Genomic DNA, 57671 nt, shown 5'->3' on the forward strand with positions numbered 1-57671 from the left:
TCGGCTACAAAATCGAACTGATCCAGCGCGCAGAAGATGCCGCTGGTGTTGGCTTGCGCTGATCTTTTTTTGGGGCTATTGCTATGACCACTCCTTCTGCCTCCCTTGCCAGCCTGCGCAAAAGCTACGAGCGGGCCGAACTGAACGAAGAAGCCTCCCACGCCAATCCTCTGGATCAGTTTGCCCACTGGCTGCAAGAGGCCATTCAGGCCCAATTGCCCGAACCTAATGCCATGACGGTAGCCACCGTGGGCAGCGATTTACGCCCCAGCACCCGTGTGGTGCTCATCAAGGGTTACGACGAGGGCGGCATCGTCTGGTATACCAACTACGACAGCCGCAAAGGCTGCGAATTGGCCGGCAATCCCTATGCCGCCTTGCAGTTCCACTGGGTAGAGTTGGAGCGGGTAGTGCGTATTGAGGGGATCGTAGAAAAGGTCAGTGCAAAAGAAAGCGACGAATATTTCCAAAGCCGGCCACTCGATTCGCGCATTGGTGCTTGGGCCAGCCCACAAAGCCAAGTCATTGCTGGACGCGGTGTTTTGGTAGCCAATGCTGCTCGGTATGGTGCCCAGTTTTTCTTGCAGCCGCCACGGCCAGAGCACTGGGGTGGCTACCGACTTCGGCCCGAACAATGGGAATTTTGGCAAGGCCGCAAAAGTCGGCTGCATGATCGTTTACGCTATCGGCAAAACCACGCTAGCGTCTGGGTACGCGAGCGCTTAGCGCCCTGAAATCATCCTTCTTTTAAGGTGTGCCGTATGGAAATCATTCAGGAAAGATTGGGGGACAAATGTTGCCTGCATCTGCGCGGCGATTGCAACATTTACCACGCTGGCGCACTCAAAGCGGCCCTGTTCGACACGTTGCGCACCCCGGCTCCCTTCGATATCGACCTATCAGGCATCACCGAAATCGACACCGCTGGCATCCAAGTGCTGATGGCAGCCAAAAATCATGCACGGGCCCATGGTGTTGAGTTGCGGCTTTTGGGCCACAGCTCACCAGTGTTAGAGCTGATCGAGATTTATGACTTGGCCGCCTGGCTGGGCGATCCGCTGATTGTGGCGGCGGCACCAGCCCACCACGGATAGGGGCATGCCATGGACTTGAATGACGCATTGCACACCTTTTTTGATGAGAGCCGGGGCCTGTTGGTGGACATGGAGGCGGCACTGATCCACCTAGAGCAGACGCCCAATGATCCCGAAGCCATCAATGCCGTGTTTCGTGCTGCCCACACCATCAAGGGGGCAGCGGGTATGTTCGGCCTTGATGATATTGTGTTGTTCACGCACCATTTAGAAACCCTACTGGTGCTGGTACGCGAAGGCACCGTACCCCTGAGCAGTGACCTGATTGGCCTGCTGCTGCAAAGTGGCGACCATGTCGGCCACCTGCTCGATGCCATGGCAGCTGGTGGTTTGCGCAGCGACACCCTACTGCACACCGAGCACCAATTGCTGGCGCAACTGCAACGCGCCTGTGGCAGTACCAACGGCGCCATAGAGGTAGCTTCGCTGCCCAAAATAGATTTCAATACCCCTGAGAGCCTCAACAGTGACGAGCTTTGGCACCTGTCTCTGCGTTTTTCTCCGACGGTAATGCAGCAAGGTTTTGAGCCGGCCTCCTTCATCCACCATCTGCGCACGCTGGGACGCATCGTCCAAATCAGCACCCTGACGCATGCGCTGCCCGCCTTGAGTGAGATGGACCCAGAATGCTGCTATCTGGGCTTTGAGATTCGCTTTGCCAGCCATGCCAGTAAGAGTGAGATCGAGGGCATTTTTGAGTTTGTCAGTGACGATTGCCAGTTGCGTATTCTGCCCCCCGATAGCCGGGTGGAAGATTATTTGCGCCTGATTGATGAACTGCCCGCCGACCGAATGCGCTTAGGAGAAATTCTGCGGGCCTGTGGTGCCCTGACCGAGCAGGAATTGCAACGCGCCCTACAAGAGCAGGCCGAGACCCCCCAAGAGCACCAGCCCTTGGGGGCCATCCTGATCGAAGAGCAGGCCGTTCAACCCGAACTGGTGCAGGGCGCTATTGGCCGCCAAAACGAACTGCGCCAACGCCAAGCCCAAGAAGCCAAGCTGATCCGCGTGCATTCGGACAAGCTCGATACCCTGATTAACCGGGTGGCCGAACTCGTCATTGCCAGTTCTGCCGTGGGCGTGCTGGCGCGGCACAACAAAGATCGCTCTATGCGCGAGGCCGCCTCGATCGTCTCGCGCCTGACCGAACAGGTGCGCGATGGTGCCATGATGCTGCGCATGGTGGAGATTGGTGAGATCTTTAACCGCTTTAAGCGCGTGGTACGTGATGTGTCTAAAGAAACGGGCAAAGAGATTGAACTGCACATTGGTGGTGCCGAGACCGAGCTGGACAAAATCTTGGTCGATAAAATTGCCGACCCTTTGACGCATCTGGTGCGCAATGCCATTGACCACGGGATTGAGCTACCAGCTGTGCGCTTGCAGCGCGGCAAAACCGCCGTGGGGCGCTTGGATTTGCGTGCCTCCCATGAGGCTGGGGTAATTGTGATTGAGATGTCCGACGATGGCGCGGGTCTCAACCGTGAGCGCATTTTAGCCAAGGCAGTGCAAAAGGGCCTGATTGCTGCTGATGCCGAACCCAGTGATGCCCAAATCTGGGAGCTGATTTTTGAGCCGGGGTTTTCTACCGCAGAACAGGTTAGCAACCTGTCTGGGCGTGGTGTGGGCATGGATGTCGTCAAGCGCAACATCGAGGCACTGCGCGGCAGTATTGACATTGAAAACCGCCCCGGTCATGGCGCTACTTTTCGCATCCGTCTGCCCTTGACGTTGGCTATTATTGATGGATTCTTGATGTCGGTCAGTGACTCCAATTATGTTGTGCCTTTGGATGTAGTAATTGAGTGTATCCATTTGGCACCTGATGCCAAAAATTATGTCAATCTTCGGGGTGAAGTGCTGCCGTTGCTACGCCTACGACAGCATTTCCAATTAGAAAAACGTGATTTACGCCGTGAAAACGTGGTGGTAGTACAGGTGGGTGGGCGCAAGATGGGTCTGGTGGTAGACCAACTCAAAGGAGAACTGCAAGCGGTGATTAAGCCGCTGGGGCCTTTGATTGACGGTTTACCCGGTATTTCTGGTTCTGCCGTGCTGGGAACCGGAGAAATAGCGTTGATGCTAGACATACAAGAATTGATTCATCAAGCATCTCACACGGCGGTAGATTATGCCAAAATGGCAATCACAATCAAATAAGAGAGGTGTTGCATGTTGAATAATATTCGCATTGGCCTGCGCATGGGTCTGGGTTTTTTGCTAGTAATTTGTGCCACTATGACTATGGTGGTCGTGTTGCTGCTCGAATTAGAAAAATTTAATGATGAAATGCAAACACTGGTGGATGGTCGCTTTCCCAATGTAGTTTATTCTAACGCGCTCATTGACAATCTAAACAGTGCAAATTTGTCTATGCGTGACATCTTGCTCACGCAAGACCCTGCTGTAATCAAAAATGAAATAGAAAAAATTTCTGTTATCCGGAAAAATTTTACTGAAGCTTTGGTGAAGTTAGATAAAAACACTCAATCGGAAGAAGGAAATAAATTCCTTTCCCGCATCAAAGAGAATCGCGTTCATTATGGAAATGGCTTAGAAAAATACTTAAAATTAGTTGGAGATAATAAAAGAGAAGAAGCCTTGGTGGTTTTGCAGGGAGAACTGTACTCTGCCCAAGTTCCTTACCAAAAAAGCATTGAAGAGATGATTGATTTTCAGAGTAAGTTGGTGGAAAAGGCCGGAGGTGATGCCAATACCAGTTTTCATGCCGCTGAAAAACTGATGCTAGGGTTGTCTATAGGTACTACGCTGCTGGCGCTGCTAATTGCCTTTGTGGTTACCCGTAGCGTGATACGCCCGCTTGCACAAGCCACCAATGTAGCCAGTTTACTTGCTGAAGGCGATATCAGCGTAAAAATGGATGTACAGGGCCGCGATGAGGTAGCGCAATTGCAAGAGGCTATGAGCAACATGGTCGATAAGCTCTCGCATATCATTACTAATGTTCGTGCCACCTCTGATAGCCTTTCCAGTGCTTCAGAAGAAATATCAGCCACTGCCCAATCGCTATCACAGGGTGCTACAGAACAAGCTGCTAGTGTGGAGGAAATTTCTTCTACCCTTGATGAGACCAGTGCCTCGGTGCAACAGAACTCCGAAAATGCTGTCATTACCGACAATATGGCTACCCAAGCCGCTGCCGATGCCAGCCAAGGCGGCGATGCCGTCAACCAAACGGTTCAGGCCATGAAAAGCATTGCCAACAAGATTGGCATTATTGACGATATCGCCTACCAGACCAACCTGTTGGCACTCAACGCAGCCATTGAGGCTGCACGGGCGGGTGAGCACGGCAAGGGGTTTGCTGTGGTGGCCGAAGAGGTGCGCAAACTGGCCGAACGCAGCCAAGAAGCTGCCCAAGAGATTGGCGAGCTGGCAGGCAGCTCTGTAGCACAAGCTGAACGGGCTGGTAAGCTGCTGCAAGACATGGTGCCCACCATTCGTAAAACCTCTGATTTGGTGAAAGAAATAGCCGCAGCAAGTCAAGAGCAAAGTAGTGGTGTGGGGCAAATCAACGCCGCTGTGGGACAACTGAACCAAACCACGCAACAAAGCGCCTCCGCTAGCGAGGAGCTCGCCGCTACGGCCGAAGAAATGAGTTCGCAAGCAGAACAGCTGCAACAGTTGATGTCGTTCTTCAAAATCAACGCGACTGAAATGAGCACAGCCAGCAAGCCGCCAAGCAACCACCACTATCAGAGCAAACAGCCTACTAAGTTTGCCAATAAACCACTGCAGACTATACCTGCACGGCGTAACTTGGCTGTTAAGGGATCACCAGGGGCGGACTTTGTCCGTTTCTGAAAGGCCGATGGTGATACCAAGCACTGCACTGGCGCAGCAAGGCCAAGGGGCTGCATTGATGTTAGGACACAGCGGCCCGAAAAAACACTTAATTTTTACCCTTAATGGCGAGGTTTATGCGATTGCCATTGATCAGATCCGAGAAATCATTGGATTCCGTTCACCTACTATTGTGCCGATGATGCCTAGTTATTTGCGTGGCATCATCAATTTACGCGGTATGGTGGTGCCGGTACTGGATTTGGCTTACCGTTTTGGCCTAGCACCCAATCCGGTAGGAAAGCGAACTTGCATTATAATATTGGAGCTTCCTTTGCATCCGGATATGCCAGAACAGCATTATATGGTTGGCTTAGTAGTGGATATGGTTAATGCAGTTCTGGATATTTCTCCTAGTATGATAGAGCTTGCGCCCAGCTTTGGTGTCAGTATACGACCCGAATTTTTGCACGGCATGGCAAGAATCAAGGAAAAATTTATTTTGCTATTAAATTTGCAACGGGTAGTTGCACTTGATGAGTTAAATGCACTACGTTCAATTTCTGATAAATAAGTCTGATTCTGTATTAATTTTGGCATGGCAATAAAATATACAAAATGGGACAACAGAAATAAATCTGCCAATTTGTTGTTGTCTGACCATGATTTCAATAATTTTCGGCACTGGATCTTTGAGATATCTGGTATATCGATGGGGCCAAGCAAAAAAGCTTTAGTGGCCGGGCGCTTGGCACGCCGTGTTCAACATCATGGCTTGCGTAGTTTCCATGCTTATTTTGATTATTTGCACCATGACACAGCAGAACATCAGATAGCGATTGACTTACTAACCACCAACGAAACCCATTTTTTTCGCGAGCCACGGCATTTTGAATTGTTGCGTGATGTGGTATTGCCAGAATACAGCCAAACGCAAAAGATGCGCATTTGGAGTGCAGCCTCTTCTACGGGGCAAGAGGTGTATAGCATTGCGATGGTTTTGGCCCATGTTTTAGGCCAAGAGCCTTGGGAAATTCTAGGTTCTGATCTTTCCACCAAGGTGCTAGACCAAGCCTGCTCTGCACTGTATGACATCTCTATGGCACGAGAAATACCAGACCTGTTTTTGCGCAGTTTTTGCCTGAAGGGCGTAGGTGCTCAGAACGGGCGGTTTTTGATTGCCCCTGAAGTGACTTCACGGGTTCGATTTGCGCAAGTTAATTTGAACCAAGATTTACCCAATGTGGGGGAATTTGATGTCATTTTTTTGCGCAATGTGCTGATCTATTTTAATGAAGATACCAAACGCGGCGTGATAGACCGGCTACAAAAAAAACTCAGGCCGGGAGGCTGGTTTTTTGTCGGTCATTCTGAAAGCCTTCATGGCATCCATCCGGCACTCGAATCCTATGGTTATTCGGTGTATCGCAAACGCATGGCATCTGCCACCCCTAAGGTCTGAGAGGTCTACATCATGCAGCACCAGCCCCCCACAGGTTTGGCCGTGTTTCAGCAATGGCGACAGGCACAAAGCAGTACCCCTTCGCGGCGGCTGGGAGCCAACCCCCTAGAGGTGTACCAAGATATCTGGAACGCTTGGCTTGAGAGCTTGCAGCCCCCAGTGCCAGCATACCCCAGTGATAAACCACTCCCGCCAGCCTGTGAATGGCATCAAGCTCAGGCCGAAGACGTGGCGCATTTTTTGCGTATCCGGGCTGGCCAGCGTGCCCACCACCAACCCCAGCGCCAGCTCAGTGAAGTGACGCGCCGACGGTACTGGCGGGTGCTCGATCGAGTTTATGCCTACGCGGTGCAACAGGGCTGGATGACCACCAGCCCGGTGATGGAGTTGCCCAAGACTGAACGCCCTAAGGTGGTCGATCAACTGGGCCATTGCTTGCCACCGTTTCTGTGGGCGCAGCTACCCGCCCATTTTCCGGCCAGCGACTGTTTGCAAGGCGCACGGGATCGGGCTATTTTGCTGCTGCTCTACGAGCTGGCACTGGCCCCAGAGGAGGTGCGCACCTTGCGCGATGATGGCCTGCTCGATGACAACCGGATGCTGGTGTCTGTGACGTCGGAGGCCGTGCCGACTGCCTTGCGTGTCGAGGGCGCACGCAAGGCACAACAGCGCATTTTAAGTGTGCCCCCGCCATTGGGGATCGCCCTGATGGATTGGCTGCGTTATCGCCACGCCCATGACCCCACATTGGCCGGCGGCTTGTTATTCCATTCCCGCAAAGGCGGACGGCCTCTGTCTATTCGGGCGCTGTTCCATGTGGCCTCCAAGGTCATCCATGAGGCCCACGCTGCCCAGCCCGCCACCGCGCAAACCTATCCACTGCAACGGGTGGGGCCGCAGGTGATGCGCAATACGGCAGTAGTCACTTGGTTGCGCGCAGGAATGAGCGAAGCCGAAGTGGTCCGGCGCATTGGCGTCGATGGCGTGCGTGCGTTAGATCATTTACGCCACCAAGTGGCTCTACGAGAGCCTGTATCCGACACCTGAACGCCATTGGGGGGCACAATCGGCTCCCCCACCGTTGATTGCCTATGAAAAGCGCCCTCTTTATTGATTTTGACAACGTCTACAGCGCCCTGCGCCGTTTGGATATCCACTATGCCGAGCGTTTTGCTCGCCAACCGATAGACTGGCTGCACTGGCTGACCGATAGCCTGCCCCTGCCTGCCCATGCGCCCCCCGGTGCCAAAGGCCGGCGTTTGCTGGTGCGTCGTTGCTATTTCAACCCGCATGTTTATCAGCGTTTTCGGCCCCATTTCAACCGGGCCGGATTTGAAACCATTGATTGCCCGCCCATGACCACTGAGGGCAAGACCAGCACCGACATCCACATGGTGCTGGACATGGTTGATCTGCTGCAGCACGAAACGCGCTTTGACGAGTTCATCGTTTTTTCTGCGGATGCCGACTTTACCCCGGTGCTGCGTAAGCTGCGCCGCAGCGACCGACGCACCACCGTGCTGGCTGTAGGGTTTCCGTCGGCGGCCTACCAGGCTTCGGCAGACTTATTGATCGATACCGATGTCTTTGTGCGCGATGCCTTAGGCGAAGCCGAAGAGCACAGCGAAGCCCCGCCCTTCGCCCCCGCTGCGCGATCTGGTGGCTATCAGCCAATGGGCCACTGGACACCGGTAGAAACGACACCCCTGCCGGCCAGCGCGGTAGACCCGGTAGAGTGGAACGATATCCGCACTTTGGCTACACAAATCATTCGCCATGAAGTGGCTGCTTCCGATTTGGCAGTACCCTTGGCGCGCATGGCCAGCCGTCTGCCCGCACAGGTACCGGGGCTGGATGGCAGCAGCTGGGCTGGATTGGGCAGTTTCCGGCGTTTTATCGAAACGCTAGTGCTGTCACCGTTGTTGCTCGATTGGTCGCATTCTGGCGGCTATCTCTACGATCCCCAGCGCCATGACCGCCCGGTATCCCCTGCTGGCAGGGATGGCACCCTAGATAGTGCCGATCCGCCTTTGCTGCGCCAAGTCTGCGATGCCACCGAGGCCCCGCGCTTAGGCCGCTTAGAGTTTCGACGCCTTTGGCAAGCTATTGCCACCGACTTGGCCGAGCAGCCCTTCCATTTGCGCGACACCGGCAAACGGGTACGCGATCTGTGCCGTCTAGCGCAGTGCGATATCAGCCGCGAAGATGTGAACTGGGTACTGCGTGGGTTGTTGATGGGGGGGCACCAGTTTGGTCAGGGCCAAGATACCCCGCAAGATTTAGCTTGGCAAATGGCGCACAACCTAGAAAAGCTCTGCGCCCGCGAGGAACTCTGGCTCGATGAGAGCCAGCGGGCTGCCTTGCGCGATTGGGTGGGTGCCGATCTCGGTTAAGTTAAGTCGGCCACCAATACGAAACCGAAGCTGCTTCCAGAGCAAACCCATGCCATGCTCCAGCGGGTGTGAAATTTTGAACACTGCGTGTTTTGTGGCTATTTAAAAATATTGAATGGTAATCGTTATCATTTGATTAGAATGCTGGTTTCAGCCAGTAGTGCAGCCCACTGAGACCGGGCACCGGACCACCCGGCTCGCCCGCACTCCCCTCCTGCCAGCCAGCCAACGTTCAAGCCAGGGTGCCATGCACCCTGCGCCACGCCAGTGCGTGGCATTCTTCGTGGGGCTGCGAGCCATAGGTTTGCCGCCTTCGTTTTTTGGGCCTGGGAGTGATTGACATGCACCATCACCGAGACCGTCTGGCATCGCTTATCGCACCAGTGCGGGATGCTGGTACACCACACTGCAACGGTATGCGCCCTGATGTGGGATACGACCGATCATGAAAGCGACACACCCTATTTGGCGCTATCGTTTGGTCGTTGTTTCCCGCACTCTGGCCGCTATTGCTGGTGGCTATGCACTAGCGGCTGGAGTTTCCGCCGCGTTATCACTGGGGTTGGTACAGTTTATGCCTCGCGTCGAAGCTGTGTTGACTGCCACCATGTTGGCGTGGCTGGTCTATGCTGTGGCTGTGGGCTGGGCGTTTTATGCGCGCACGGCCTGGGGTGCATGGGGAGGAACGCTGCTGCCCGCCTTAGTGCTGGGTGCAGGTGCCATGATGCCCCAATGGATGAAGGCTGCTTCATGACAGCGACCCTAATCCCCAACATATCGGCACGGCCTGACAGCCACCAAGCACCACCTTCCAGAACACCCAATGACCGCGAGGGGTTTCGTCAGGCCATGTCATGGTTGCACACTTGGGCGGGTCTGGTTTTGGGCTGGCTGTTGTTTGCCATATTTTTTACTGGGACGTTATCGTTCTTCAAGAACGAGTTCAATCTGTGGATGCGTCCAGAGATGTATGGCCTGCCTACCGCTGGTGCAGGGGTGGCACAGAAGTCTTTGGATGCGCTCACACGCCAATCCCCCGGGCTTACGCAGTGGATCATGCACTTGCCCGATGAGCGCAACCCCGCAGTGAATATTCTGTGGCGCGATACGGGCAATGGCCGCTTCGAAACCCTGCACATGAATCCACAGACCGGCGAGGCCATCCAAATGCGCCAGACGATGGCGGGTGATTTCTTCTACCGTTTCCACTTTGAACTACGCACTGCCCAGAAAGGCCGCTGGGCCCTTGAGGGCCGCTGGGTGGTGGGGGTAGCGACGATGTTGATGTTGGTAGCGTTGATCACGGGTGTGATCACGCACCGGCGAATTTTTAAAGAATTTTTTACCTTCCGCCCAGCTAAGGGCGGGCAACGTGCTTGGCTAGATGCACACAATGTCAGTGGTGTACTGGTACTGCCGTTTTATTTGATGATTACGTTGAGTGGGCTGATGATCTTCCACTCCATGTACATGCCAGCAGGCATTGCCACGGCTTACAAGAATGAAAAAGGGGTGGACTCAAACGCCTACTTTGCCGAGTTGCAGGGGGAAAAATCTTCCAGTCGACCACGCCAAGGTGTTAACGACAAGGTAGAGCCACTGCCCAGTATTGCATTGCAACCCATCCTTGATGCGGCCATTGCTCATTGGGAAGGTGGGCGTATTGGTAGCGTGCAAGCACGCCGTGATGCCCAGGGCCATGCCGTGGTGGAGGTAACACGTCATGAAGGAGACCGCCTGCAATACCGCCCGCTGCGCCTGTTGTTTGATGCCACCACGGGCCAACAGCTAGACCATGTAAATCCCACCGGCCCAGCAGCCAAGACCTATGGTGTGCTGTATGGCCTGCACTTGGCCCGCTTTGCCGACACGGGCATGCGCTGGGTGCTTTTTGGCTTTGGGATGCTGGGCAGTTTGATGATTGCCACTGGTATGGTGCTGTGGTCTGTAAAACGCAGTACCAGAAACCAGACTTCAGTCCACCGTAAGGTAGCTACAGGGGGCGTTGCTGCCAAAGCCCCAGTGGGAGAGCGCCTAGTGGCAGGCATGAACATCACGGCTTTGGCTGGGTTGCCTTTGGCCTGTGGTGTGTACCTAGCCTCCAACCGATTGTTACCAGTGGACATTGAGGGCCGCGCCGACACCGAGTTAGCTTGGTTTTTCTGTACTTGGGGTATGACGCTGTTGTGGGCCTTGGTATGCACAGTGCTGCGTCCAAACCGCATGGGCTGGTTTGTGCCGCTGGGTGCTGCTGCTCTGGTCTGGGCTTTGCTGCCCGTGCTCAACGCCCTAACCACCCAAACTCATCTGGGAGTGACTTTACCTGCCAGAGCATGGGTGTGGGTCAGCATGGATCTATCGTTTCTGGTTACTGGCATTGTGTGCGGCTGGTTGTCGTGGCGCTTGCGACCTGGCCGTGGGCTTGAAGGCAAGGCCAGAGCGAAAAAACCAGCGCGTGCAGTAGCTGTGCAGCCATCGGCGCAAGCATCCACTTCGGGGGCTTGAAATATGTTTGCGTTTCTTCTGTGTTTTGCCGCTTGGTCTGCGATTGCATTGGGCATGGATCGCCACCATGAGGATGCCCTAGGCCATGAGGGGACAGCCCAACGCCTAACACGCCTGCGCCAGATAGGCTGGCTGTTGCTGCTGTTGTCGTTATGGCTGGCGGTAGCCTACCCCGTGGGAGGGGTATCTGCTGCACTGAGCCTGACGGCTTGGATGGTGGCACTGTCTGTTGCTGCTGTGGCGGTGACGGCCACCATTACTTGGCAGCCACAGCACATCCCCAAAATGGCGGCTGCTGCATTGTTGGCGTGTTTGCTGGTACGGGCCATCGACTAGCAATTACATATATAAAAAAGAATCATTCTCATTTGTATTGTAAAATAAAGTTTCCGCAAGCCAGTGCCGACGTATCGACCAAAGGCCATCTAGCGATATGGCGTGTTAGCACCGATCACTGCGTGCCTATTTGCGAGTTGTCCCAAGCGGTGCTGCCCATATCGGCCACGCCCAATCTGTGGAACGAAAGCCACTTAACGCTTACTTCTAAAGCGTAAGAAGCCATCAAAAAATGAGTTCGCCACCCCGGCACTGCTAGGGGGAATCGTGCGTGCTTTTGTTTTTTTGTTGAAACTCCTGAAAGGAAGACTTCTATGCCATCGACTCCATTCCTCAAGGCCCGGCTGCTTGGCACTTTGCTTGCCTGTGCCTGCATTACCACTGTTCATGCCCACCAAGTTTGGCTAGAGAACACCGCAGGCCAAGCCCGGCTGCACTTTGGTGAGTTCAACGACAACCTGCGCGAGACTTCACCTGGGGGGCTGGACAAGTTCAAGGGCGTGCCTGCACTGGAGCAGCGTGCTGGCGCTGCAACCCAACGGGTGGAGGGGCGGTTAGGTAAGGACTCCTTCAATTACACCTTGACCATGGTTGCAGAAACTCTGTTTGCAGCCCCCACCTACCCGCTGATCGACCGCAGCAAGCGTAACCTGCCTGCCATGTACTGGCAGCCCTCGGCCCGCTGGGTAGCCAGCCTAGCGCAGCCGGTGGCACCCACCGCACCATTAGACCTTGTGCCCACGGGCAAACCGGGGCAGTTGAAAGTTTTCTTTAAGGGCTCCCCTTTGGTCAAAGCCAAGGTGCAACTGGCCGCACCTTCTGGCTGGATGCGTGAGGCTGAATCGGGTGAAGATGGCACGGTAACCTTTCTCACCCCTTGGAAAGGTCAGTATGTGGCCGAGGTCAAGTACAGCGATAAGGCTCCCGGCGAAGCCCAGGGAGATAAATACGGCGAAGCCAGCTATGTGACTACGTTGACCTTCGTGCTGGCCGATGGCCTCGGATCTCCCCCACTGCCGCCTGCACCAGCCGCGCACTAAGCCGTTTTGACCAATCCACAGCACATCATGCAATCTTCTATCTCCCTGCCTCGGCCTATTCCGCGCACAGCGTTGGCGCAAGCTGTTTTGCTGCTACTGTATGGCGCCTCGGCCCACGCGCAAACCCCACCTACTGCCGAAACCATGCTCACGCCTGTGACTATCAGATCTGGTGCCGAACAGGAAAACGCCATTACCCCCGTGACTGGCTTTGTTGCCAAGCGCGCGCTCAGTGCCACCAAAACCGACACACCACTCCTCGAAACTCCACAGGCCATCAGCGTGGTTACACGCGACCAGATGGAAGCGCAAGGTGTGCAAACGCTGCGCCAAGCCACGGCCTACACCGCTGGGGCGGTGTCCAACTACTTCGACAGTCGGGTTGACAGTTTTAGCGCTCGTGGTGGCACCGTGACGCAGTACCAAGACGGCCTGCTGCGTATTTACGGCACCTACAACACGAGCCGCCCCGATCCTTACACACTGGAACGCGTAGAGTTTTTACGCGGGCCTACCTCGGTGCTGTATGGCCAAGGCAGCGTAGGAGGCGTGCTCAACCTCACCAGCAAACGCCCGCAGGCCGACACCTTGCGTGAAGTGCAGGTACAGGTCGGCAACAATGCCCGCAAGCAAATCGCCGCAGACCTGACCGGCGCGCTTGACCAAGAGGGCCAGTGGCTCTATCGCTTAGTGGCCGTAGGCCGCGACAGCGGCAGCCAGCTTGACCATGTGGACGATGACCGCCTAGTGCTCATGCCGTCGCTTACTTGGAAGCCCAACGCCGCCACCTCGCTCACCCTGCAAGCACTGCATCAAAAAGACAAGAGTGGCTCGCTCATTGGCTTTTTCCCGTGGCAAGGCACACAGTTGCCTAGCCAATACGGACAGATACCCCGCAACACCTTCATCAGCGAACCCGGTTGGGATGCGTATGACACCACCAACAACTCTTGGGGCTACCTGTTCAGCCACCAGTTCAACAGTGACTGGACGGTGCGCCAAAACCTGCGCCGCACCGTGAGCGAGGTTGACTATCGCACCATCTATACCAGCTTCACTGCCAATGCTGCCACGGGCCGCCCGGCCCGACCCGTGTTCAACAGCGACAACCGCACTGTCTATCGCGATGCAAGCTGGCAAATCAACGGTGGCCGTATGCTGTTGGTGGATACACAGATTGAAGGCAAGCTCCACACTAGCAGTGGCACCGAACACACCGTGCTGGCCGGGTTGGATGTACAGCGCAATCAAACCAGCCAATCGAGTTGGCGCAGCGTCACCGCAGCATTTGATGTGTACAACCCCGTGTACGGTAACTTCAGGCCGCCCACTGCATCGCAATTGATGCGCCAGCCCAATGTGGAGCAACGCCAATGGGGCCTTTATGCCCAAGACCAGATCAAGTGGGAGCGCTGGACTGCTACTTTGGGTCTGCGCCACGATAGCGCCCAGACCGATACCGAAGGCCGCCCCGCCGCTGCCATTGACGACAAAGCGTGGAGCAAGCGCGCAGGCGTCACCTATCAGATGGATGGTGGGTGGGCACCCTACGTAGGCTACTCTGAATCCTTCCAGCCCTTGGGTGGTGTGGACGTATATGGCACCCCCTACAAACCCCAACGCGGCCAGCAGTGGGAAGCTGGTGTGAAGTGGCAGCCACCCGGTCAGGGCATCAGCGCCTATGCAGCCTTGTACCAGTTGCGCGAGAAAAACCGCAAAACCACCGACCCCAGTAACCCGCTCAATAGCCTGCAACTGGGAGAGGTGAAAGTAAATGGCTTTGAAGCCGAGATGCAAGCGAGCCTAGCCAGCCGCTGGGACATGACCCTAGCTTATGCACTCACTGACGCCAAGATCAGCCGCAGCAATGCAGGCGATCAGGGGCAATCTGTGGCCAGTGTGCCCAAACACACAGCATCGGCTTGGTTATCCCACCGGTTTGCCAGTGAAGGGCGTGGCGGCTGGGTAGTGGGTGCAGGCTTGCGCTACACGGGGTCACAATGGAGCGGCACATCTGCGATCAGCACGCCTTCCGCTACTTTGGCCGACGCTATGGCGGCCTACGATGCGGGCGACTGGCGCGTGGCGTTCAATGTTATCAACCTGACAGATAAGGTACACATCACGCAATGCTTGGCGCGGGGAGACTGCTTTTATGGACAGGCCCGAACTTATACCCTGACATCGACATATCGGTTCTGAAAGCCATCTCTGCTTCATGGATCAGATAGACTGCCAGTGGTTATCCCACTGGTGGTGGGTGGCAGACACATGTGCATCAGCCTGAAGAAGCATTGTGTCTTGCAAAATTCCTGATTGCCCAGCGGCCAGCCATTGAGCACCGCTCTGGGCCAGTGCTCCGGCTCCAGGATGAACAATGTTTTTTATCCAGCAACCATCAACGCTGTAGACCGCCACCACACCCGCTTTGGTGCAACTGACGGCAAACCCTGCTCCGGCTAATGCAATGATGTCGCCGCCATAACCCATAACCGGTGGTTGGTTTCTGGCTGTGCGCAATGCCACACCATCCCATACCGCTAAAACCGGTGCCGTGTGACGATTGTCCACACCCGGATGTTCTGCTTGGAGGGCAATGCCCAAGCGTTGCGAGGAGGGGTTCCAAGCCAGATGGCGAATGCTCAGCCATCGATCACTTAAGCGCCACTGACCAAGAATCTCACCATCCAGCGGTGAGAGCGCCACCAGTGAAGCATCTACAGGAAACTGCGTCTGCTTGGTTCTGCCTGACTCGGCCAAGGTACGAATGCCCCCGTTAGCAACCATCAAAGTACCGGCTCGATAGCGCCCGACCGTGACGGGCAGCGCAAGCAACTGATGGGGGTCTAGCCCTTGGGTGTCAAACTCATTGATCTTTTCCAATGTCTTGGCATTTCGTACCCCTAATAGTCCGCGCTGCGATTCTTGGTCTGTTTCTGTGCTCCAGAGACATTGCCCATCCTGTGATGCTAGGATATGACCGTTGAATCGACAGTCGTCTTCTATCCAGTGCCATTGGGTGGCATGGGTGGTGCTGTTCCAACGCACAATCCAGTCTCCCGGTCGGCGGGCAACTGCAACTATGCTCCCCGAGGACTCGATCAACAAGCCGTGTGGACGTGTCGGGGTCTCCAGAGACTGCGTAACCGACCATCCACGGGTATCAAACTCCAAAATACCGATACGGTATTCGGCCTGTGCTTGCCAAGCCGCCAGCAATCTAGCCGATGGTGTTGACTCTACGGCACCCACCTTGGTTGCCAACCCCCAAGTTGCCAATATCTGAAGTGCCTGTCTGCGCGATAAGTCCATGCTTTCAATCGCCGTCGGCATCCGAGAACCCCAAGGGTATATCAAGCGCCTGTGCCACCTCGTTTTGATACCACAAGGTCACGACTTTCATTTTCTTGGCTATCGCCAAGCATTCGGTCGGGCTAGGCTGTGCTGTCAAATGCTCGACGGCCTTGCCTACCTCGCCCAACAGGGCGCTCCAGCGATTGGCGATTGCAAGATGTCCCTTTCCTCGCAGAAGGGCTTCTATTGGGATCAGTTGATTGTCATGCCGGGGAGGGGCTATTTGTTCTGGTTTGAGCAAAGCTTGTGTACGAAGTGCGTGCCATTGCACTTGCCATTCAAGCACATTGGTGGCCATCTCATGGCGCGCAAATGAGGCTGTTGCAGCAGCACGGGTACGGGCTTTTTGCAGCGGTTGTTCTATGTGGAGCCAGCGCAGACGCTCCCAACCCCCCAGCCATTGGTTAATCCATTCGGCCATACTGGTTTGTGTGGTGTCTTCAGAGCTTGTCCAGTCGAAGCTGGCCCATCGGGCAAACTCCTCGCGCAAGATCACCGCCTCGGCCTCGATGCCCTGCGCCAGCAAAACGATGTAGGAACATAGGTCTGGAGTTAGATTCTGGTAGCGCAAGAGAGCTTCGAGCGCAGGCAAGCCCTTGGCAGGCGAGCCGATGGACGCCAGCTCTGCCAACGTTTGGGGCTGGCGTGCCAACGCCTTATGCAATAAGGCTGGGCGAGTGGGCCAGAAATCGATCTGGCGTTGAGATCGGCGCTTCAATATTGGCCCCAGTGCAGGGGTTGCCAGCGCTTGCCATGACATCAAAGTCTTGGCCCATTGCCAACGCAATAATTCCAGTGTCTTTGGGTTGGCACAATAGCCTGAGGCCACCTCTACCAATATATGGGCCTGTTCTGTAAAAGCTTGGGCCAAGCTGGGCAGATGGATGCGGTAAAGGCCTTGCAGCGCCTGTGCAGCACTGTAGTAAGGGAAGACAATGGGGGCTGTTGGCTGGGCAAACACTGCGCCCCAAGGTAGCCCTAGGCCGAGCAGCGAGACCTTCAGCGCTTGACGACGCACCACAGATGCCGGTTTCATAGAGACTCCACAAATTTCACGAGGGCATCACGCTCTGGTTTGTTCATTTTTAGCACCTGTTGCTTGCTGTGCTCGGCCTCTCCACCATGCCAAAGCAGGGCCTCCAGTACATTGCGGGCACGTCCATCGTGCATCAGGCGTTGATGGCCGTTGACATCTTTGAATAGGCCAATTCCCCACAGTGGTGGGGTCTTCCACTGGCGTCCGTTGGCCAGAAAGTCAGGGCGTCCATCTGCCAATAGTGGCCCCATGTCGTGCAATAACAAATCTGTGTAGGGCCAGATGGTTTGCCCCTTCAGGTGGGGGCTAGTCAACAAGGGGAATGGCCCTTCTTTGGTCACATATTGGGGGCGATGGCATTGCGCACACTGGGCTTTTTGGAACAGCACTTGCCCACGCAAAACTTGAACATCCGTAGGCTGGCGTCGAGCGGCTGGGGCTAGTGTGGCTTGGTAAAACACGGTGTGGGCCAGGGTCTCATCGTCAATCTCTGGTTGGCTCGCAGTGGCGCTTTGGGCGGGTGTCAGCCCATCCCGGCCACTTCTCTTGCCACCGCCGTGAGGGGCGGACAGGCAATCTGTCTGAGCTGCCATGCAGGCTTCATTAGGGAACAAGGTGGAAGTGATGCCAATGTCTCCCAGAAACGCACCTGCTGTCTGGTGTGCCAGACTGGCTACATTGGCCTTCCAGCCAAACCGACCAATGCGCTCTGCACGGGCGTAGGCATCCCACACCCGATTGGGCTGGCCTTTGATAGGCCCAGACGTGTGGCTCTGGGTTTTGGCGTTTTCCAGAATGTCAGCCTCGTCAATGGCCTCTAGCAAACCAACACCTGCCAAGTGTGGAGCAATGCGCGGACTCATCAGCGTATTTGGTGATAACGGGCCATAACCCAAATCGCTCAATTCATACCGAGGTTGCAGCAAGGCATAGGGCGTGCCATCGGCAAACCGGCCTCGGAGGGCCGTGGAGTAGATACGTACCGTGCCCTCGGGCTTCACACCTTGAATAGCTGCATTGTTGAATTGATCTCCATATACAGGCTCTGGCACTACCCCAGAGCCTGCCATAGGCTTGCCAGCAACAGATAACCTGATTAGCAATGCCACGGTAGAGTCAGGCTCTGGCCCCAAGGTTTTTTGATAGGCTGGTGGTGCCCCTCGTCCATCCATCACATGGCAGCCTGCACAAGAGCGAGCAATAAAATGCGGCCCCAATCCATCGCGGGCTGTGGTGGAGGCCGGTGCTTCCACCCAGTTGCGCTTGAAGAAAGAATTGCCAATTGCAAACCGGGTGCGTTCAGCATCGTCTAGATTTGCCAACGGAAACGAAAATGCATTGCGTCCGGTGGCATAGACCGTGGTTTCTCCGCCGGTTTTCTCGCCCAGCGGGTCTGCGTTTTCGCTGGCCGATGGCCACACCGCATAGCCTAAGCATCCTAGCCCTACGAGGGTTGAAGCCATAGTTTTCGCAAGCATCGTTTTTCAACTCCTAGCGTTTATGGCTGAACCAGCGTCAGCTTGGAAATACCCACGGCATTGGCTGTGGTGACGAGCAACTTGGATTGCTCTACCAAGCTGTTGATGGTGGCTTGCACCCGTTGGCGGCCCGCTGCATTGTCATCGCCGATGATTTCTCGATCAAAAGGGGCTTGAATGGCTTGCGCTGCCTTCACAGATTGATCAATTTGTTGCTGGGTCTTGTCTGCCAGTGCAGGGTTTTTGGCAGCTACCAATGCGTGCAGGCCGGGGCCTTGCAGATGTGTGCCATCACGACGTTGGTACTGACCCTGCCAGACATTACGGATACCAATCGCATTGGTGACAATATCGCGGTGGGTATTGTCAGAGAAGCAAGAATGCTCGTCTTCTTGGTCTTGCGAGTTCAATGCCACTTCCATGCGCTCTCCGGCCAGCTCGCCACGCGAGAGCGAGCCTAAACCGACAATGATTTTTCGCACCGACTCCTTGCCACCTTTCTCAAATTGGGCACGGTAGTTTTGTTGATTTGGTTGCCAAGACTTGACCAAAAAAGACAAGTCATCCACCAGCAACTGCGTAGCTACGGTCAGAAATTGGCGGCGGCGGTCGGCATGGGCTTTTTTTCCATCGACAAAGTCTTCGAAGGAGCGCTCCCCAGGGCCAGTATCGCTGCGGTCTTGGCCCCATAGCAAAAATTCGATGGCATGCCATCCGGCACTGATGTTTTCCTCACCCCCGCGCTCATTGAATTTGCGCAGATTGGCTTTGCTGATCTTGAACTTTGGGTTGTTGACCAGCCCGCTGCTGGCCTTGCCCTCCACATAGTCCACATACGCTTCGTCTAGTGGCCAAGCATTGATCCGTCCTTCGGGGCCACGATCATTATCAATGGGGCCTGCATAAAAGCGAAATGCCTCCGTCTGACCATAGAACTCGCGTGCTGCAAGCCATGCCTTGCGCGCTTTGTCCAGATGCTCTGCCGACGGTGTGGCTACCAGCGCCGTGATGTTCGCTTGCAGGTCTTTAGCTGCCGCCAAGGTGTCACTGTAGTTGGCATGGACAAGCGTTGCATAGTGTTTTGCCACATCGGCGTGGCTCACTACATCAGCAGACGCTGCAACGGGCATGGCAATGGCAAATGTCAGGATGGCAGAAGAAATGGCAGATTGAACGCGCATGGGCAGGTGCTCCAAGTGGATGGTTGGCCGGTTTTTTTCGGTGCGGCTTGCATGTAAATGCAAATCATTATCGATACTATACAATGACGCCGCTTGTTGATGAGCTTTCTCGTCAATTATTGCGAATGATTATTATTTACAATCACATCCAAAACATGCGGATGCTCCCCCCCCACAAGCCAGCCTGTGCCAGCCAGTGTGAATCTGAAAGGAAAAAACATGATGCTGCGAATGACGCCCATAGCGCTGGCTTTGAGTACCACGGTGCTGCCACTGTGGGCAGGGGCCGAAATCACTTCTATTGAAGAATCTCGCAGTGAGTTGACTTTGCCGACCGTCAAGGTCATGGCTAACACAGAGTCACCATTGGATGTACCTCTTCGGCATGCCGGCGGCCAAGTGGCCAAAGGTGCCCGCCTTGGTGCGCTTGGCAACCAGTCGGTGATGGAGACACCATTCAGCGTGACCAGCTATACCGCTGAGTTGATCCAAGATCAGCAGGCCCGGACACTGGCCGATGTACTGGTCAACGACCCTTCGGTGCGCTTTACCACCTCTAACGGGCATGCCTACGAAAATTTCCGTGTACGGGGCTTTGATGTCCATTCCTCAGATCTGGCGATTGATGGGATGTTTGGGTTGGCACCTCTAGGACATACGCCAATCGAATTTGTGGAACGGGCTGAAGTGCTCAAGGGGCCGAGTGCGGTGTTTGGTGGCATGGCCCCCAGTGGTGGGGTGGGCGGCGTGATCAACTTGGTGCCCAAGCGGGCAGGCAAGGAGCCATTGACGCAAGTATCGGTTGGGTATCAGTCAGAGTCGCAATTGGGTGCCAGCCTCGATATTGGTCGCCGCTTTGGTGAGCATCAGGAGTGGGGCTTGCGCGTGAATGGTGCCTACAGTGATGGGGATACCGAATTAAATGGACAGTCTAAAAAGCGCCAATTCATCTCTACTGCACTGGACTATCGCACCAGCGCCTTGACGGCCTCGTTGGATGCTTACCACAGCAAGGAATCCTTCAACGGTGGCACACCAGCGATGTTTTGGTTTGCCAGCGCCAGCATTCCCAAAGCCCCTGACCCGCGTATCAATCAATTTAGCACCGCGTATGGTGAGTTGCAGAGCAATGCGGCAATAGCGCGGGCCGAATACGCGTTCAATCAGCATTGGTCGGCCTTCGCTGGTGTGGGTGTCTTAAACCATGAGTATTCTGGCTTTCTCAGTGGTACACATGCGCGCCAAATCCAGGCCAACGGTAACTACTCAGCGTTCACAGTGGGTCAGCGGGGCTATACCGACAGTGTGGCCGCCGAGGCAGGTTTGCGGGCGCGCTTTAACACCGGCAGCGTGGCCCACGAACTGGTACTGCATGCATCCAATTTGGAGCAGGAGAATGGTTCGGCCTCCAATACCAAGCCGTTCTCTTCGAACATTTACAGCCCGGTGGCCCCAGTAATGGCTGTGCTGCCCATTCTGGCACCGCAAACCAGCCGATCAACACTGTCTAGCCTCGCCTTGATGGACACACTATCGTTCATGGACGACAACGTGCGCCTGACATGGGGGTTGCGCCAACAAAGTATCGAAACCAGCAATTACAACAGCACTGGGGCTGTGACAGCGGTATACGACAAGAGCGTGGTTACGCCTGCCGCTGCGGTGGTTATCAAACCTTGGGGGGCTGCGCTTTCTTTGTACGCCAACTATGTGCAGGGTTTGAGCAAGGGGGACAGCGTCACTGATGTTAAGGCCACTAACTACCAGCAGGTGTTTGCGCCCTACAAAACAGAGCAGAAGGAGCTGGGCGTCAAGTGGGAGGTTGGCACTTTTACCAACACAGCCAGTCTGTTTGAGATCAGTAAGCCGACCTTGGTTCTCATAGGCAGCAATACCAACCCCACCTATAGCGATGAGGGCGAAAAGCGCATCCGTGGCCTAGAGTGGAATACCTTTGGCGAAGTGACACGCCATGTTCGTTTGCTTGGTGGTGCTACCTATACCCAAGGTGTACAGACAAAGACCGCCTATAACCAAAATAATGGCAAGGTGGCTATTGGAGCGCCACGTTGGCAGGGCAACATCGGTGCAGAGTGGGATGCCCCTGGGACATCTGGCCTGACGCTCAGTGGCCGCGTCATTGCCACCAGCAGCCAGTATTTGGATTCAGCTAATACCCAGCCTATTGCCGGTTGGGGGCAGTTGGACATTGGTGCGCGCTACACCACCCGTTTAGACGGTCATAAGCTGGTGTGGCGTCTGAGTGTGACTAACTTGTTGAATCGACACTACTACGCGGGCAGTTTCAGCGACAGCACACCCATTGCCACGCTAGGCCCGGCACGTACAGCCATGCTTTCTGCCACCGTAGACTTCTGACACGCGCATGAATATGTTTGTCTTGTGCGGTCTGCTCGCCTTGCTGGCAGGCAGCGTCTGCATTTATCTCGCATCGGCCCACCAACGCTGGCTTAACAAAGCCTTGCCAACAGGGCCAGCTTGCATATCGGGTGGTGTACTGCTGTTACTGGGTTGGCTAGCCTTGGGCCAAAGTATGCAGACGGTGGCTGCGAGTTTCGTTTTTGTCACTGCACTGATGCTGTTGTGGGTCGTTTTTCCTTATGTGGGCGCATTGGTCGTCCTCTGGCAGAGGTAGTGACATGGCAACTGGCAAAAAACCCCCACTAATTCAGCGTGACTGGGCCTCCAAGACGCTGGCTGGAGTCTTGCTGGGATTTACCTTGGCTATCGCGTGTAGTGGCCTATTTTCTCATCTCAATGCAGATATGGCGCTTGCGGTAAGGGCACAACTGGCAATGTGGATGGTGGCCCCAATTTGGCTTGGCACATTAAGTGTCTGCTATTTTTTCCGTAGTGGTTGGCTAGCTTGGCTTTGGCTTGGTGGGGTCAACCTGCTAGCTCTTGCTGCACTGACCATGTTGCGCCTGTTCTGATGGCAAAGGTACTAATCATGCGAGCTGACATCATCCGTATTTACAAGTCGGTCCACACTTGGACAGGCATCCTGACGGGGATGGCTTTGTTCATTGCTTTTTATGCAGGCGCATTGACCATTTTTAAGGAGCCATTAGAACGTTGGGCGTCAGCCCCTGTGGCCCCTATCACTGTCCCTGTAGGCAACGCACAGGCGTTGATTTTGCAAACCCTGCGCTCAAACCCCGAAGCTGCCAAAGATTTCACGATTTACCTGCGAGATGCTGAACACATACCTGCCCGGATGGGTTGGCACGTGCGCAGTTCTGATGCTGATGACCACGATGAATCCGCAGTCAGGCACTATGTGGCAACGTGGGATGCACAAGGCGTGGCCCAAGTACAGCAGTCACAGCCCTCACCACTGGCAGCGTTCATTGATGTGCTTCACCGTGTGGTGGGCTTACCAGTGGACAACGATCCAAACCGCTGGATCATGGGAGTCATTGCCTCACTCTACACGCTGGCGCTGGTCTCTGGAGTTATCGTGCTTCTCCCATCGCTGGTGAAAGACTTTTTTGCTTTGCGGGTGGGGAAGAACCTCAAGCGCATGTGGCTGGATGCACACAACGTGGTTGGCATCATCAGCCTGCCGTTCCATGTGGTCATGGCTTTGACCGCAGCAGTATTTGCCTTTCACGATGGTATTTACTTTTTGCAGGACAAAATGCTGCACGAAGATAAGCTGACCAGCGCCTTTCGGATGCCTACTTCTGCCCCAGAGACAGCGCCTGTACGCGACCCGGCTAGTTTATTGACACCCCTAGAGCTGGTGGCCCGTGTGCATGCGCTTTCACCTGGCTTTGTACCCAGTATGCTGCAATACCAGCAGGTGATGGGGCCGCGTGCGGTTGTACGGGTGTGGGGCAAGAACACGGCGGCAGTGTCACCTCGGGCGCGAGGCGGCTTTGTTGCGGTCGATCCTTACAGTGGCAAGCTAATAAGCAGCGACTTTCTGCCTGGACACCAGAGTACCCCTAATTTGTGGGTCAGCAGCTTTTTTGCACTGCATATGGCCGCCTTTGGTGACACCATAGTGCAATGGATGTACTTTCTGCTTGGTTTGGCAGGGGCTTGGTTGTTCTACAGCGGCAACCTGCTTTGGATAGAGAGTCGCCGTCGCAGGGCACCCAAACAGGGCCATGAACGGCCTGTGCAACGCTTGGACGTCCGGCTCATGGCTGCCGCCACGGTTGGTGTCTGTCTGGGATGTGTGTGTGGTGTTTCTTTGACGATAGTGGGTGGTAAGTGGCTGCACGGCTACGTGGGCCATTTGCACGCTTGGCATCAGGCGCTTTATTACACAGCATTCTTTGCCAGTATTGCCTGGGCTTTTCTGCGTGGTGGCGCGCAGGCGGCAGTGCATTTGCTGTGGGTGGCTGCTGCCTTGACCTTGGCAATTCCGGTAACCACGCTATTGGCTTGGAGCATCCCTTCTCTGGGTTGGTGGGCACACACTTCAGTGGCTGCTTTGGGTGTTGACGTTACAGCCTTTGTGGGTGCTTTGGTTTTTGCAGGGTTAGCATGGGTGACGTCGCGCCGTGTGCAGCACGGCGCCTCTGACAGTGTCTGGTCAGCACATGGGGCCACGGCCCCATGTGCCCTGTCTTCCCTTAAAAATCCATGCGTACCCCTATCGTGATGTTGCGCCCTGTCAAGGGCGCAGCATCCTTGATGAAAGAGGTATGGGCATAGGCCAAACGATTATTGAGGTTGTTGGCGCGCAGATAAATCTGCCAAGGCTGGCCGCTGCCGGTACGGGCATGGTAAGAAACCCCCATGTGCAACATGCCATAGCCCGGCGTTTCGGTTTCAAACGCCGCAATGCGCGTTTGCCGCGCCACTTGCACCCATTCGGCGTAGCTTTGCCAAGCCTGCCATTGGCCGTTGAGCCGCAGTCCCAGACGTGCAGCCGGGGTGCGTGGCAGTTTTTCACCACCATCAAGCAGTGCCCGCACGATGTCACCAAACACCGTCAAGCCCCAGTGCTGGTTAAAACGCTGTTGTAGGCGTCCTTCCAGCCCAGTAAAGGTGGCATCTTGTTGGCTGTATTGCAGCAATTGCAGGCCATCGAGCGCATCTACCGTGCGACCGTGAATGTAGTTATGCACCCGGTTATGAAAAACGCTGACCTCAAACGTGGTGTCACCCGCCGTTTTACGCAGACCCAAGTCGATGTTTTGGGCAGTTTCCTTGCGCAAGGCAGCATTGCCCAGCTCATAGGTACTGGTAGCCAAGTGCAGGCCACGTGCATACAGTTCTTCTGCGGTGGGCAGCCGATTGGCGTGTGTCCATGAAGCCGTCAGTTGGTAACCGGGTACCACCTTCCAAACGGCACCCAACGAGGCGGAGGTGCCGTTGTGTGATGCTTTGGTGCTGCTGTCGCTGGCCAATATCGTCTGCTGTTCGTGGCGCAGTGCGGCTTCAAAGCGCCAGTCGTTCCAGCGGTAGCTCTCTAGCAAGAACAGGCCCTGATTGCGGGTGTCGGTAGGCTCGATATAGGCGTCTGCGCCCACCGCCTCAAAGCGCCGTTGTGACATCTGTAGCCCCAACACCCCCTGCCAGCCTGCCACAGGCAGGTGTTGTAACTCGATGCGCGCGTCATGGGCTTTATTACGGAAGGTGGTGGCAATCGTGCCGTCTTCTATCTCATGGTGGCGGTAATCGGTTTTGCCAGCGCGCAGCCGCAATACGCTAAAGCCCGGCAGAGGGTTGCGCAATTCACCGCGCAAATCGACCCGTTCGCTGCGTAAATCGACGACTGGCACGCCCTCTGCCTCATCGTGTCCGTGATCGTCATGATGGGCATCATCTTCTATGGCTGGGCTGTGGCTGCCGCAGTGCAGATGCAGGCCATGGGTATGGCAACCCTCATAACTGTGGTTGTGGCCTGGCAAGCCATAGTTTGCATTTTGGCGTGTGTAGGCCAGCCCTAAATAACCACGCTCTCCTACCCAAGACAAGCCTAGGCTGGCGCTGTTGGTGTCGTTAAAGCTGCCTTGCACCTTGCTTCCAGACGGCCAGCCCCGCCCGACACGGTAGTCATCGGCTTGCCCTTTGCTGCCTTCGACATGGATGGCGATGTTGCCAGCACCACCGGTTAAGGCAAAAGCACCGGCCTGTTCATGGGCCGCGCTATTAGCGCGCAATTCGGCGCTGCCCTCGTAGCCTTTGCTGGGTATGGCTGTGGGCACCTTGCCATCAAGCACATTGACCACGCCCCCCATCGCCCCACCGCCGTGGATCAAGGCCGATGGCCCGCGCAACACTTCGATTTGTGTCGCCAGCAAGGGATCGGCCACGACGGCATGGTCTGGGCTGATGGTGGAGGCATCGTGGATAGGCGCTCCATCGGAGAGCAACCGCACACGCGGGCCATCCATACCCCGGATGATGGGGCGGCTGGCCCCAGCACCAAAATGGCTGGAGTGGATGCCCGGTTCACCATTGAGTGTTTCGCCCAAATTGGACTGACGCCGCTGGATCAGCTCGTTGCCCTCTAACACGCTGACGGGCACCGTCATGTCGCTGCTGCTTTGTTGCAATCCGCTGGCCGAAACGGTCACATCGGGCAATGCCGCCGCCGCAAGGTGGCCCTCTTGGGCTTGGGCTGTGCCTGTAGCAATACACAGCAGTGCCACAGCACAAGCCAGTGGTTGCAATTGCATGGGTGGGGTAAACCGAAAAGAAATAACAGAAGACATAAAAAAAGAAGAAACGGGCGCGCAGACGCGAGACTCCGCTGTGAAGGGGAGTGTCTTGGCATCTAGAACGCAAAAAACAGGAAAACAAGCACAGACAGCAAGCACGTGCTTGCCATCAGCTAAAAGGAAGAAATTGGCAGTCAGCCCAACCAGAAGGGCGGTGGTGCGCGGGCTTGGAATGCCGCAACGCGGACGGCCCCTGAGTGCCCGTAACATTGGGCTGGGGCAGGCGTTGCAGGTGCCTGTGAGGGCAGTGTGGGCAGGTGCGTGCTTGGATCTGCCCAAGTCCACTGGTCGAGCAACAAACAGTCTGCCGCACTGTGTGTGCCAAACAGCCGTGGCAGGCCCCTGTCATCGCCACTGCGGTGTTGCTGCACATGCAGCGCAGCAGGAAGGGGGATGACACCATGCCCACCATGCAAGACGCGGTGCATCTGGCCCAGAGCGGGGGCCAATGCCAGCAGCAACCCACAGACCCACCACAACACAGTGGTAGTCAGTGGTGGATGCTTGCGGGCTTGCAAACGCATGTTAGTGGGCGTGCTTCATGCCGCAATACTTACCAATAGCCAAACTTTTGCAGGCGGTTTGCAATTCTTTTAGGCACTGCTCGGCATCTTTGCTGGAGGCTAGGCACTGCGCCATGGCCGTATGTGCCGCTGCCATCGCACGGTGGCGCTCAATATCGGCCTGTTTTTCTTGCTCCGAATGCGTCTGTGCCTGCACCATCGCTGCAGGGGTACACAAAAGCACGCAGAAACAACGAAGCCAAAAATTGCGCATAACCAAATCTTTCATCAACATCAGTCAAGTGGCGCCATTGCATTCAGGGCTGCAATAACGCTGCAAAGCGCTGGCGAAACTTAGCCAGTTTAGGCGTGATGACAGCAGCGCAATAACCTTGCTCCGGATGGCGCGCATAGTATTGCTGGTGGTAAGCCTCGGCAGGCCAAAAGCTATCTAGCGGGGCTACTTCAGTCACGATAGGTGCATCCCACAGCTTTTGGGCGGTAAGGTCTGCCAACAGTGCTTTAGCCACTAGTTCTTGTTCTGGGTGGTGCCAATAGATGCCACTACGGTACTGCGTGCCCACATCGTGGCCTTGGCGATTGAGGGTGGTGGGATCGTGGGTAGCTAAGAAAACTTCCAAAATCTGGCGCAGGTCAATCATCTCCGGATCGAAAGCCAGTTGTACCACCTCGGCGTGGCCTGTGGTGCCATCGCATACTTGTTCGTAGCTGGGGTGGCTGGTATGGCCATTGGCATAGCCGCTTTGCACCGCACTGATGCCGCGCAATCGGGTAAAAACGGCTTCGGTACACCAAAAGCAGCCGCCAGCCAAAGTGATGTGTTGCAGGGTCATGGCTCGATTGTCGATGGAATTGGATTGACGCCTATTCTGCCGGTGATTACATTACTAACCAGACAGTCATTAAAAGCCCTTACCGCGTGCCATTTCTTCCTTCTGATTCTTTGCCCTTGAACACAGCACGGGTGCGGGTGCGCCGCAAGCAAGCGCGCCCCGCTGAACTGCTAGAGGCTGCGCTAGACTTGTTTATAGCCAAAGGCTATGCCGCCACCAAGGTAGAAGCTGTGGCCGCACGCGCCGGGGTATCCAAGGGCACGCTGTTTTTGTATTTCCCCAGCAAGGCCGATCTGTTCAATGCAGTGGTGCGGGAGAACATTGGTATCCGCTTTCAGCAATGGAACCAAGAGTTTGAGACCTTTCAGGGTAGCACGGCTGAGATGCTGCGCTATTCTTATTGCTCGTGGTGGGAGCACATTGGCTCTACCAGAGCCTCTGGTATCACTAAGCTGATGCTATGTGAGGCCAGTAACTTTCCTGAGATTGCCCAGTTTTATCAGCAAGAAGTCAGTGAGCCGGGCCATGCCCTGATGCGTCGCATTTTGCAACGTGGTATGGACAGTGGCGAATTTCGACCCGTCGATCTCGATCATGCCGTCTATGCTGTTATTTCACCGTTCCTGTTTTTGACCCTGTCCCAACATGCCAGCCTAGCTTGCATACCCGCTTCCTTGACGGTATCACCGCAGTTGTACCTAGAAAATCAGGTCAATATGCTGCTGCACGGCTTGCTGGCGTCCTAAACGAGGCAGGCCATTCTAAAATCACAGGCTTGACCCTGAACTGCCCTTGCGGAGATTTTTTGCCATGAACATGCCCCTGAACACGTCTTCCATCCACACCAATGACCCGATTGAGCAAGCCCGCTACAACATGGTCGAGCAGCAAATCAGGCCGTGGAATGTGTATGACGCCGACGTGCTGGAGCTGCTGCACAGCCTGCGCCGTGAAGATTTTGCCCCACTGGCCTATCGCAATCTGGCGTTCATGGACATGGAAATCCCGTTGCACGGCACCCCAGAAGAAGGCATTCGCACAGGCCAGTGCATGTTGGCCCCCAAGATTGAGGCCCGTTTGCTCAATGACTTGCAAGTGCGCAAACACGAAAAAGTGCTAGAGATTGGTGCGGGTTCCGGCTATATGGCCGCTTTGCTGGCCCGTTGCTCGGCCCAAGTGCTGGCGCTAGACATTGAACCCAGTTTGGTTGAAAAAGCCCGTGCCAATTTGCAACGTGCTGGCATCAGCAATGCCACTGTGCGCCAAGGTGATGGTTCGCGCGACGCTTTGCCCGAAGGCCCGTTTGATGTGATCGTGCTCAGTGGCTCGGTGTCTGAGGTGCCGCAAGACCTGCTGGCCAAACTCAATGATGGTGGCCGTTTGGCCGCCATCGTGGGCGATTTCCCGGTTATGCGCATGACCATCGTGCAGCGCAAAGGCCCGCGCTTTGAGACCACCCAGCCTTGGGATACCACCTCACCCCGTTTGCAGGGCTTTAGCCAGCCCTCCACCTTCAAGTTCTAAGCCAACGTTCTGCCATGCCCATGTCCTGTAGTAGGTTCCTTCCCTTAACGCTGGCCCTTGCAGCAGCTTTATCCGCTCCTGCACAGGCCCAAAGCCTGATGGCGCTGGTGGAATCTGCACGCCAGTACGATGCCCCGTGGCAAGCGGCGCAAGCACAGCTGCACGCCGCACAGGGGCGCGCCGATCAGGCCCGCGCCGGACTGTTGCCCAGCGTGGCCTTGTCTGCTGGGCTATCGCGGGCCGAGACCGAGATCATGGGCAATGGCCGCCGCGATTTGGGCCTGACCACGCAGACGGTGGGTGTAAATGCCTCCCAACCCCTGTACCGTCCGGCTAACCGTATCACCTTAGAGCAGGGGCGTCGGGGTGTCGATGCCGCCCAAGCCCAGTTGGATGCGGTAGCGCAAGATTTGCTGGTGCGCGTGAGCCAAGGCTATTTTGATGTGCTGGCAGCCCAAGATACCCTGACCTTTGTGCAAGCGCAAAAAGCAGCGGTGTCGGAGCAATTAGCTGCTGCCAAACGCAATTTTGAGGTAGGCACTTCCACCATCACCGATTCGCGCGAGGCCCAAGCCCGCTACGATTTGGTGGTGGCCCAAGAGATTGCCGCAGAAAACGACCTGCGCGTTAAAAACATGGCGCTAGACCAACTGGTCGGCCAAACCAACACCAAACCTTTGCCTTTGGCCCAGCCGCCGGTGTTGCCCCAGCTAGAGCCGGACAGCCCCCTGCCTTGGATAGAAAAAGCCGAGGCACAACAGCCCTTGGTGCGTCAGGCGTTGATTGCATTGGATGTGGCCCAGCTCGAAACCCGCAAGGCCGAAACCGGGCATTTGCCCACATTAGATGCGCAAGCCGGGTACAACGTGCAGCGCACGCCCAATGGCACCACCGCGACCCCCGGAGTTTCTACACGTACCAACAGCGCCAGTATCGGACTGGCACTGAATGTGCCGCTGTTTGCGGGTTTTTCGGTACAAAATCGCATCAAAGAAACGCTGGCGCTGGAAGACAAAGCCCGTGCTGACCTCGACAACCTGCGCCGCAGCGCAGTACAAAGCACCCGCGCTGCCTTTTATGGTGTCCAATCTGGGTTGGGGCAGGTCAAGGCCCTAGAAGCCGCCGAAGCCTCTAGCCAAAGCGCCCTAGAGGCTAACCAACTGGGTTACCAAGTGGGGGTACGTATCAACATTGATGTGCTCAATGCCCAAAGCCAGCTCTACCAGACCAAGCGTGATCTGGCCGTGGCCCGTTACAGCGTGCTGATGGGCACGCTCAAACTGCGCCAAGCCAGTGGCAGCTTAGACATCTCCGATATCGAAGCCGTCAATAGCATGTTGGCCCGCTGACGCTCAGAAGAAGATCAAAAGAAATCGTCTTTCGCTAATTTACGCAGGTGCGGAAAGACCTCGAAGTGGTCTTCAGACAGCTGGTGCAAGGCCATAAAAATCTCTGGCGGAAACCCCTTGCGCCCGCCATCACGGGTGTCATAGATCAGGTTATCTACGTAATTGACAAACTCTGGGTGGCCCCAGAACAGCTCCAGTCGATCCCCAATATGAGGAAAGGCACTATGGATGGTGTTGAAATGGATGTTTTTTTTTAGCATGGCGCGGCATCATCAGATAAATACAACTGATTTGCAGTAGCAAATGGTAACTGGCGAAGGGTTTTTCTCGAAAAAATGATGTCGATCAAGCTATTGCCAGTAGCAAAGATGCTACTGCTGCCGCCGTAGCCTGTGCTGCTCCTTGGTGGGCTTGCCCTAGGGTAGCCGCTGCAGTTTGGGCTTGAGCTAGTGCGCTAGGGTCTTGCACCCAAGCCGTGGCTAATGCAATGGCTTGGGGCATATCTTGCGCCAAGCGTGCCACACCACATTCTAGAGTCAGGGCAGCCGCCTCTGCAAAATTGAAGGTGTGTGGCCCTTGGATGACAGGGCAGCTACAAGCTGCCGCTTCAATCAAATTTTGTCCGCCCAAGGGGGCAAAGCTGCCACCCAGTAGGGCCACGGTAGCCAAACTATAGTACAGCGCCATTTCTCCCATCGAGTCTCCCAGCCAAACCTCTGCGGGCGTTGGAGAGTCTGTCCATTGGCTGCGCCTTGATACTTGCAATCCGGCCTGCTCTAATAAAGTGGCTACTGTGTCAAACCGCTGTGGGTGGCGTGGCACGATCAGCCATTGCATGGTATGGCTTAGACGGTGCAACTCGATTTGTTCCTTGACCGCTTGCAGCCACAACGCTTCCTCGCCTTCGCGGCTGCTGGCCAACAGCAAGACGGGTTTGGCGCTTGCACTGCGCCAAAGTCGGCCTTGGGCGATTTGCTGCGCGTCAGGCACGGCATCAAATTTGAGATTACCAAAAACCCCTTGTACCGGCGCGCCGAGTGCGCGCAGGCGCTGTGCATCGTGCTCGGTTTGGGCATACACCGCCGTGAGCGCGGCATAAGCAGGTTTAGCCAGCCAGCCTAGGCGCAGGGCTTGTTTGTACGATTTTTCATTGAGCCGAGCATTGGCTAATACCAACGGGGTGCCACGCTGGTGGCAGGCGGCAATCAGGTTGGGCCAGACTTCGGTTTCCATCAAAATGCCAATGGCGGGCCGAAAGTGCTGCAAAAAGCGCCGCACGGCCCCTAGGCTATCCCAAGGCAGCCAAACTTGCCGATCACCAGCGCGCAACATTTTTTGCCCTTCGGCACGGCCTGTAGCGGTGCTGTGCGTCAGTAGCAGGCGCATGCCCGGCCATTGCTGGCGCAAGGCTGTGAGCAAAATAGCGGCGGCTCTGGTCTCACCCAAAGAGACAGCGTGGATCCAAACCCAGCCGGTCTTGCTTGTCTCGCTGGCTTCGTGGGCAGGGTAGCGTCCAAAGCGCTCTTCTACCGCCATGCCATAACCGGGTTCGAGCACGGCCCGTCGGCGCAGCTTGCGCCGCAGCAGCGGTTGGGCCAGAGAGATCAGGATGGAGTACAGGCCACGGGCCAAAGTGGGCATCCGGCAATACCCCGATCAGTGTGCTGCGTCACCCACTTGGGCTTCGGGCTTGACGCGCCGCAGTAAACCCAACATGGTGGCCTCAATGCGTTGCAAGGCTTCAGGGGTTTGGCCTTCAAAGCGCAACACCAGCACCGGCGTGGTGTTACTGGCGCGGATCAGGCCAAAACCATCGGGCCAATCCACGCGCAAGCCGTCAATCGTGCTGACCTGCGCTGGTGCCGCAAAGGTTTCTGCTGCCAGCGTCTGCAATTCGGCGCTCAGGCGGTGTGGCTCGCCCTCAGCGCAGGCCACATTCAATTCTGGGGTGGAGTAGCTGCTGGGCAGGGCATTGAGCACGGCACTGGGGTCAGGGTGGCGGCTCACAATTTCTAGCAGGCGGCAACCGGCGTAGGTGCCATCGTCAAAGCCGAACCAGCGCTCTTTAAAGAAGATATGGCCGCTCATCTCGCCACCCAGCGGTGCGTTAAGCTGCTTCATTTGCGCCTTGATGAGCGAATGGCCGGTTTTGTACATCACCGGCACGCCACCGGCTGCCGTGATAGCGGGTGCCAAGCGCTGCGTACACTTCACATCAAACACAATAGGCCCGCCCGGCACACGGGCCAGCACATCTTGGGCAAACAGCATCATCTGGCGATCAGGGAAGATGTTTTGTCCGTCTTTGGTCACAATGCCCAAGCGGTCGCCATCACCATCAAAGGCCAAGCCCAATTCGGCATCGCTGGCTTGCAGGGCGGCTATCAGATCGCGCAGGTTTTCTGGCTTGCTGGGGTCGGGGTGGTGGTTCGGAAAATTGCCATCCACCTCAGAGAACAGCTCAATCACCTCGCAACCCAGCGCCCGAAAGATTGCTGGCGCTGAAGCACCGGCAATCCCATTGCCGCAGTCCACCACGATTTTCATTGGGCGGGCCAATGTCACATCACTGGTAATGCGCGCGCGGTAGGCGGGTAAGACATCGGCTTGGCGCACGCTGCCACCGGGGGCCAGTTGCCAGCTTTCTTCTTCCATCGTGCGGCGCAGGGCTTGGATTTCATCGCCATAAATGGCCCTACCTGCCAGCACCATTTTGAAACCGTTGTAGTCTTTCGGATTGTGGCTGCCCGTGACTTGAATACCCGATTGGCACAAGGTATGGGCAGCAAAATACAACAGGGGCGTAGTCACGAGGCCAACATCAATCACCTCGATACCCACATCCACCAAACCTGCGATCAGTGCCGCAGCCAGTGCTGGGCCAGACAGGCGGCCATCGCGCCCTACGGCCACTGTGGTTTGGCCGATGGCACGGGCAGCGCTGCCAAAGGCACGGCCCAATCCCCGTGCTACCTCCTCATTCAATGTAGCGGGTACGATGCCACGAACGTCATAGGCTTTGAAGATAGCGGGAGAGGGCTGCACGGGGTTGCGCTTTCAGGAAAAAGAAAAGAAAAAACCGGCGGCATTGTAGGTGCAGCACTGCACCAGTAGCATCAGCCGTTATAACTTGCGCTATCCAGTCTACTGTAGGGAATATATGTTGTTTCATCCAGCTACCGTTCAGCAGCACGCCAATAGCCCGTGGGGTGCAATTGCTTTAGCGGCCTCACCCTTGGGGCTGTGTGGTGTGTGGTTTCAGGGGCAGCGTCACGAGCCAGCAGATTTACTGTATGGGCCTGATGCTTGGCCTCATGCCTCCCAGCACCCACTGTTGGGCCGGGCTTTGGAACAGTTACAGGCGTACTGGAGTGGTCAATCCACTGGCTTTGATCTGCCGCTGGCCAATTCCAGTGGCACGCCTTTTCAGCAGGCCGTGTGGCAAGAACTGCGCCAGATAGGATACGGGCATACTTGCAGTTATGCTGATGTGGCCCAGCGGTTGCACAAGCCTAGTGCGGTGCGTGCCGTGGCGGCGGCCATTGCCCGCAACCCTATCAGCCTGATCGTTCCTTGCCATAGGGTGTTAGGGCGCAATGGTCACCTAACAGGCTATGCTGGGGGCCTTGAACGCAAGGCTGCTTTGTTAGAGCTAGAAAGCACTCAAAAGCAGTCGGGCGTGTCAACCGGGTTAACCCCGTCACCTTGACAGCACACAGGTGGCCTCAGCGCAACGATACTCCACGCCGACACAGAGGAATCGGAAAAAAATGAACGCGATGGATCCGCTCCAGGCCTTGCGCCAGCGTGAGCAAGAACTGCTAACCACCCTAGAAGCTACTGGCGGTGGACGCTGGGCGTGGGATTTGCGCAACCACCAGCTCTCTTTTTATGGCGATTTTTACTGTCCTTATGGTCTGCTCGAATTACCGCATCGCCAACGCACAGCGTATTGGCGCAGCTTGCAACACCCAGACGATGTAGCTATTACTACAGAGCAACTGCGTCCGGTGCTCAGTGGTAAGACCAAACGCTACGAGGTGGAATTTCGGGTGCGCAATAGTGCAGGTTGCTGGCGCTGGGTGTTGGTGCGGGGGCGTACCACGGCACAAGAAGGCGATGGCCGGGCTTTGCGCATTGTGGGTGTCATTGTGGACATCACAGAACGCCGCGCTACAGAAGAAGCACTGCGCGCCTCTGAAGCCAAATACAACACTATCTTTCATGCCCTGCCTAATCCCGCAGGCATAACACGCATGGCCGATGGTGTTTTTCTGGAGGTCAACCCGGCGTTTTGTGACCTATTAGGCTTGACCCGTGAGGCCGTGGTGGGCCGCACCTCGCAAGAGCTGCGTATTTGGGCCAGTGCTGATGAGTCCTCTAATCTCATGCAGGTCTATCAACGCGAGGGTAAAGTCAATAAATTACCGATGCTTGCGCAACGGCGTGATGGTGGCTTGGTGCACGGACTGATGTCTGCCTATCCAGTACCCATCGCTGACGAAGAATGCTTTGTTTTTGTTTTTCATGACATAACCCGCGAGCAGCGCATCTACAACGAATTGCAAGCGAGCAACAGCCTGCTACAACAAGCAGGGCGTTTGGCGCGCCTAGGCGTCTGGGAAGATCTACCAGGGCGGGGGCCAGTGTATTGGTCAGATGTTTGCTACGAAATCCACGGTTTGCCGCCGGGCAGCCCGTTGCCGAGGGACTATGTGCAGCGCCACGTGGCACCAGCTTGGCACGACACCTTTCGCAACGCCTTGCGCCAGTGTATTCGCCAGCGCGTGGAGTGGAATGTAGAAATTGAGATCGTCCGCGCCGATGGCCGTTTGGTGTGGATGCGGGCGCTGGGCGAGCCGGTGGTTGAGCACGGTCGTGTGGTGCGTATTCGTGGCGTGATGCAAGATATCGATGCCTCCAAACGCGCCCAAGCCCAAGTCCGCGAACGCGAAGCCCTGCTCTCGCTCACTTTGGCTGCTGCGTCTTTAGGGCGTTGGGACTGGGATTTGCAAACTGGCCTCATCCAAGGCGATGTGTGCTGGTTGGCAATGCGTGGCTTTCATGCTGACGATCAAGATGCCAGCGGGCCGGTGCCGTGGCAGCATTGCGCGCTGGCGGAAGATATCCCCAAAATTGCCCGCGAAATCGATCACCATACCCGCCATTCCGTGACCCATTTTGATGCCACTTGGCGCATACCCCAGCATGGTGGCGGCGTGCGCTGGATTCGCAATCTAGGTAAAACGGTGGCCCATGATGCAATGGGTACCCCAACGCGCATGTTGGGTGTCTCGATGGATGTCACGCACCAGCACGAACATCAAGAGCAACTGCACCGGCTGGCCCACCACGATTCTTTAACCGGATTGCCCAACCGCGTGCTGTTGGCCCGCTGCCTCGCTCAAGCGATGGAGCAAGCGCGCACCTTGGGCACGCTGCTGGGCGTGGCCTACTTGGATTTAGATGGCTTTAAGCCAGTCAATGATGAGCACGGCCATGAGGCTGGAGACCACTTGCTGGTGGTGGCGGCCAACCGCCTAACCCGCTCCCTGCGAGCCACCGATTGTGTTGCCCGGTTGGGCGGCGACGAGTTTGTCATCTTGTTGCCCGGTCTGCACAGCTACACTGACTGCGAGCAAACCCTGCGCCACGTCATGGAAGGCTTGGCTGCACCTTACAGCCTAGGCAATGAGTCGGTAACGGTCACGGCCAGTATTGGTTACACCTTGTACCCCCAAGACGATGCCGATGCCGACACCTTGTTGCGCCACGCCGATCAGGCCATGTACCATGCCAAACGTGCTGGGCGCAACCGCTTCTTTCAGTTTGATGCTGCCTCTGAACGTGAGGCACAACAAGTGCTGGCGCATACTGCTTTGTTGCATCTGGCCTTAACGCAAAATCAGTTTGAACTCTACCTACAACCCAAGGTAGATATGCGTTTAGGTACCGTCATCGGGGCCGAAGCCTTGGTGCGCTGGAATCATCCAGACAAAGGTTTGCTGTTTCCGGGTAGTTTTTTGCCGCAAATGCATGGCACCGCGCTAGAAAGCATTTTTGGCGCTTGGGTGGTAGACACAGCGCTGGACATGGTCATGGTGTTGCACAACCGGGGGTTGGTGGTGCCCATCAGCGTGAACATTGCGGCACCGCATTTACAACAGGCCAATTTTGCCGATTGGCTGGCCCAGCGCATGGCCTGTCACCCACAACTGCCACGAGGCAGCCTGCGCATTGAAATCACCGAAACCGCTGCTCTTTATAACCTTGAACCCGTAGCCCATACCCTGCTACGCTTGCGTGATATGGGGGTATCCACAGCCTTAGATGATTTTGGTACCGGCTACTCCTCCCTGACCTACTTGCGTCGCCTGCCACTAGAGACGATCAAAATCGACCAAAGTTTTGTGCGTGGTATGCAAGACGATGCGGGTGATCTAGCCATTGTGCAAGGGGTGATTGGACTGGCCCGTTCGTTTGACTACCGTGTCATTGCCGAAGGGGTGGAAACCGTGGCCCAAGGTAGCATGTTGCTGCAAATGGGCTGTGATTTGGCCCAAGGTTACTGCATTGCACGACCCATGCCACTGGAAGATTTTGTCCATTGGATGGAGCACTGGCAGGCACCATTGCCTTGGCAACAAGCCACGGCAGCCCTGAGCAGCTGAACGAGTGGCCCGGCTTTTGCATTCGTTAGGATAAGGGTGGTTGCCGCCCTGTTCAGAAAGGAGTTGGCCATGTCATCAAGCGTCACGGTTCACACCGATACTTTTATCCCTTTCATGCGCGATGTTGCCCGCTGTGAAAACGCCCTGCGTGAGCTCAATTTGATGTGGCGCTTGATTGAGGCTTCGGCCAAGATGAACTGCCCCGAAGAGGCTCGCAGCCTGTTGCCAATGATGAGCGCCACCCGAGAAGGCTTCCAGCGCTTGGAGAGTGAATTGGTGATGTCGCTGGTGCAGGAGTCGATTGGTGAGGTCATGGCTGAGCTTGGCACCAGCGCCCGCCATGTGATTGATATTGTGGTGCGCAACCTATATGAACGCACGGCCGATGTCGGATTTTTAGCCACAGACCAAACTTTGTGCCGCTTTGTGGCTGGGATCGATACTGACGCAGAGGCTGTGTTGGAGCGTTTGCGAGAGTACCGCAACAAGTACACGGTCTATGACGAGATTTTGTTGCTCGACGCCCAAGGAACCGTACTGGTTCACACAGACGCTGATTCCCCTATCGAAGGTAGCCACGATCCTTTGATTGAACAAACGCTAAAAAGTCGGGGCTATGTTGAAACCTTTCGTGCCAGCAACCTGCGGCCGGGCAAGACCCACGCGCTGCTCTATTCGCATCGTCTGTTAGACCCGCGCAGCGGCGAGCCGGTAGGCGTTTTATGCCTGAGCTTTGCTTTTGGTAGTGAAATGGAAGGGATTTTCCAGGCCCACCAAGACCAAGAGCGCCGCAGCATTGCCTTGCTGCTAGATGGTCAACGGCGGGTCATTGCTAGCAGTGATCCTTTGTGGTTGCCTATAGGCGCTCCGGTTCCTGTGAACCATCATGGGGCGCCAGAACCAATGGTGTGCGGTGGCCGCACTTATTTGGTGCAAACGGTACCTAGCAGGGGTTACCAAGGCTATCCTGGCCCTCAAGGCTGGACAGGACAAGTCATGGTGCCCATTGAGCTAGCTTTTGTGGCCCAACAAAGACAAACCATTGACCGCCTAGAGCCTACCGTCGCTTTGGGCTTGCTGGCCCATGCACAAACTTTCTGTCCGCCATTGAACGAAATTGTGATGGCGGCACAGACTATCCGCCGCGTCGTTTGGAACGGGCAGGTCATGACGGCCACCGAACGTGGCAGCGAGCAAAAACTCAAGGCAGTGCTAGAGCAAATTGGCCAAACCGGCGCACGTACCAATGAAGTCTTCAACCAGTCAATCAGAGACCTGTATGGCACGGTATTAGGCTCGCGCACCCGCGACAGCGAATTGTTGACGCGGCTTTTGGTGGATTTGCTTGACCGTAATTTGTATGAGCGTGCCAATGATTGTCGTTGGTGGGCCCAAACCCCAGAACTGGGTGTTTTTCTATCGGATCCCCAGCCTGACGCAGCAGCATTGGCTCGCATCACTGCGGTGCTGGAACGCATCAATGCCCTTTATACCGTGTATGCGCGTTTGGTGGTCTATGACCGGCAAGGGCAGATTTTGGCGGCCAGCCATGCCCGCCTGAACGATGGCAGCAGTGTGTTGGACTTACAGATAGATGCTCAAACACTCACCGACGTGTTGGCACTCTCAAGCACCCAAGCCTACCATGTCGTACCTTGGCATGAGTCTGCATTGTGTGACGGGCAGTCCACCTATATTTACCATGCCGCCATCCGCACTTCCGGCTCTCATCCGACAGCCGTCGGGGGCATTGGTATCGTGTTTAACGCACCGCAAGAATTTCAGGCCATGCTCTCTGATAGCACCAGAGAAAAGCCTGGTGTGCAAACAGCGTTTTTAAACCGCCACGGGCTAGTGCTGGCGAGCACCCATGCAGATTATCCGTCGGGCAGCAACTTGGTATTGCCACCTGAGCTACTGCAATTGAAGGGAGGCCAGAGCTTGTCACAAGTGATGGTGTTGGATGGTCACTATTGCATTGTTGGTTGTGCAGCATCTTCTGGCTACCGAGAATTTAAGCGCAGTGACGGCTACCGCGACGATGTGCTGGCAGTCTCGTTTGAGCCTTTGGGAGCTGTGCAGGGGAGTGCCTTGGAGGCTGTGCGTCGGCAGCGTGCCGCCCTGCTGACGGAAGTTCCTGTGAGTGACGGACGAGAGATGGCCACTTTTTTTGTCGGCCCTTCTTTGCTGGCGCTGGATGCTCACAACGTACTCGAAGCCTTGCCTGCCAGTGCCATTGCACCAGTGTCGGCAGGACGGCGACCCTACTGTGTCGGTACCCTAGCGCGTAAGGCCCAAGGCAGCATATCCAGCTATGTCTGGGTTTTTGATCTAGGGCATTTGTTGTCGGGGCAACCCTCTGTTTGGACGCAGGACAGCCAAGTCATTGTGTTAGAGCATGGCCAACAATGTGTTGGATTGTTGGTGAGCGATTTGCATGGGGTGGGCACGTTTTCCCAGCAGCGCATTGTCAAGGCCCCCACGTTGTCAGGCAATGCAGGTAAATTGATTACACATTTGGTCAAAGTGCATCCGGGGCAGATGTTGATCCAATGTGTAGATGTTGGCCAGTTGTTGGCGCTGATCTATCGGCATCCGGTTACAGGCGGCATCACAGAGACTTTGGCAGCCTAGTTGAGGCCAGTTTAGTAGAAAAAGCCCCCATTGCTGCACGCAGATAGGCACAATGGCGGGTTATGTCTATGTCGATTTCTCATGCTGGCGGTTTGGCGCTGGCCTTGTGGGTTTTGGCGGTGCCGGTGTCGGTTGCTGCTACAGCTTGTCCGCAACATTTTGTGGCTGGACAGCCACCAACCATCACCGAAGCTAAGCTCAAACCGCGCACTCAAGAAGTGTGTTTTGTAGCCTATGCCGTGTTGCATTCGGGGGTGAGCCGTACGCCTTTGTATGCTGCAGAGCACTTACAACGCGACAATCTGGTGCTAGCTAAAAAACTCTCGCGCAAAGATTCTTTCCATGCTGAGACCGCTTTGCCCGCCTCTGATCGTGCTGAACTGGACGATTACCAGCGCAGTGGTTACGACCGGGGCCACTTAGCCCCCAATGCCGATATGCCCACCCGTGAGGCACAACGAGAGTCTTTTTCTTTGGCTAATATGGTGCCACAAATTCATGCCAACAATGCTGGTGTTTGGGCAGGGATTGAAGCAGCAGCGCGCAGTTTAGCCATGGAAGAAGGCGAAGTGTATGTGGTCAGTGGGCCAGTTTTTGTGGGTAGCAATATCAAAAAGGTGGGCAATGTGTTGGTACCAACCCATTTATGGAAAGCTATTTACAGCCCTAAACAGCAACGTGCTGGTGCTTACCTTATCACCAACGATGAAGCCAAAGACTACGCCGCCATGAGTATCGTTGATCTAGAAAAAATGGTCGGTTTGAACGTATGGCCTAGCCTACCCCTCAAGATACGCGAGGCAGGTATGACCTTGCCAAAACCACAGTCGCAACGTGGTGGTGGCGAAAGAAACAAAAATCAAAATCAGCCAGCACCTGAGGAGTTCCAGTTGAAAGACTTTGCTCGCGGTGTGATTGATTTGATTCAGCGTGCTATGCAAAAGTGATTTTTGAGGAGCTTTTCTGATGCAGCATTTCAAGCCTTACGAAAATGAGAGCGAAGTAATTCGTATTGGTAATTTAGAGGTTGAAAATCGAGTAGATCGGGTAGTATTGATGGGTGATCTGGTTTTGACCAAGGACAAGGCTGGTTTGGAGTTGGCAAAAGAGTTGCAAATTTTGGCGGCTCGGGTGGTTAAAGTTCTAGAAAAACAAAAAAAGTTACCAGATACTGTACAAGTTAAGCCACCGGTAGTGGTTGAGAACCCGTTTATCTGATTATTTTATATTTGGCTTTGCTGTTTCTATTTTTAATAAATTCATGTAAGTTACTTTCAAAGATGTAGGGCAAGGGGTTGTTGAATGGAAGCGCTAGTCAGGGGCTATTTTCCCCAGAAACCGGCCCCTCGAAGGGGGCCTCTGGAACCACACGCTCCCAGACTTGATCGGGTGCCGAGGACTCGCCTGAGGCAGGCATTTCCGGACGTGGTGGCAAGTCAGGGGACGGCACCACCACGCCAGGAAAGACAGGCACAGGAGGGGGAACTGCCGACTCGGTAATTTCGGGCGCAGACGGTACCGACTCAGGGGGCAGTGGGGCCGGTTTACGGGGCAGTGTGGGTGCTGTCTCGGTTACAGGTGCTTTAGCCCACCACTCTTGCAGCCAGTCATGCAGGCGCTCTTTGAAATCTGACCACCAGCGCGAGCGCGGTGTATTGACAAAACGCACACGGCCATCAATTTGCTTGCTGCGCAGCGCTTGTTGGAAAACCTCACCCACGATGGGCAGCGCACTGCGCGCGCCTTGGCCCCAATGGTCGCTGCGCAGGGTAATGCGGCTATCGTTAAAGCCCGCCCAAGCTCCAGCCACCAATTGCGGGTGCATCAGAATAAACCAGCCATCTGCGTTGTCTTGGGTGGTGCCAGTTTTACCGGCCACGTCGGCCTCAATACCGTACCGGCTGCGGATGGCGCGACCTGTACCTTGATCAATCACACCGCGCAAAGCGTCGCGCAGGTCTTCAGCCACTGGCACGGGCATCACTTTTTGCGGGCGCACCACAGAAAATTCTTGTAATACTTGGCCTCGGCGGTTTTCGATGCGTGTGACCCACACCGGCTCCACATAACGGCCTGTATTGGCAATGGTGCCATAGGCAGCCACCATTTCTTTGAGCGTGACGGGGCTGGTGCCCAGCGCCAGCGCGGGCACAGGATCGAGTTTGCTCTCGCGCACGCCCATCGCACGGGCCAGTTGCACCACTTTGTCTGCCCCCACCTGTTGCATCAGTTGGGCGGTGATGGTGTTTTTCGATTGTGCCAAGGCGGTGCGCAGGCTCATGGCTTGGCCGCTGGGCGGCCCACCATCGCTAGGACGCCAAACTTCACCGCCGGGCAGTTTGATTTCTACTGCTTGATCCATCAGCGTATCGGTGGGGTGCATCCCCTGCTGAAAGGCGGCTCCATAGACAAAGGGCTTGAAGGTAGAGCCGGGCTGGCGGCGCGCCTGCTGCACGTGGTCAAACGCATCTTGGGCAAAATCTCGGCTGCCTACCCAAGCACGGATAGCCCCAGTTTCGGGTTCCAAGGCCAAGAAGCCCGCCTGCACCCGCACTTTGTTTTGGCGCAAGGTGCGTAAGAAGGAGGTGTCGGCCAGCAATGTTTTGGCGGCCTCGTCGGGGGTTTGGCCTTTAGCCACAGCCGCACGGAACTCAGGCGACTCACGCACCAAGGCTTCTACCAAGGGATTGCGTGGATTCCAGCCATTGCGCTGGTTCCAAGCGCCATCGGCCACCGCCTGCAACTGGCGGCCTTGGCGTGCCACGGCTTGATTAGCCAAGGCTTGCAAACGGGAGTCGATGGTGGTGTGAATCACCAGTCCCTCGGTATAGAGGTTGTAGCCGTTGCGGTCAGCCCACGCAATCAGCCATTTGCGCAGTTGTTGGGCAAAATGGGGGGCGGGGCCTTGCGGCTCAGTTTGGCGCTCAAAATCAATGCGCAGTGGGCGTTTTTTCAGGGCTTCAAACTGGGCCGGTGTGAGTTTGTCGCGCTTGACCATCTGCGCCAGCACGGTGTTGCGCCGGTTTTGCGCCCGCTCAGGATTGAGCACTGGGTTGTAATAGCTGGTGCCCTTGAGCATGCCGATCAGGGTGGCGCTTTGCAGCACCGTGAGTTTGTCAGCCGAGGTATCAAAATAGGTGCGCGCCGCCATCTCAATACCATAGGCGTTGTACAAAAATGGTACGGTATTGAGATACGTCTCTAGGATTTCTTCCTTGGAGTAGAGCATCTCAATTTTGAAGGCGGTAATGGCCTCCTTGAGCTTGCGCGTAAGCGTGGGGGCACGGCCAATTTCTTCCGGAAAGCGATTGCGCGCCAATTGCTGGGTGATGGTAGAGCCGCCTTGGCGATCCCCCGAAAAAGTAGCCAGTGCGGCCCCCACCAGCCGCCGGGCATCCATACCCCAGTGCTGATAAAAACGGTGGTCTTCGGTGGCAATGAGGGCATCGACGACCGCAGGGGAAATGCTTTTGAGCGGTACCCATTCACGGTGCGCCCATTTGTATTCGGCTAAGAGTTTGCCATCACGCGAGAGCACCTGCGCCGGTTGTTCAGTTTTGGCCTTGCGGATATCGCTGATGGCCGGGGTAAACGGAATCAGCAACAGGGTATAAAGCAACAGCAGCAGCGGGCCTGCGGCCAACGCGGCCCACAGGGTACGACGATTGGGGCGGCGCACATGCGCTACCAGTGTCTGGCGCAACAGCACGCCCACGGCCAGCAGGCGCGTCTGAGCAGAAAGCAAAACCGGGGGCATCCAGCAGAATCGTCTGTGTGCGTTTTACGGCGTGGGAGGGGCCAACAGCGCCAGCAAACCGGCTTCGTCTAATACCGGCAGGCCCAGCTCTTGCGCCTTGGCGAGTTTGCTGCCAGCTTCGGCACCGGCAACTACATAGCTGGTCTTTTTACTGACTGAGCCAGAGACCTTGGCTCCCGCAGCCTCTAGCATGTCTTTGGCGGCATCGCGGCTGAGAGTGGGTAGGGTGCCCGTCAGAACGATGGTTTTACCGGCCAAGGGTTGCAGCGCCCGCTGCGACGGCGCACCTTCGGGCCAAGAGATGCCACATGCGCGCAATTGTTTTACCACTTCGCGGTGGTGGGGCTGGTCAAAAAACAGGCGCAGGCTTTGCGCTACCACCGGCCCGACATCGTTGACCTGCAACAGTTGCTCCACCGTGGCGTCCATGATGGCGCCCAAATTGCCAAAGTGGCGTGCCAAATCTTTGGCCGTGGATTCACCCACATGGCGGATACCCAAGGCAAACAAAAACCGGGGCAGGGTGGTTTGTTTGGACTGCTCCAGCGCGGCCAGAATGTTCTGTGCTGATTTTTCGGCCATGCGCTCTAAAGCCACCAAAGCCGTTAAACCTAGACGGTACAAATCGGGCAGGGTATGCACCACACCCGCATCGACCAACTGATCGACCAGCTTGCCGCCCAAGCCTTCGATATCCATCGCCCGCCGGGCTGCAAAATGCAAAATAGCTTCTTTGCGCTGGGCTGGGCAGAACAGGCCACCAGTGCAGCGGTATTCGGTCTCACTGGGTTCACGCACTACGGCGCTGCCACACACGGGGCAAGCGGCAGGCATACGAAAGTTAGCCACATAGGGCTGGCGAGCAAGCAACGCCCCATCACCATGGGCCTCTGCGACCGGCGGCACCACCCCCACCACTTCAGGAATCACATCACCGGCCCGGCGCACAATGACCTGATCGCCCACCCGCACTTTTTTGCGGCGCAGTTCAAACAAGTTGTGCAAAGTGGCATTGGTGACAGTCACACCGCCCACAAACACTGGGGCCAGCCGGGCCACCGGCGTGAGTTTGCCGGTGCGACCCACTTGGATGTCGATGCCATCCACCAAGGTGATCATCTCTTGTGCGGGGTATTTGTGAGCCACCGCCCAACGCGGCTCACGGGTTTTGAAACCCAGTTCCTGCTGCAAGGCCAGATCATCGACTTTATAGACGACACCATCAATATCGTAGGGCAACTGATCGCGCTGCTGGCCGATGCGTTGGTGAAAGGCCATCAGCGCCTCAGCACCCACCACCTGCTGCACCTGCTCGGCCACCGGGAAACCCCAGCCTTTGAGGGTTTGCAACAGGGCGTAATGGGTTTGCCACAGCGGCGTACCCTCGGCAGCAAGGGAGACATCACCCACGCCATAGGCAAAAAAGCGCATCGGGCGCTGGGCGGTGATGTTGGCATCTAACTGGCGCACAGCCCCAGCCGCAGCATTACGCGGGTTGACGAAGGTTTTTTGCCCACGCGCACGCTGTTCTTGGTTGAGGCGGTCAAAATCGGCCCGGCCCATATAGACCTCGCCGCGCACTTCTAACACCGGGGGCACGCCAGCAGGCAAAGACAGCGGTATCTGGCGAATGGTGCGGATGTTGTGGGTGACGTCCTCGCCCACCTCGCCATCGCCACGGGTAGCAGCTTGCACCAACAGGCCGTTTTCGTAGCGCAGGCTCATCGCCAAGCCATCGAATTTGGGTTCGGCCACATAAGCGATGGGGGCACCACCGATAACCTCCAGTGCCAGCGGGCACAGAGCCGAACGCTCAGCGCGTTCAGTGCGCTTGTGTTCTGTTGCTAGATAGGAGCGCAATTGCTGCTCGAATTTTTCCGCCCCAGCCGCTGTGACATCGGTTTCGGTGCGGATGGACAGCATGGGCAGGGCATGGCGTACCGGAGCCAATCCATCCATCACTGCGCCAATGATGCGCTGCGTGGGCGAGTCTGGAGTAACCAGATCAGGATGTTCAGCCTCTAGGGCCTGCAAACGCTGGTAAGCACGGTCGTATTCGGCATCGGGCACCTCTGGGGCATCTTGGACGTAATACTGCTGCGCCCAACGGTGCAGGCGGGTGCGCAAGCTAGCTGCTTCGGCGGCAGCTTGGGCCGTGTTGGTGGGCCCACTTTCTGGCGGGGCAGCAAAAAGATCAAGCGATGCAGTCACAGTAGCAAACCCAGACATCAACTGAACAAACGACGCGCCAGCACCGAGCCTGCCGACAGGCCGTGTCCATCGAGTTGGTCGTAAAGCAGTTCTAAATCGGTGGCGATAGGATCCATCGCCATCGTGGGCAAGGGCTGGCCGTTTTGGTCGCACAGCACGCCATCCATGACGCGGCAGAGTACGGTAGCAATCTCACGCAGGCGGGTAAAAGGCTGCTCAGAGCGGTTGACTTGGGCCACATCCAAACTGAGCATTAAATCGCGCACGGCGGACTGCTCTAAATCTTCGGCCAGAGCGGCTTGGGTATCAAATGCCAGTATGAGCAGTGGTGGCATACCGGGCGTGGGGGCTGGTAGCAGCATCCGCCCTGCCATCGAGCCGGGCACGAAACCAAGGCGCGAGGCGTTTTGTTGCAGATAACCGGCACTCCAAGCGGCTTGGCGGGCGCGCAGCACAAAGCTCAATTGGGCATCGTGCTGACCCGCAAAATCATCCAACGATTTGGCACGAGCCACTTCATGCAGCATTTCTGGAAATTCTGCCGCTGCGTGCAGCGTGTCGGCAAAAGCCTGTACTTTTTGCAGGAATTCAGAGAACTCAATCTCATTCAAGGCCCCGGTGCGGTTGGCTAACTGCACGCCCGCCTGAAAACGGTTGTAGCGCTGGTTGGCGGCTGGGTGCTCCCACTGCTGGCTGCTCTCGTTCCAACCCTCAATGGCAAACTGTTTACTACCAACGCGGCGGGTAGGGGGCAGGGCCGCCAGCACCGCATCGCCGGGCACGGCCTGCTCGCAGTGCAGTGTGGCAATCGCATCAATGAGCTTGTCCAGCCCCAAACGACGGTCTGGCACGGACGCGGGCTTGGGCTTGGCGACAAGCGGAGGAGCTGGCGGTACGGGTGCGCCCGCAGCATGGGAGGGGACATCTTCAGCGCGATCTTCCTGCAAGGGCGTATCGACATGGCTATTGTGGTGCAAGGGCGACGCTGGTGGCACGCCATGCAAGGCCTGATCGAGCAGGTGGTCAAAGGCAGGCTCTTGGCGCAACGCGGGTTCAACAGCGGCAGCCCCCGGCTCGGCGGGCTTGGGCTTTTTAGGGCTGTTGCGGTGGTTTGTCCAAGCGTTGTAGGCGACGATCAGGGCCAGCAACACGGCGCCGATGACGGCCAGACTAATTTGCAAGTTGCTCATGGGTGTGGTGTGCGGGTAAATGATGTTCAGGTGGCATCGGCCATCGACAGGGCCGACTCCATGTCCACGGCCACAATGCGTGAAACGCCTTGCTCCTGCATGGTGACGCCGATCAATTGTTGGGCCATTTCCATGGCAATTTTGTTGTGGCTGATGAACAAAAATTGGGTTTGCTGGCTCATACGAGACACCAGTTTGGCATACCGCTCAGTGTTAGCGTCGTCCAAGGGGGCATCGACTTCATCCAACAGGCAAAACGGGGCCGGGTTGAGTTGGAAGATAGCAAACACCAAGGCAATAGCGGTAAGGGCCTTCTCGCCTCCAGACAACAGATGGATGGTTTGGTTTTTCTTGCCCGGCGGCTGGGCCATGACTTGTACGCCCGAATCCAGAATTTCATCGCCCGTGATGATAAGGCGTGCGTTGCCGCCGCCAAACAGTTCGGGGAACATCCGACCAAAATGCCCGTTCACGGCATCGAAGGTGCCTGACAGCAGATCACGGGTTTCGGCGTCGATCTTGCGGATGGCGTCTTCTAGCGTCTGCATGGCATCGGTCAAATCGGTGGTTTGGGCATCTAAGAAGGTTTTACGCTCGCGGGCGGCGACCAGCTCTTCCAAGGCCGCGAGATTGACGGCACCTAACGCGGCAATCTCGCGGTGCAGGCGGTCAATCTCCGTTTGCAAGCCGGTGACGCGCACTTGGCCCTCTGCGATGGAGCGCTCCACGGCCTCTAGGTCGGCTTGGGCTTCGGTCAACAAGGTATTCAATTGTTCCAACCCCAGCCGCGCTGCTTGCTCTTTGAGCTGGCAATCGGTGATGCGCTGGCGCAGCGGCTCTAGGGTACGCTCCAATTGCAGGCGCTGCTCGTCGGTGCTGCGCAATTGCAAGGTGAGGTCATCGTATTGGCTGCGCTGGGCAGCCAGTGCTTGTTCACGCTCGATTTTCAGCGCCAGCAGCTCTTGCAGGCCGCCTTGGGCAGCGGCATCAGACAGGCGCTCTAGCTCAGCTTGGGCGCGCACGCGCTCATCGGCCAGCGTGGCGGCCTGCTGGCGTGCAGTATCGAGGGTGCGCGAGAGTTCGGCCCGGCGCGCTTCTAGGCTGCGCTGGGCAAACAGGGCTTCTTGGGCTTGGCGCTCTAGGCCGCGTTGCTGTTCGCGGCATTGGTTCAGGCGGCGTTCGGCATCGAGCACGCGGTCATCGAGTTGCGCGTGGGCCTCTTGGCTGTCGGCCAGTTGCATATCCAAGGTTTCGAAACGCGCTTCTGCGGTGATGCGGCGCTCTTGCAAGTCGTCTAGCTGGGCTTGCACTTCGTCTAAATCAGCACCAATTTGCGCGCTGCGGGCTTGGGTTTGCGCCAGCAGTTGCGACAAACGCAGGTGCTCTACCTGCAAGGCATGGGCTTGAGCTTGGGCCTCGGTGGCGGCACGGCGCAAGGTGGCAAGCTGCTGCACAGTATCAGCATACGCAGCCTCGGCACGCAACAGGGCGGCACGGGCTTCTTCGGTGATGAGGGTTTGGGCGCGCAGTTCTTTGTCTAAATGCTCGATTTCTTGCGCCCGTGCCAATAGCCCGGCTTGTTCAGAATCTTGGGCATAAAAGGCAACGCTGTGCAGGGTGACGGCATGGCCGTCAGGCACATAGAGGGTTTCTCCGGGCTGGAGTTGGGCGCGCCGGTTCAGGGCTTCATCCAAGGTCTGGGCGGTATAGCAGCCTTGTAGCCAATCTTGCAACACGGCCTGCAAGCTGGCATCGTGCAGGCGCAAGCTATCGGCCAGACGTGGTAAAGCCGCCGCAGAGGAGCGCAATACCGCTTGGGCGCTGCTGAAAAACGCCAGTTTGGCCGGTGGCCCCTCGCCCGTAGTGCCCACCAACCCGCGCACCCGGTCTAGGCTGCTTACCTCCAACGCCGATAGGCGCTCGCGCAGGGCGGCCTCTAGGGCTTTTTCCCAGCCCGGCTCGATATGCAGGCGTGTCCACAGGGCCGCCAAGCTGTCTAGGCCGTGGCGCTGTAGCCAAGGGCGCAGCTTGCCGTCGGTTTTGAGCTTTTCTTGCAAGGCTTGCAGCGCTTCAAGGCGGGCAGACAATTCGGCTTGCCGGGCGTTTTCAGCATTGAGGGTCTGCTGGTGTTGGCGGCGGGCCTCGTCGCGTTGTGGAGCCTCGTCTTGGGCTTGGGCCAAACGGGCTTGCGTGATGTCCAAGGCTTCTTGCGCCGCTTGCAGTTGTTGTTGTAAGTGCTGCACGCCGCTGGCATCGGGGGCGGTGAGGGCTTGGCGCTCGACGCGCAGGCGCTCATAGCGGCTTTGCAGTTGGCGGCTTTGCTCCTCAATGCTGCGCTGCTCGGCGGCCAATACTTGGATTTGCTGTTGCACTTGCACCACCGCAGCGCGCTGGCTGTTGGCCCGGCTCTGGCTTTGGCGCAGGGCGTCTTCTAAATCGGGCAGGCGCATGGCCTGCTCTTCCAATTGGGCTTGCAGCAGTTCAGTTTGCTCTTCGGCCTCTAGCCCAGCACCGGCCAGATTTTCGAGTTCAAAATGGGCCTCTTCGCTGCGCGTCTCCCATTGGGTGATTTGCTCGGCCAGCGTAGCTAGGCGCAACTGCACGCGCTGGCGTGCCTCCACCACATAGCGGATTTCGGCCTCTAGGCGGCCAATTTCGGCATTGGTCTCATAGACTTGGCCTTGCGCTTGGGTGACGCCATCGCCTGCGGCATAGTGGGCTTGGCGGATGGTTTCTAACTGTGCCTCTAAATGGCGCAAGGCGGCCATTTGTGCTTCCAAGTCATTCACCGCTTGCAAGCCTTGGGCCTGCACGGCGGCTTGATCGGCTTGGGCGTCGGCACGCTTTAAGAACCAAAGCTGCTGCTGCTTGAGCGTGGCGCTGGCGTGTAAAGTTTGGTATTTTTGTGCGACTTCGGCCTGTTTTTCGAGTTTGTCGAGGTTGGCGTTGAGCTCGCGCAGGATGTCTTCGACCCGGATCAGGTTTTCGCGGGTGTCGTGCAAGCGGTTTTCGGTCTCACGGCGGCGCTCTTTGTACTTAGAAACCCCAGCGGCTTCTTCCAAAAACAAGCGCAAATCCTCAGGGCGGGACTCCAAAATGCGGTTGATGGTGCCTTGGCCGATGATGGCGTAAGCACGTGGCCCCAGCCCGGTGCCCAAAAACACGTCTTGCACATCGCGGCGGCGCACCGGCTGGTTGTTGATGTAGTAGCTGCTGTTGCCATCGCGGGTTAATACCCGCTTGACAGCAATCTCGGTGTACTGGTTCCATTGGCCGCCAGCGCGGTGGTCATCGTTATTGAAGATCAGTTCAACACTGGCGCGGCTGGCCTGTTTGCGTCGGGTGGTGCCGTTAAAGATCACATCTTGCATCGACTCGCCACGCAGCTCTGAGGCTTTGCTCTCGCCCAGCACCCAGCGCACGGCATCCATGATGTTGGATTTACCGCAGCCGTTGGGGCCGACTACACCGACCAACTGCCCTGGCAGCATGAAATGGGTAGGTTCAGCAAAAGATTTGAAGCCAGACAGCTTGATGGAATTGAGACGCACGGATCACCCTGTAACACCGCGCCGCTGGCGCAGCCGCCAGGGCCACGCGGCCAACACCGCCCGGCGCGTAGTCGTGCCTAGCGGTTCAAGGTGTGAATGTTACCCGAGCGCGCTCAGGCGCGCAGCAATTGCAGTCCGGGGGGCAGAGCCTCGCCAAAACTGCGGCGTTGGTCGGCCTCGTCCAGCGCCAGCACTTCGCGCACCATCGCCGCCCAAGCCGGTGGAGCCTTGGCGGCTTGCAAACGCGCAATAACCTGCTCGCGCAGCGGCCAAGGCAAGTCACGGGCGCGATCACCGCTGCAACGGGCCAATTGGGCGGCGGCAAAGGCCGCAGGCTCGACTTGCTTCCAATCTAAGCCCAGCAGCACCTGTAACCATAGCATGGCTGTCTCGGCGGGCACGACATGGTGGGCACTGCCATACAGCGGCACCCGCGCGCCTAAACGCCCCAGCGCCCACCATGTATGGTTTTTTTCGGGGTGGCGCTGCCAGCGGTCCAGCAACCAGTGCCCGACATCGACCCTGTGGGCGGCGGAGACCTGCTCCAGCGTGGCTGCCAAGCGCACCATGTCGTCATAACTGCCACGCAAGGGCGATTTGCTGCGCGGGGCATCGGCAATGGTTTCTAAATGGCCGACCAACTGCTCGAGCAGTTGCAGTTGTTGGGCCTCGTTCAGGCCCGCAGCGGCACGCCGCCACAGCGTCCACCATTCTGACCAATTGCCGCTCTCAGCCACATATTGGATGCCTTGGGAAAACAACGTCCAGAGTTGTTCTACCCGCCAGCCATCTAAGGGCGCGCCAGTGCCGGGGCGCAAGCAATAACCGGCCAAATTGAGCCAAACACGCTCGTGCTCGGCACTGCGGCGGCGACGCTTGGCCCCGGCCCACAGGGCATCAAACAGGCTGCGCAGCAGGGGCAAATCCCAGTCTTCGCGGCGGCCCAGTAGGCGCTCCAAGGTCTGGCGCAACTGGCGTACCTCGCGCGGTTCGGGTTTGTGCGTGCCGGTGCCAAAAATGCGCTCAATTTGCGCCAGCGCCTCAGGCAACCGTGGGTGCAGTGGCGGGGTGGCGGTTGTATCCTGTGCTGCATCGGCCTCCTCAACGCCACCACGCAACTCAAAGGCTAAAGACCAGCGTTGCTGTGCATCATCAACTTGCGTGCAGTGCATTTCTAAGGTGCCCACTTCGGTGATGCTGGCCGTGAGCTGCACCCGCACGTCGCGGCGGCGTTGGCCTTCGGGCGCGGGCAATACCGCCGACAATTGTGGCAGGCGGACACAATCTGCGGCTTCCTGGCTATCTAAAGCGACCAAATCGCCCGCTTGCCAAGGCGTGCTGGCCGACGATGACAGCAAATGAAAACGCACCGCCTGCCCCAAACGCAGGGCAAAAATATGGTCGGTTAAATGCACCGGCACCCCCTCCGGGGTGCTGCGCGGCAAAACACAGATGCCCTGTGGCCCAGTGCCTTGCTGGCTCTCTTCCAGCAGTAAAAAATAGCTGCGCGCTGAACCACCGCCAATACCGGCACCCAAAGCCGGTACGCGCCCTGCACGCACCAAGGCATGAGCCACCGCACCACGGGCCACAGCCACATCGGGGGCATCGTTGTGCAAAACTTGCACTGGCGCACCACGCCACTGGGACAACTGCTGTTCCAGCCGCTGCGCCAAGGCCGGGGCGCGAAACACACCGCCATTGAGCAGCAAGGTATCGGGCAAGCCCGCTTCGGCATGGCGGGCCAAAAAATCCGCCAGATGGCGGGTGATGGCGGCGTCAGCGGGGTAAGGCAAGCCAAACTCGACAATCCCTGCCCGCCGCCGTTGGGGCCGGGCGCTGGCATCTTCTAAGGGCAAAAAGCCATCCACCACCAATTGTTCAATATCGCTGCGGCTAACCTCCACCGAACGGGCGGCTCCCAACAGTTGCGCCCCCGAACCCAGCAGGGTCACAGTGGTGCATTCTGGAGCCTCTGGCCCCAATAACAATTCTTTAGCCACCCGGCAACGCTGCACCAGTTGCGACAAGCGTGTGGCCGACAGCGGCGTGGTACCGCCCAAACGGCGCTCTACCCAGTGGGCCAGTGCCAAATCCATATTGTCACCACCCAGCATCAGGTGGTCACCGACGCCGATGCGCGTCAGTTGCGGCACAGCGCCATCGCCGTGTTCCACTTGGATCAGCGTCAGGTCGGTGGTGCCACCGCCCACATCACAGACCAACACCAAGCGCGACTGCGCCAGCGTATCGGCCCAAGTCTTGGCGTGGCGCAGCAACCAGTCTTGAAAGGCGGCTTGAGGCTCTTCCAGCAAGCGCACCGTGGGTAAACCGGCCCAGCGGGCCGCCTCTAAGGTTAAAGCGCGTGCGCCCTCGTCAAACGAGGCTGGCACCGTGAGGACGATGTCTTGCTGCTCTAGCGGCGCTTTGGGGAAGCGGGTGTTCCACACCGCACGCACATGGGCCAGATAACTGGCGCTGGCTAGCACCGGCGAGATTTTGGGCACACCGTCCGCAGCGCCCCACGGCAGGATGGCCGCCATGCGATCCACCCCGGCATGGGATAACCAACTTTTGGCACTGCTGACCAAACGCCCCAGCACCTGCGCCCCCAAATCACGCGCATAGCGGCCCAGCACAGCAGGCGGCAGGGCATCATCCTGCGCTAACGGCACTAAACCTGCCTGCGGCAAGGCCGTGGGTGGCAACTCGCCCGGTGCCGGGTGGTAGCGCACCGAGGGCAGCAACACCTGCTCGGCCCACTGTCCCGGCCCCACCAGTTGCCCAATAGGCAGCAAATGCACCCCGGTAGCCGCTCTGGCGCGCGCCACATCGGCATAGGCCACTACGGTGTGGCTGGTACCGAGGTCAATGCCAACGCTATAGCGAGCGCTCACGGCTGGGCGTCGCTCCGTGCGTCAAACTCGACCTTCCAGCGCTCGGTGCCGCCCACCGGCAGGGCCTCTAGCTCCAGCACGCCGGTTTCGGTGATACGGGCATGGAGGCGCACGCGCACCACCTCGCCAGCGGTGCGGCCTTGGGCGGGCAGATGGGCCTCAATGGCCTGCAATTCGTGCAGCTCGTCGGGTGCCCAAAAATCGAGCGTTGTGCCCACTTGGTCTTGGCGGCGCACCGAGGAGCCAAAAAAGCGAAAATGCACCGGCTCGCCCACCACCAAACCAAACTCTTGCGCGGGCAAGGTGGCCTCGCTGCCCTCTTCCATGCCAAAGGGGGCCAAGCACAGCGCCTGAATCGGTGGCTCCATGCCCGGAATAGCGGGCATCGAAGACTCCACCGCCACGTAATACGCCTGCGCTGTACCGCCCCGAATCCGCACGCCACGGCCCCGGCGCACATAACCATAGTAGGCGGCACCACGCGCCACGGCCAAGTCCAAATCGGCACCGGCCAACAAGCGTGCCGGGGCCGCCCCCTCGGCTTGCAACCAGCCGTTGAGGGTGCCCAGCACGCGCTCGGCAATCGCGCCCGACTTGAGCACGCCGCCATTGAACAGCACCGCTGTGGGGTGCAAGAAGGTGGCCGCCTCTGGCAAGCTGCTGCCCAGCCCTTCCAATTGCGCCGTGGCACCGCGTTGACGGGTCAGGAAAGCCGCCAAATGCCGGGTGATGGCCGCATCCTGCGCATAGGGCAGGCCCAATTGCGTCAGGGCTGCACGGGCACGACTGATGGGCTGATCCGATACCGCTGCGAGGGGGAAGAAGCCCTCCAGCAAAGTCTGCTCTAGCTCTTGGCGCGTGACTTCAGTGCGGATAGAGCCACCAATCAGCTTGGAACCCCGGCTGGGCACCACCACCGGCACGGCCATCACGGCAGGGTCACTGAACAGGGTTTCTTTGGCGCTGCGGCAGGCATGGGCCAAGGCGCGGGTTTGCCAAGGGTCAAGTTGTTTGCCCTCGGCAGCCAGTTTGCGCGCCACACCGTAGGCCAGCGCCAAATCCATGTTGTCGCCACCGAGCAAAATGTGCTCACCCACAGCCACGCGCTGCAATTCCAAATTGCCATCGCGCTCCAACACAGCCATCAAGGACAAGTCAGTGGTGCCACCGCCCACATCCACCACAAGAAGGATGTCACCTTGGCGCACCTGCTTGCGCCACTGGCCGCTGCTGCGCTCAATCCAGCTATAGAGCGCTGCCTGTGGCTCTTCCAGCAAAGTGAGGTGGCTAAAACCAGCGGCTTGGGCTGCTTCTGCCGTCAGTTCGCGTGCTGCGGGGTCAAACGAGGCAGGAATGGTCACGGTCACATCCTGCTGCGCCAGCGGGGCTTCTGGGTGCTGCTGATCCCAAGCGGCTTTCAGGTGCGACAGGTAGCGGATGGAAGCCTCTAGCGGCGAGACGCGCTGCACTTCTTCGGGCGCATCCATGGGCAAAATCGGGCCGCGCCGATCCACGCCGGGGTGGCACAACCAACTCTTGGCACTGCTCACCAAGCGGATCGGCGTGGCTGCACCGCGCGTACGTGCCAATTCACCAACGGCAAAATCTTGCGCTGCCGCCCACGGCAGGGCCAAATCGCCGGGGGCCATCTCACTGGTATGGGGCAGGTACATGAACGAGGGCAACAGCGATTTGCCCTCCACCGCACCGGGGCCGGTGAGCTGCGGGATTTCCAATACGCCTTGGGCCACTTTTTCGCCATCGCTGGTGTGGGTATCTACCCAAGAGAGCGCGCAGTGGGTGGTGCCCAAGTCAATGCCCACGGTATAACGGGGGGAGAGGGTAGCAGTGGTATCGCTCACAGTTCTACCTCCGCCGGGGCCAACACGCTGGCATCGTGGCCTTGGGCCAGTTGGGGCAGGCGGCTATCGCTCACGCGCCAGCCTTGGTGTACCAGCGTGCCCGCAAAAGGCGGTTGCCCCACCACATTGCCAGTGACACGCACCGCAGCAGCATCAAAACCGGCGGGCAGCGTGATGCGGCTGCCTTCGGCCTCAGTGCGCACAGTGGCGATGGTGAAGTGCTCGCGCAGCACCTTGCGGCAGCCCTCATGCACCACACGGGCGGCACCACCAATGTCGGCATCGGAAAACGCGGCCACGTCCTGCTCCACAAAATCGACAAACCGTGCTTCGCGCTGCAACAAGCCTAACAATTGCAGGGCAGCGGTTTCTGGCGGGGCTTGCCATACGGGTGGCGTGGGCACTGGCGCAGCTACGGGAGCGGGGGCGGCAGGAGGCACAGGGGCAGGCGCTGGCACGCCATCGCGCAACTGAGCCACGCTGGCAGCGAAATCAGGCTGGGCAATGATGGCAAAAAAACTGCTGATGGCCAGCGCAATGCGCCCCATCAGGGAGGGAGGTGGTTTTGTCATGCACAAATTTTCTGTTGCGGGCTGGGACGCCCTGGGACTGCGCTACAGCAAGCTGCGCACCTGACAGCGGCCCAGCAACGCTGGGTGAGAAGGTTATAGTGGCGTATTATCCAACGTGCTTAGGCTAGCTGTGTCTGTACCCCTGCACACCACCAGAGGATTTGGGGGCGGTGTAACACAACAGCCCACGGCACGGGGTTACACTTGACGCACTGTGCCTACACCCGCCGCCTCACCTGCTGCATCCTCCCACCTCGTTGACCTGCACGATCTGCGTCTGGACGAGGCGCGTGCCTTGGTCAGCCCAGTCACGAACAAAGCCACCGCACCCCCCAACGCCACCCGTTATCTGCAATCGATGATTGATGGCTTGTGCGAGCTCTCACTGCGCGATCCCCTCACGGGTTTGGCTAATCGACGCCATTTTCTCAATGTGGTGGAGTGTGAGATCGACCGTGTGGCACGCTCTGGCGAGTCAGCACTGCTACTGCTGCTCGATATTGACCACTTCAAACACGTCAATGACACCCACGGCCATCTGGCTGGCGATAGGGTGTTGCAAGAAGTAGCGCGCATTTTGGCTACCTGTGTGCGCCCCATGGACACTTTGGCCCGCTATGGCGGTGAAGAGTTTGCTGTGGTGCTGCCCGGTTGCCAAGCCGCTTTTGGCCACACCGTGGCCGAGCGCATTCGCCAATCCGTCGAGGCTGCCTCGATACGGGTAGCCTCATCCAAAGAAGTGCATGTCACCATCAGCATTGGGGGTGCGTTTGCCTTGCAATGGATACGCTCGACCGCCTCGTTGTGGGTAGATAGAGCCGATTTACAACTGTATAAGGCCAAAGCCGCCGGGCGCAACCGTGTACACATAGAAGAACAACCCAGCAGCACCGTGACTGCAGAAGAGAAGGGCCTGCTATTTGGCACGCTTTACCCGCCGTCCGGCTGGGACGATCCGTCTCCCCAAAACCCGACCGACAGCGCCTTTTGAAAGCGATGAGATGAGCGACGCGCCGTCCACCCAACCCCTCCAAGCCGACGCCACCGAGGCGTCCCGGTACTCCGGGGCCCGCATCATTGCCGTAACCAGTGGCAAGGGGGGCGTAGGCAAAACTTTTGTTTCGGCCAATCTGGCCGCCGCTTTGGCGCGCCGGGGCAAACGTGTGCTCGTGCTGGATGCTGATTTGGGCTTGGCCAATCTGGATGTGGTGCTCAACCTGCACCCAAAACTCACGCTGCACGATGTCTTTACTGGCAAGGCACGCCTTGAAGAGGCCGTAGTGGCCGCACCGGGGGGCTTTTCGGTGCTGCTGGCAGGCTCAGGCATGATTGAATACTCACGCCTGACGCAAGATGTGCGCAACCAGTTTTACCACGCAGTGCAAAAGCTGGCCCCTTACTTCGATGTGATTTTGCTCGATACCGGCGCGGGTATCTCTGAAGTGGTGCTGTTTTCTATCTCACTGGCCTCAGAAGTGGTGGTGGTTGCCACCCCAGAGCCCACATCGCTCACCGATGCCTATGCCGCCATCAAAGTGCTGGCAATGCAGCAAAAACGCCAGCATGTGCGCATGATCGTCAACCAAGCGGCGCGCCCCGGCGATGGCCGCGCCATCACCGGCCAATTGCAACAGGTGATTGACCGCTTTGTCATGACCGATTCAGGCCGCCCACTGCGCCTGATCCACATGGGTGATATTCCTGCCGAT

The 57671-nt window shown here is 57.2% G+C and carries 44 protein-coding genes (1 of these 44 cut by a window edge); 26 read left to right on the forward strand and 18 right to left on the reverse strand.

Translation table 11 applies throughout. The features are described 5' to 3' along the window. Positions 1–83 precede the first annotated feature (83 nt). The 13 genes from pdxH (at position 84) to BMX55_RS01225 (ending at position 14836) form a co-directional block, all read left to right on the forward strand. Positions 84–734 (forward strand): pyridoxamine 5'-phosphate oxidase, encoded by a 651-nt coding sequence (gene pdxH / locus BMX55_RS01165; RefSeq protein ID WP_091451481.1) that lies wholly within the window; start codon positions 84–86, stop codon positions 732–734. Positions 735–761: 27 nt separating this feature from the next. Then, the gene (locus BMX55_RS01170) at positions 762–1094 is read left to right on the forward strand and encodes an STAS domain-containing protein (protein WP_091451484.1); all 333 of its coding nucleotides are present in this window, start codon (positions 762–764) and stop codon (positions 1092–1094) included. A gap of 9 nt (positions 1095–1103) precedes the next feature. Beyond that, positions 1104–3254 carry a chemotaxis protein CheA gene (locus tag BMX55_RS01175; protein ID WP_091451488.1) on the forward strand — a complete coding sequence of 717 codons (2151 nt, stop codon included), beginning with the start codon at positions 1104–1106 and terminating at the stop codon, positions 3252–3254. Positions 3255–3266: 12 nt separating this feature from the next. Continuing rightward, positions 3267–4919 carry a methyl-accepting chemotaxis protein gene (locus BMX55_RS01180; protein ID WP_091451492.1) on the forward strand — a complete coding sequence of 551 codons (1653 nt, stop codon included), beginning with the start codon at positions 3267–3269 and terminating at the stop codon, positions 4917–4919. Beyond that, entirely contained in the window at positions 4906–5472 is a 567-nt protein-coding gene (locus tag BMX55_RS01185) for a chemotaxis protein CheW (RefSeq protein WP_245751193.1), read from the forward strand. Before BMX55_RS01180 ends, BMX55_RS01185 begins: the two co-directional genes overlap by 14 nt. Before the next feature lie 24 nt (positions 5473–5496). Continuing rightward, positions 5497–6360, forward strand: coding sequence for a CheR family methyltransferase (locus BMX55_RS01190; RefSeq protein ID WP_091451497.1), 864 nt, complete (start codon positions 5497–5499; stop codon positions 6358–6360). A 12-nt stretch (positions 6361–6372) separates the two neighbouring features. After that, positions 6373–7407 carry a hypothetical protein gene (locus BMX55_RS01195; RefSeq protein WP_091451500.1) on the forward strand — a complete coding sequence of 345 codons (1035 nt, stop codon included), beginning with the start codon at positions 6373–6375 and terminating at the stop codon, positions 7405–7407. Positions 7408–7451: 44 nt separating this feature from the next. Further along, positions 7452–8753, forward strand: coding sequence for an NYN domain-containing protein (locus BMX55_RS01200; RefSeq protein ID WP_091451502.1), 1302 nt, complete (start codon positions 7452–7454; stop codon positions 8751–8753). Between the two features lie 445 nt (positions 8754–9198). After that, a complete protein-coding gene (locus BMX55_RS01205) occupies positions 9199–9507 on the forward strand; it encodes a DUF3649 domain-containing protein (RefSeq protein ID WP_091451504.1) in 309 nt (102 codons plus the stop codon). Beyond that, positions 9504–11258 (forward strand): PepSY-associated TM helix domain-containing protein, encoded by a 1755-nt coding sequence (locus tag BMX55_RS01210; protein WP_091451507.1) that lies wholly within the window; start codon positions 9504–9506, stop codon positions 11256–11258. Before BMX55_RS01205 ends, BMX55_RS01210 begins: the two co-directional genes overlap by 4 nt. A 3-nt stretch (positions 11259–11261) precedes the next feature. Beyond that, positions 11262–11594, forward strand: coding sequence for a DUF3325 domain-containing protein (locus BMX55_RS01215; RefSeq protein WP_091451510.1), 333 nt, complete (start codon positions 11262–11264; stop codon positions 11592–11594). A 314-nt stretch (positions 11595–11908) separates the two neighbouring features. Continuing rightward, a complete protein-coding gene (locus BMX55_RS01220) occupies positions 11909–12634 on the forward strand; it encodes a TonB-dependent receptor (protein WP_091451514.1) in 726 nt (241 codons plus the stop codon). A gap of 27 nt (positions 12635–12661) precedes the next feature. After that, the gene (locus BMX55_RS01225) at positions 12662–14836 is read left to right on the forward strand and encodes a TonB-dependent siderophore receptor (protein WP_091451516.1); all 2175 of its coding nucleotides are present in this window, start codon (positions 12662–12664) and stop codon (positions 14834–14836) included. 21 nt (positions 14837–14857) lie between these two features. Here BMX55_RS01225 and BMX55_RS01230 read toward each other — a convergent pair whose 3' ends face one another. From BMX55_RS01230 to BMX55_RS01245, 4 genes are read right to left on the reverse strand one after another with little or no spacing between them, the layout of a single operon-like run. Next, entirely contained in the window at positions 14858–15946 is a 1089-nt protein-coding gene (locus BMX55_RS01230) for a DUF1513 domain-containing protein (protein WP_177172794.1), read from the reverse strand. A 4-nt stretch (positions 15947–15950) separates the two neighbouring features. Continuing rightward, positions 15951–17024 (reverse strand): hypothetical protein, encoded by a 1074-nt coding sequence (locus tag BMX55_RS01235; protein ID WP_091451523.1) that lies wholly within the window; start codon positions 17022–17024, stop codon positions 15951–15953. After that, positions 17021–18487, reverse strand: coding sequence for a di-heme oxidoreductase family protein (locus BMX55_RS01240; RefSeq protein ID WP_245751195.1), 1467 nt, complete (start codon positions 18485–18487; stop codon positions 17021–17023). The genes BMX55_RS01235 and BMX55_RS01240 overlap by 4 nt, the downstream gene beginning before the upstream one ends. A gap of 35 nt (positions 18488–18522) precedes the next feature. Further along, positions 18523–19683: an imelysin family protein gene (locus BMX55_RS01245; RefSeq protein ID WP_091453058.1), complete on the reverse strand. Its 1161-nt coding sequence runs from the start codon at positions 19681–19683 to the stop codon at positions 18523–18525. Positions 19684–19902: 219 nt separating this feature from the next. Between BMX55_RS01245 and BMX55_RS01250 the strand changes: the two genes are divergently transcribed. The 3 genes from BMX55_RS01250 to BMX55_RS01265 all read left to right on the forward strand — a co-directional run bounded on the left by BMX55_RS01250 (position 19903) and on the right by BMX55_RS01265 (position 24319). Further along, the gene (locus BMX55_RS01250; RefSeq protein WP_245751197.1) at positions 19903–22062 is read left to right on the forward strand and encodes a TonB-dependent receptor; all 2160 of its coding nucleotides are present in this window, start codon (positions 19903–19905) and stop codon (positions 22060–22062) included. A 281-nt stretch (positions 22063–22343) separates the two neighbouring features. Further along, positions 22344–22637, forward strand: coding sequence for a hypothetical protein (locus BMX55_RS01260; protein WP_091451532.1), 294 nt, complete (start codon positions 22344–22346; stop codon positions 22635–22637). Positions 22638–22654: 17 nt separating this feature from the next. Further along, positions 22655–24319, forward strand: a complete 1665-nt coding sequence (locus tag BMX55_RS01265) for a PepSY-associated TM helix domain-containing protein (RefSeq protein ID WP_091453065.1) — start codon at positions 22655–22657, stop codon at positions 24317–24319. On the opposite strand, the gene BMX55_RS01270 is transcribed toward BMX55_RS01265, so the two are convergent. The 4 genes from BMX55_RS01270 to msrA all read right to left on the reverse strand — a co-directional run bounded on the left by BMX55_RS01270 (position 24291) and on the right by msrA (position 27744). Then, positions 24291–26381, reverse strand: coding sequence for a TonB-dependent receptor domain-containing protein (locus BMX55_RS01270; RefSeq protein WP_245751199.1), 2091 nt, complete (start codon positions 26379–26381; stop codon positions 24291–24293). The two genes, BMX55_RS01265 and BMX55_RS01270, sit on opposite strands and share 29 nt — an antisense overlap. A 140-nt stretch (positions 26382–26521) precedes the next feature. After that, positions 26522–26911, reverse strand: a complete 390-nt coding sequence (locus BMX55_RS01275) for a hypothetical protein (RefSeq protein ID WP_091451538.1) — start codon at positions 26909–26911, stop codon at positions 26522–26524. Position 26912: 1 nt separating this feature from the next. Continuing rightward, positions 26913–27110, reverse strand: coding sequence for a hypothetical protein (locus tag BMX55_RS01280; protein ID WP_245751241.1), 198 nt, complete (start codon positions 27108–27110; stop codon positions 26913–26915). Positions 27111–27207: 97 nt separating this feature from the next. Continuing rightward, a complete protein-coding gene (gene msrA, locus BMX55_RS01285) occupies positions 27208–27744 on the reverse strand; it encodes a peptide-methionine (S)-S-oxide reductase MsrA (protein ID WP_091451542.1) in 537 nt (178 codons plus the stop codon). 86 nt (positions 27745–27830) lie between these two features. Between msrA and BMX55_RS01290 the strand changes: the two genes are divergently transcribed. The 3 genes from BMX55_RS01290 (at position 27831) to BMX55_RS01300 (ending at position 30617) form a co-directional block, all read left to right on the forward strand. Next, positions 27831–28490, forward strand: coding sequence for a TetR/AcrR family transcriptional regulator (locus BMX55_RS01290; protein ID WP_091451545.1), 660 nt, complete (start codon positions 27831–27833; stop codon positions 28488–28490). Between the two features lie 64 nt (positions 28491–28554). Further along, positions 28555–29268 (forward strand): protein-L-isoaspartate O-methyltransferase family protein, encoded by a 714-nt coding sequence (locus BMX55_RS01295; protein WP_091451548.1) that lies wholly within the window; start codon positions 28555–28557, stop codon positions 29266–29268. A 20-nt stretch (positions 29269–29288) separates the two neighbouring features. Further along, entirely contained in the window at positions 29289–30617 is a 1329-nt protein-coding gene (locus tag BMX55_RS01300; protein ID WP_091453071.1) for a TolC family outer membrane protein, read from the forward strand. 14 nt (positions 30618–30631) lie between these two features. Here BMX55_RS01300 and BMX55_RS01305 read toward each other — a convergent pair whose 3' ends face one another. The 3 genes from BMX55_RS01305 to BMX55_RS01315 all read right to left on the reverse strand — a co-directional run bounded on the left by BMX55_RS01305 (position 30632) and on the right by BMX55_RS01315 (position 33662). Beyond that, positions 30632–30877 (reverse strand): hypothetical protein, encoded by a 246-nt coding sequence (locus BMX55_RS01305; protein ID WP_091451551.1) that lies wholly within the window; start codon positions 30875–30877, stop codon positions 30632–30634. Between the two features lie 85 nt (positions 30878–30962). Continuing rightward, a complete protein-coding gene (locus tag BMX55_RS01310) occupies positions 30963–32258 on the reverse strand; it encodes a 3-deoxy-D-manno-octulosonic acid transferase (protein ID WP_091451555.1) in 1296 nt (431 codons plus the stop codon). 15 nt (positions 32259–32273) lie between these two features. Then, the gene (locus BMX55_RS01315; protein WP_091451557.1) at positions 32274–33662 is read right to left on the reverse strand and encodes a phosphomannomutase/phosphoglucomutase; all 1389 of its coding nucleotides are present in this window, start codon (positions 33660–33662) and stop codon (positions 32274–32276) included. Between the two features lie 115 nt (positions 33663–33777). On the opposite strand from BMX55_RS01315, the gene BMX55_RS01320 reads away from it, so the two are divergent. From BMX55_RS01320 to BMX55_RS01340, 5 genes are all read left to right on the forward strand, one after another. Then, on the forward strand, positions 33778–34326 hold the full coding sequence (locus tag BMX55_RS01320; protein ID WP_091451560.1) for a methylated-DNA--[protein]-cysteine S-methyltransferase: 549 nt from the start codon (positions 33778–33780) through the stop codon (positions 34324–34326). Positions 34327–34396: 70 nt separating this feature from the next. After that, a complete protein-coding gene (locus BMX55_RS01325) occupies positions 34397–37288 on the forward strand; it encodes a sensor domain-containing protein (RefSeq protein WP_245751201.1) in 2892 nt (963 codons plus the stop codon). Between the two features lie 69 nt (positions 37289–37357). Next, positions 37358–39922 carry a chemotaxis protein CheW gene (locus tag BMX55_RS01330; RefSeq protein ID WP_245751203.1) on the forward strand — a complete coding sequence of 855 codons (2565 nt, stop codon included), beginning with the start codon at positions 37358–37360 and terminating at the stop codon, positions 39920–39922. A 68-nt stretch (positions 39923–39990) separates the two neighbouring features. Further along, positions 39991–40869, forward strand: coding sequence for a DNA/RNA non-specific endonuclease (locus tag BMX55_RS01335; RefSeq protein WP_091451570.1), 879 nt, complete (start codon positions 39991–39993; stop codon positions 40867–40869). 19 nt (positions 40870–40888) lie between these two features. Continuing rightward, positions 40889–41140, forward strand: coding sequence for a hypothetical protein (locus BMX55_RS01340; RefSeq protein WP_091451574.1), 252 nt, complete (start codon positions 40889–40891; stop codon positions 41138–41140). A gap of 97 nt (positions 41141–41237) precedes the next feature. On the opposite strand, the gene BMX55_RS01345 is transcribed toward BMX55_RS01340, so the two are convergent. The 7 genes from BMX55_RS01345 to BMX55_RS01375 form a co-directional block, all read right to left on the reverse strand. Next, on the reverse strand, positions 41238–43679 hold the full coding sequence (locus tag BMX55_RS01345) for a penicillin-binding protein 1A (RefSeq protein ID WP_091451577.1): 2442 nt from the start codon (positions 43677–43679) through the stop codon (positions 41238–41240). Between the two features lie 24 nt (positions 43680–43703). Further along, positions 43704–45890, reverse strand: coding sequence for an NAD-dependent DNA ligase LigA (gene ligA / locus BMX55_RS01350; RefSeq protein ID WP_281242803.1), 2187 nt, complete (start codon positions 45888–45890; stop codon positions 43704–43706). Positions 45891–45907: 17 nt separating this feature from the next. After that, positions 45908–47080, reverse strand: coding sequence for a cell division protein FtsZ (locus BMX55_RS01355; protein WP_091451584.1), 1173 nt, complete (start codon positions 47078–47080; stop codon positions 45908–45910). Between the two features lie 26 nt (positions 47081–47106). Continuing rightward, complete coding sequence (gene smc / locus BMX55_RS01360; RefSeq protein ID WP_091451587.1) at positions 47107–50631, reverse strand: chromosome segregation protein SMC; 3525 nt, start codon at positions 50629–50631, stop codon at positions 47107–47109. Positions 50632–50744: 113 nt separating this feature from the next. Further along, on the reverse strand, positions 50745–53528 hold the full coding sequence (locus BMX55_RS01365) for an Hsp70 family protein (RefSeq protein ID WP_091451590.1): 2784 nt from the start codon (positions 53526–53528) through the stop codon (positions 50745–50747). Then, on the reverse strand, positions 53525–55390 hold the full coding sequence (locus BMX55_RS01370; RefSeq protein WP_091451592.1) for an Hsp70 family protein: 1866 nt from the start codon (positions 55388–55390) through the stop codon (positions 53525–53527). Before BMX55_RS01370 ends, BMX55_RS01365 begins: the two co-directional genes overlap by 4 nt. Then, entirely contained in the window at positions 55387–55962 is a 576-nt protein-coding gene (locus BMX55_RS01375; RefSeq protein WP_091451594.1) for a DUF2760 domain-containing protein, read from the reverse strand. Before BMX55_RS01375 ends, BMX55_RS01370 begins: the two co-directional genes overlap by 4 nt. Positions 55963–56176: 214 nt before the next feature. Here BMX55_RS01375 and BMX55_RS01380 point away from each other — a divergent pair, with 214 nt between their 5' ends. Together BMX55_RS01380 and BMX55_RS01385 are read left to right on the forward strand one after the other, a co-directional pair. Then, on the forward strand, positions 56177–56953 hold the full coding sequence (locus BMX55_RS01380; protein ID WP_091451597.1) for a GGDEF domain-containing protein: 777 nt from the start codon (positions 56177–56179) through the stop codon (positions 56951–56953). Positions 56954–56963: 10 nt separating this feature from the next. Next, positions 56964–57671, forward strand: the 5' portion of a protein-coding gene (locus BMX55_RS01385; RefSeq protein ID WP_091451599.1) for a MinD/ParA family protein. 129 nt of this gene lie beyond the right edge of the window; only the first 708 of its 837 coding nucleotides appear in the window; its start codon is at positions 56964–56966; its stop codon lies beyond the right edge, outside the window.

It is taken from the genome of Giesbergeria anulus, from assembly GCF_900111115.1.
Lineage (GTDB): Bacteria > Pseudomonadota > Gammaproteobacteria > Burkholderiales > Burkholderiaceae_C > Simplicispira > Simplicispira anulus.

What these genes read in the sequence shown, in the direction of transcription:
- pdxH (WP_091451481.1), top strand. Translation starts at nt 84, where the DNA reads ATGACCACTCCTTCTGCCTCCCTTGCCAGCCTGCGCAAAAGCTACGAG.
- BMX55_RS01170 (WP_091451484.1), top strand. Translation starts at nt 762, where the DNA reads ATGGAAATCATTCAGGAAAGATTGGGGGACAAATGTTGCCTGCATCTG.
- BMX55_RS01175 (WP_091451488.1), top strand. Translation starts at nt 1,104, where the DNA reads ATGGACTTGAATGACGCATTGCACACCTTTTTTGATGAGAGCCGGGGC.
- BMX55_RS01180 (WP_091451492.1), top strand. Translation starts at nt 3,267, where the DNA reads ATGTTGAATAATATTCGCATTGGCCTGCGCATGGGTCTGGGTTTTTTG.
- BMX55_RS01190 (WP_091451497.1), top strand. Translation starts at nt 5,497, where the DNA reads ATGGCAATAAAATATACAAAATGGGACAACAGAAATAAATCTGCCAAT.
- BMX55_RS01195 (WP_091451500.1), top strand. Translation starts at nt 6,373, where the DNA reads ATGCAGCACCAGCCCCCCACAGGTTTGGCCGTGTTTCAGCAATGGCGA.
- BMX55_RS01200 (WP_091451502.1), top strand. Translation starts at nt 7,452, where the DNA reads ATGAAAAGCGCCCTCTTTATTGATTTTGACAACGTCTACAGCGCCCTG.
- BMX55_RS01205 (WP_091451504.1), top strand. Translation starts at nt 9,199, where the DNA reads ATGAAAGCGACACACCCTATTTGGCGCTATCGTTTGGTCGTTGTTTCC.
- BMX55_RS01210 (WP_091451507.1), top strand. Translation starts at nt 9,504, where the DNA reads ATGACAGCGACCCTAATCCCCAACATATCGGCACGGCCTGACAGCCAC.
- BMX55_RS01215 (WP_091451510.1), top strand. Translation starts at nt 11,262, where the DNA reads ATGTTTGCGTTTCTTCTGTGTTTTGCCGCTTGGTCTGCGATTGCATTG.
- BMX55_RS01220 (WP_091451514.1), top strand. Translation starts at nt 11,909, where the DNA reads ATGCCATCGACTCCATTCCTCAAGGCCCGGCTGCTTGGCACTTTGCTT.
- BMX55_RS01225 (WP_091451516.1), top strand. Translation starts at nt 12,662, where the DNA reads ATGCAATCTTCTATCTCCCTGCCTCGGCCTATTCCGCGCACAGCGTTG.
- BMX55_RS01230 (WP_177172794.1), bottom strand. Translation starts at nt 15,946, where the DNA reads ATGGACTTATCGCGCAGACAGGCACTTCAGATATTGGCAACTTGGGGG.
- BMX55_RS01235 (WP_091451523.1), bottom strand. Translation starts at nt 17,024, where the DNA reads ATGAAACCGGCATCTGTGGTGCGTCGTCAAGCGCTGAAGGTCTCGCTG.
- BMX55_RS01240 (WP_245751195.1), bottom strand. Translation starts at nt 18,487, where the DNA reads ATGGCTTCAACCCTCGTAGGGCTAGGATGCTTAGGCTATGCGGTGTGG.
- BMX55_RS01245 (WP_091453058.1), bottom strand. Translation starts at nt 19,683, where the DNA reads ATGCGCGTTCAATCTGCCATTTCTTCTGCCATCCTGACATTTGCCATT.
- BMX55_RS01250 (WP_245751197.1), top strand. Translation starts at nt 19,903, where the DNA reads ATGATGCTGCGAATGACGCCCATAGCGCTGGCTTTGAGTACCACGGTG.
- BMX55_RS01260 (WP_091451532.1), top strand. Translation starts at nt 22,344, where the DNA reads ATGGCAACTGGCAAAAAACCCCCACTAATTCAGCGTGACTGGGCCTCC.
- BMX55_RS01265 (WP_091453065.1), top strand. Translation starts at nt 22,655, where the DNA reads ATGCGAGCTGACATCATCCGTATTTACAAGTCGGTCCACACTTGGACA.
- BMX55_RS01270 (WP_245751199.1), bottom strand. Translation starts at nt 26,381, where the DNA reads ATGTCTTCTGTTATTTCTTTTCGGTTTACCCCACCCATGCAATTGCAA.
- BMX55_RS01275 (WP_091451538.1), bottom strand. Translation starts at nt 26,911, where the DNA reads ATGCGTTTGCAAGCCCGCAAGCATCCACCACTGACTACCACTGTGTTG.
- BMX55_RS01280 (WP_245751241.1), bottom strand. Translation starts at nt 27,110, where the DNA reads ATGGTGCAGGCACAGACGCATTCGGAGCAAGAAAAACAGGCCGATATT.
- msrA (WP_091451542.1), bottom strand. Translation starts at nt 27,744, where the DNA reads ATGACCCTGCAACACATCACTTTGGCTGGCGGCTGCTTTTGGTGTACC.
- BMX55_RS01295 (WP_091451548.1), top strand. Translation starts at nt 28,555, where the DNA reads ATGAACATGCCCCTGAACACGTCTTCCATCCACACCAATGACCCGATT.
- BMX55_RS01300 (WP_091453071.1), top strand. Translation starts at nt 29,289, where the DNA reads ATGTCCTGTAGTAGGTTCCTTCCCTTAACGCTGGCCCTTGCAGCAGCT.
- BMX55_RS01305 (WP_091451551.1), bottom strand. Translation starts at nt 30,877, where the DNA reads ATGCTAAAAAAAAACATCCATTTCAACACCATCCATAGTGCCTTTCCT.
- BMX55_RS01310 (WP_091451555.1), bottom strand. Translation starts at nt 32,258, where the DNA reads ATGCCCACTTTGGCCCGTGGCCTGTACTCCATCCTGATCTCTCTGGCC.
- BMX55_RS01320 (WP_091451560.1), top strand. Translation starts at nt 33,778, where the DNA reads ATGTTGTTTCATCCAGCTACCGTTCAGCAGCACGCCAATAGCCCGTGG.
- BMX55_RS01325 (WP_245751201.1), top strand. Translation starts at nt 34,397, where the DNA reads ATGGATCCGCTCCAGGCCTTGCGCCAGCGTGAGCAAGAACTGCTAACC.
- BMX55_RS01330 (WP_245751203.1), top strand. Translation starts at nt 37,358, where the DNA reads ATGTCATCAAGCGTCACGGTTCACACCGATACTTTTATCCCTTTCATG.
- BMX55_RS01335 (WP_091451570.1), top strand. Translation starts at nt 39,991, where the DNA reads ATGTCGATTTCTCATGCTGGCGGTTTGGCGCTGGCCTTGTGGGTTTTG.
- BMX55_RS01340 (WP_091451574.1), top strand. Translation starts at nt 40,889, where the DNA reads ATGCAGCATTTCAAGCCTTACGAAAATGAGAGCGAAGTAATTCGTATT.
- BMX55_RS01345 (WP_091451577.1), bottom strand. Translation starts at nt 43,679, where the DNA reads ATGCCCCCGGTTTTGCTTTCTGCTCAGACGCGCCTGCTGGCCGTGGGC.
- BMX55_RS01355 (WP_091451584.1), bottom strand. Translation starts at nt 47,080, where the DNA reads ATGAGCAACTTGCAAATTAGTCTGGCCGTCATCGGCGCCGTGTTGCTG.
- BMX55_RS01375 (WP_091451594.1), bottom strand. Translation starts at nt 55,962, where the DNA reads ATGACAAAACCACCTCCCTCCCTGATGGGGCGCATTGCGCTGGCCATC.